The organism is Bacillus sp. EU55 (genome assembly GCF_038005925.1).
Lineage (GTDB): Bacteria > Bacillota > Bacilli > Bacillales > Bacillaceae > Bacillus > Bacillus velezensis.
The window spans coordinates 3,669,408-3,727,078 of the sequence record NZ_JBBOUE010000001.1; the positions used below are offsets into that span (position 1 = coordinate 3,669,408).

Annotated in this window: 56 protein-coding genes (2 of these 56 cut by a window edge); 10 read left to right on the forward strand and 46 right to left on the reverse strand. The window is 46.8% G+C overall.

Features of this window, described 5'->3' with window-relative positions; all coding sequences use genetic code 11:
* The 11 genes from NYE50_RS18760 to NYE50_RS18810 all read right to left on the reverse strand — a co-directional run.
* A protein-coding gene (locus tag NYE50_RS18760) for a response regulator transcription factor (RefSeq protein WP_159354630.1) crosses the window boundary here: on the reverse strand, nucleotides 1-156 show its 5' portion. It extends 522 nt beyond the left edge of the window; 156 of the gene's 678 nt are visible here — the first part of the coding sequence; it begins with the start codon at nucleotides 154-156; its stop codon lies off the left edge, out of view.
* 36 nt (nucleotides 157-192) lie between these two features.
* Nucleotides 193-807: a hypothetical protein gene (locus NYE50_RS18765; RefSeq protein ID WP_172869861.1), complete on the reverse strand. Its 615-nt coding sequence runs from the start codon at nucleotides 805-807 to the stop codon at nucleotides 193-195.
* A gap of 88 nt (nucleotides 808-895) precedes the next feature.
* Nucleotides 896-2,665 carry an ABC transporter ATP-binding protein gene (locus tag NYE50_RS18770; RefSeq protein WP_014418969.1) on the reverse strand — a complete coding sequence of 590 codons (1,770 nt, stop codon included), beginning with the start codon at nucleotides 2,663-2,665 and terminating at the stop codon, nucleotides 896-898.
* A gap of 211 nt (nucleotides 2,666-2,876) precedes the next feature.
* Nucleotides 2,877-3,497 carry a bifunctional phosphoribosyl-AMP cyclohydrolase/phosphoribosyl-ATP diphosphatase HisIE gene (gene hisIE / locus NYE50_RS18775; RefSeq protein WP_007407429.1) on the reverse strand — a complete coding sequence of 207 codons (621 nt, stop codon included), beginning with the start codon at nucleotides 3,495-3,497 and terminating at the stop codon, nucleotides 2,877-2,879.
* Nucleotides 3,494-4,252 carry an imidazole glycerol phosphate synthase subunit HisF gene (hisF, locus tag NYE50_RS18780; RefSeq protein ID WP_014418971.1) on the reverse strand — a complete coding sequence of 253 codons (759 nt, stop codon included), beginning with the start codon at nucleotides 4,250-4,252 and terminating at the stop codon, nucleotides 3,494-3,496. The genes hisIE and hisF overlap by 4 nt, the downstream gene beginning before the upstream one ends.
* Nucleotides 4,249-4,986 (reverse strand): 1-(5-phosphoribosyl)-5-[(5-phosphoribosylamino)methylideneamino]imidazole-4-carboxamide isomerase, encoded by a 738-nt coding sequence (hisA, locus tag NYE50_RS18785; RefSeq protein WP_072177053.1) that lies wholly within the window; start codon nucleotides 4,984-4,986, stop codon nucleotides 4,249-4,251. Before hisA ends, hisF begins: the two co-directional genes overlap by 4 nt.
* Nucleotides 4,983-5,621 (reverse strand): imidazole glycerol phosphate synthase subunit HisH, encoded by a 639-nt coding sequence (gene hisH / locus NYE50_RS18790; protein WP_128496896.1) that lies wholly within the window; start codon nucleotides 5,619-5,621, stop codon nucleotides 4,983-4,985. The genes hisA and hisH overlap by 4 nt, the downstream gene beginning before the upstream one ends.
* The gene (gene hisB, locus NYE50_RS18795) at nucleotides 5,622-6,206 is read right to left on the reverse strand and encodes an imidazoleglycerol-phosphate dehydratase HisB (RefSeq protein ID WP_224988836.1); all 585 of its coding nucleotides are present in this window, start codon (nucleotides 6,204-6,206) and stop codon (nucleotides 5,622-5,624) included.
* Complete coding sequence (hisD, locus tag NYE50_RS18800; protein WP_224988834.1) at nucleotides 6,172-7,485, reverse strand: histidinol dehydrogenase; 1,314 nt, start codon at nucleotides 7,483-7,485, stop codon at nucleotides 6,172-6,174. The genes hisB and hisD overlap by 35 nt, the downstream gene beginning before the upstream one ends.
* Entirely contained in the window at nucleotides 7,482-8,123 is a 642-nt protein-coding gene (gene hisG / locus NYE50_RS18805; RefSeq protein WP_029325809.1) for an ATP phosphoribosyltransferase, read from the reverse strand. The genes hisD and hisG overlap by 4 nt, the downstream gene beginning before the upstream one ends.
* The gene (locus NYE50_RS18810) at nucleotides 8,116-9,288 is read right to left on the reverse strand and encodes an ATP phosphoribosyltransferase regulatory subunit (protein ID WP_022553850.1); all 1,173 of its coding nucleotides are present in this window, start codon (nucleotides 9,286-9,288) and stop codon (nucleotides 8,116-8,118) included. Before NYE50_RS18810 ends, hisG begins: the two co-directional genes overlap by 8 nt.
* Before the next feature lie 237 nt (nucleotides 9,289-9,525).
* On the opposite strand from NYE50_RS18810, the gene NYE50_RS18815 reads away from it, so the two are divergent.
* A complete protein-coding gene (locus NYE50_RS18815; protein WP_159354633.1) occupies nucleotides 9,526-10,251 on the forward strand; it encodes a C39 family peptidase in 726 nt (241 codons plus the stop codon).
* 16 nt (nucleotides 10,252-10,267) lie between these two features.
* Here NYE50_RS18815 and NYE50_RS18820 read toward each other — a convergent pair whose 3' ends face one another.
* From NYE50_RS18820 to hprK, 4 genes are read right to left on the reverse strand one after another with little or no spacing between them, the layout of a single operon-like run.
* On the reverse strand, nucleotides 10,268-10,786 hold the full coding sequence (locus tag NYE50_RS18820; protein ID WP_072177048.1) for an acyltransferase: 519 nt from the start codon (nucleotides 10,784-10,786) through the stop codon (nucleotides 10,268-10,270).
* A 3-nt stretch (nucleotides 10,787-10,789) separates the two neighbouring features.
* A complete protein-coding gene (gene ppaX / locus NYE50_RS18825; RefSeq protein WP_014418978.1) occupies nucleotides 10,790-11,440 on the reverse strand; it encodes a pyrophosphatase PpaX in 651 nt (216 codons plus the stop codon).
* 25 nt (nucleotides 11,441-11,465) lie between these two features.
* Complete coding sequence (gene lgt, locus NYE50_RS18830; RefSeq protein ID WP_014418979.1) at nucleotides 11,466-12,281, reverse strand: prolipoprotein diacylglyceryl transferase; 816 nt, start codon at nucleotides 12,279-12,281, stop codon at nucleotides 11,466-11,468.
* A gap of 14 nt (nucleotides 12,282-12,295) precedes the next feature.
* Nucleotides 12,296-13,228 (reverse strand): HPr(Ser) kinase/phosphatase, encoded by a 933-nt coding sequence (gene hprK / locus NYE50_RS18835; RefSeq protein WP_003151456.1) that lies wholly within the window; start codon nucleotides 13,226-13,228, stop codon nucleotides 12,296-12,298.
* A 169-nt stretch (nucleotides 13,229-13,397) separates the two neighbouring features.
* Here hprK and nagA point away from each other — a divergent pair, with 169 nt between their 5' ends.
* The 4 genes from nagA (at nucleotide 13,398) to NYE50_RS18855 (ending at nucleotide 17,782) form a co-directional block, all read left to right on the forward strand.
* Nucleotides 13,398-14,588: an N-acetylglucosamine-6-phosphate deacetylase gene (gene nagA / locus NYE50_RS18840; RefSeq protein WP_159354634.1), complete on the forward strand. Its 1,191-nt coding sequence runs from the start codon at nucleotides 13,398-13,400 to the stop codon at nucleotides 14,586-14,588.
* Nucleotides 14,585-15,310: a glucosamine-6-phosphate deaminase gene (gene nagB, locus NYE50_RS18845; protein ID WP_022553854.1), complete on the forward strand. Its 726-nt coding sequence runs from the start codon at nucleotides 14,585-14,587 to the stop codon at nucleotides 15,308-15,310. The genes nagA and nagB overlap by 4 nt, the downstream gene beginning before the upstream one ends.
* Nucleotides 15,311-15,323: 13 nt before the next feature.
* Nucleotides 15,324-16,055 carry a GntR family transcriptional regulator gene (locus NYE50_RS18850; RefSeq protein ID WP_012118554.1) on the forward strand — a complete coding sequence of 244 codons (732 nt, stop codon included), beginning with the start codon at nucleotides 15,324-15,326 and terminating at the stop codon, nucleotides 16,053-16,055.
* Nucleotides 16,056-16,213: 158 nt separating this feature from the next.
* Nucleotides 16,214-17,782: an IS1182 family transposase gene (locus tag NYE50_RS18855; protein WP_340762868.1), complete on the forward strand. Its 1,569-nt coding sequence runs from the start codon at nucleotides 16,214-16,216 to the stop codon at nucleotides 17,780-17,782.
* A 212-nt stretch (nucleotides 17,783-17,994) separates the two neighbouring features.
* Here NYE50_RS18855 and NYE50_RS18860 read toward each other — a convergent pair whose 3' ends face one another.
* From NYE50_RS18860 to NYE50_RS18885, 6 genes are all read right to left on the reverse strand, one after another.
* Nucleotides 17,995-18,570, reverse strand: coding sequence for a TetR/AcrR family transcriptional regulator (locus tag NYE50_RS18860; RefSeq protein WP_007407444.1), 576 nt, complete (start codon nucleotides 18,568-18,570; stop codon nucleotides 17,995-17,997).
* A gap of 167 nt (nucleotides 18,571-18,737) precedes the next feature.
* Nucleotides 18,738-22,607, reverse strand: a complete 3,870-nt coding sequence (locus tag NYE50_RS18865; RefSeq protein ID WP_159354635.1) for a metallophosphoesterase — start codon at nucleotides 22,605-22,607, stop codon at nucleotides 18,738-18,740.
* Nucleotides 22,608-22,699: 92 nt separating this feature from the next.
* The gene (locus tag NYE50_RS18870) at nucleotides 22,700-23,059 is read right to left on the reverse strand and encodes a phage holin family protein (RefSeq protein WP_014418984.1); all 360 of its coding nucleotides are present in this window, start codon (nucleotides 23,057-23,059) and stop codon (nucleotides 22,700-22,702) included.
* Nucleotides 23,060-23,254, reverse strand: coding sequence for a PspC domain-containing protein (locus NYE50_RS18875; protein WP_159354636.1), 195 nt, complete (start codon nucleotides 23,252-23,254; stop codon nucleotides 23,060-23,062). It lies immediately after the preceding gene.
* 4 nt (nucleotides 23,255-23,258) lie between these two features.
* Nucleotides 23,259-24,356: a DUF4097 family beta strand repeat-containing protein gene (locus NYE50_RS18880; protein ID WP_029973515.1), complete on the reverse strand. Its 1,098-nt coding sequence runs from the start codon at nucleotides 24,354-24,356 to the stop codon at nucleotides 23,259-23,261.
* A gap of 24 nt (nucleotides 24,357-24,380) precedes the next feature.
* Nucleotides 24,381-24,707, reverse strand: a complete 327-nt coding sequence (locus NYE50_RS18885; protein WP_003151444.1) for a hypothetical protein — start codon at nucleotides 24,705-24,707, stop codon at nucleotides 24,381-24,383.
* A gap of 197 nt (nucleotides 24,708-24,904) precedes the next feature.
* Here NYE50_RS18885 and NYE50_RS18890 point away from each other — a divergent pair, with 197 nt between their 5' ends.
* Nucleotides 24,905-25,144 (forward strand): hypothetical protein, encoded by a 240-nt coding sequence (locus NYE50_RS18890; RefSeq protein ID WP_003151443.1) that lies wholly within the window; start codon nucleotides 24,905-24,907, stop codon nucleotides 25,142-25,144.
* A 49-nt stretch (nucleotides 25,145-25,193) separates the two neighbouring features.
* Here NYE50_RS18890 and uvrA read toward each other — a convergent pair whose 3' ends face one another.
* The 3 genes from uvrA to NYE50_RS18905 all read right to left on the reverse strand — a co-directional run bounded on the left by uvrA (nucleotide 25,194) and on the right by NYE50_RS18905 (nucleotide 30,472).
* Nucleotides 25,194-28,067 (reverse strand): excinuclease ABC subunit UvrA, encoded by a 2,874-nt coding sequence (uvrA, locus tag NYE50_RS18895; RefSeq protein ID WP_159354637.1) that lies wholly within the window; start codon nucleotides 28,065-28,067, stop codon nucleotides 25,194-25,196.
* Between the two features lie 7 nt (nucleotides 28,068-28,074).
* Nucleotides 28,075-30,060 (reverse strand): excinuclease ABC subunit UvrB, encoded by a 1,986-nt coding sequence (gene uvrB, locus NYE50_RS18900; protein WP_003151439.1) that lies wholly within the window; start codon nucleotides 30,058-30,060, stop codon nucleotides 28,075-28,077.
* A 175-nt stretch (nucleotides 30,061-30,235) separates the two neighbouring features.
* Nucleotides 30,236-30,472, reverse strand: a complete 237-nt coding sequence (locus NYE50_RS18905; protein ID WP_003151438.1) for a CsbA family protein — start codon at nucleotides 30,470-30,472, stop codon at nucleotides 30,236-30,238.
* Nucleotides 30,473-30,773: 301 nt separating this feature from the next.
* On the opposite strand from NYE50_RS18905, the gene NYE50_RS18910 reads away from it, so the two are divergent.
* From NYE50_RS18910 to NYE50_RS18920, 3 genes are all read left to right on the forward strand, one after another.
* A complete protein-coding gene (locus NYE50_RS18910) occupies nucleotides 30,774-33,275 on the forward strand; it encodes a PEP/pyruvate-binding domain-containing protein (protein ID WP_172869855.1) in 2,502 nt (833 codons plus the stop codon).
* Between the two features lie 71 nt (nucleotides 33,276-33,346).
* Nucleotides 33,347-33,970, forward strand: a complete 624-nt coding sequence (locus NYE50_RS18915) for a TetR/AcrR family transcriptional regulator (protein WP_017418829.1) — start codon at nucleotides 33,347-33,349, stop codon at nucleotides 33,968-33,970.
* Complete coding sequence (locus NYE50_RS18920; protein ID WP_017418828.1) at nucleotides 33,943-35,280, forward strand: MFS transporter; 1,338 nt, start codon at nucleotides 33,943-33,945, stop codon at nucleotides 35,278-35,280. The genes NYE50_RS18915 and NYE50_RS18920 overlap by 28 nt, the downstream gene beginning before the upstream one ends.
* Nucleotides 35,281-35,800: 520 nt before the next feature.
* Here NYE50_RS18920 and NYE50_RS18925 read toward each other — a convergent pair.
* The 5 genes from NYE50_RS18925 to ctpB form a co-directional block, all read right to left on the reverse strand.
* Complete coding sequence (locus NYE50_RS18925) at nucleotides 35,801-36,538, reverse strand: thioesterase II family protein (protein WP_014418991.1); 738 nt, start codon at nucleotides 36,536-36,538, stop codon at nucleotides 35,801-35,803.
* Between the two features lie 50 nt (nucleotides 36,539-36,588).
* The gene (locus NYE50_RS18930; RefSeq protein WP_071182016.1) at nucleotides 36,589-37,656 is read right to left on the reverse strand and encodes a DUF3810 domain-containing protein; all 1,068 of its coding nucleotides are present in this window, start codon (nucleotides 37,654-37,656) and stop codon (nucleotides 36,589-36,591) included.
* 278 nt (nucleotides 37,657-37,934) lie between these two features.
* Nucleotides 37,935-39,125, reverse strand: a complete 1,191-nt coding sequence (locus tag NYE50_RS18935) for a S1C family serine protease (protein WP_007407459.1) — start codon at nucleotides 39,123-39,125, stop codon at nucleotides 37,935-37,937.
* 74 nt (nucleotides 39,126-39,199) lie between these two features.
* Nucleotides 39,200-39,553, reverse strand: coding sequence for a swarming motility protein SwrAA (gene swrA, locus NYE50_RS18940; protein WP_014305920.1), 354 nt, complete (start codon nucleotides 39,551-39,553; stop codon nucleotides 39,200-39,202).
* Nucleotides 39,554-39,924: 371 nt separating this feature from the next.
* Nucleotides 39,925-41,283 (reverse strand): carboxy-terminal processing protease CtpB, encoded by a 1,359-nt coding sequence (gene ctpB / locus NYE50_RS18945; RefSeq protein WP_375167596.1) that lies wholly within the window; start codon nucleotides 41,281-41,283, stop codon nucleotides 39,925-39,927.
* A 209-nt stretch (nucleotides 41,284-41,492) separates the two neighbouring features.
* On the opposite strand from ctpB, the gene NYE50_RS18950 reads away from it, so the two are divergent.
* Nucleotides 41,493-42,899, forward strand: coding sequence for a right-handed parallel beta-helix repeat-containing protein (locus NYE50_RS18950; protein ID WP_159354639.1), 1,407 nt, complete (start codon nucleotides 41,493-41,495; stop codon nucleotides 42,897-42,899).
* A gap of 46 nt (nucleotides 42,900-42,945) precedes the next feature.
* Here the strand turns inward: NYE50_RS18950 and ftsX are convergent, their stop codons facing one another.
* The 17 genes from ftsX to flgK all read right to left on the reverse strand — a co-directional run.
* Nucleotides 42,946-43,836 carry a permease-like cell division protein FtsX gene (gene ftsX, locus NYE50_RS18955; protein WP_007407464.1) on the reverse strand — a complete coding sequence of 297 codons (891 nt, stop codon included), beginning with the start codon at nucleotides 43,834-43,836 and terminating at the stop codon, nucleotides 42,946-42,948.
* On the reverse strand, nucleotides 43,829-44,515 hold the full coding sequence (gene ftsE / locus NYE50_RS18960) for a cell division ATP-binding protein FtsE (RefSeq protein WP_007407465.1): 687 nt from the start codon (nucleotides 44,513-44,515) through the stop codon (nucleotides 43,829-43,831). Before ftsE ends, ftsX begins: the two co-directional genes overlap by 8 nt.
* A gap of 218 nt (nucleotides 44,516-44,733) precedes the next feature.
* Entirely contained in the window at nucleotides 44,734-45,075 is a 342-nt protein-coding gene (cccB, locus tag NYE50_RS18965; protein WP_003151417.1) for a cytochrome c551, read from the reverse strand.
* A 35-nt stretch (nucleotides 45,076-45,110) separates the two neighbouring features.
* Nucleotides 45,111-45,959, reverse strand: coding sequence for a YitT family protein (locus NYE50_RS18970; protein WP_007614078.1), 849 nt, complete (start codon nucleotides 45,957-45,959; stop codon nucleotides 45,111-45,113).
* Between the two features lie 169 nt (nucleotides 45,960-46,128).
* Nucleotides 46,129-47,230, reverse strand: a protein-coding gene (prfB, locus tag NYE50_RS18975) for a peptide chain release factor 2 (RefSeq protein ID WP_096145009.1) whose coding sequence is annotated in 2 segments (ribosomal slippage) — nucleotides 46,129-47,157 and nucleotides 47,159-47,230 — 1,101 coding nt in all. Because the reading frame shifts where the segments join, the coding sequence is not laid out codon by codon here.
* Between the two features lie 74 nt (nucleotides 47,231-47,304).
* Entirely contained in the window at nucleotides 47,305-49,830 is a 2,526-nt protein-coding gene (gene secA / locus NYE50_RS18980) for a preprotein translocase subunit SecA (protein WP_007407469.1), read from the reverse strand.
* Between the two features lie 166 nt (nucleotides 49,831-49,996).
* The gene (gene hpf, locus NYE50_RS18985; RefSeq protein WP_003151413.1) at nucleotides 49,997-50,563 is read right to left on the reverse strand and encodes a ribosome hibernation-promoting factor, HPF/YfiA family; all 567 of its coding nucleotides are present in this window, start codon (nucleotides 50,561-50,563) and stop codon (nucleotides 49,997-49,999) included.
* Nucleotides 50,564-50,757: 194 nt separating this feature from the next.
* Nucleotides 50,758-51,135 carry a hypothetical protein gene (locus NYE50_RS18990; RefSeq protein ID WP_159354641.1) on the reverse strand — a complete coding sequence of 126 codons (378 nt, stop codon included), beginning with the start codon at nucleotides 51,133-51,135 and terminating at the stop codon, nucleotides 50,758-50,760.
* 9 nt (nucleotides 51,136-51,144) lie between these two features.
* Nucleotides 51,145-51,489, reverse strand: coding sequence for a flagella biosynthesis regulatory protein FliT (gene fliT, locus NYE50_RS18995; protein ID WP_172868893.1), 345 nt, complete (start codon nucleotides 51,487-51,489; stop codon nucleotides 51,145-51,147).
* Complete coding sequence (gene fliS / locus NYE50_RS19000) at nucleotides 51,489-51,890, reverse strand: flagellar export chaperone FliS (protein ID WP_003151407.1); 402 nt, start codon at nucleotides 51,888-51,890, stop codon at nucleotides 51,489-51,491. Before fliS ends, fliT begins: the two co-directional genes overlap by 1 nt.
* Nucleotides 51,891-51,909: 19 nt before the next feature.
* Nucleotides 51,910-53,430 carry a flagellar hook-associated protein 2 gene (locus NYE50_RS19005; RefSeq protein ID WP_022553863.1) on the reverse strand — a complete coding sequence of 507 codons (1,521 nt, stop codon included), beginning with the start codon at nucleotides 53,428-53,430 and terminating at the stop codon, nucleotides 51,910-51,912.
* Nucleotides 53,431-53,680: 250 nt separating this feature from the next.
* On the reverse strand, nucleotides 53,681-54,676 hold the full coding sequence (locus NYE50_RS19010) for a flagellin N-terminal helical domain-containing protein (RefSeq protein ID WP_022553864.1): 996 nt from the start codon (nucleotides 54,674-54,676) through the stop codon (nucleotides 53,681-53,683).
* A gap of 143 nt (nucleotides 54,677-54,819) precedes the next feature.
* Nucleotides 54,820-55,044: a carbon storage regulator CsrA gene (csrA, locus tag NYE50_RS19015; protein WP_003151402.1), complete on the reverse strand. Its 225-nt coding sequence runs from the start codon at nucleotides 55,042-55,044 to the stop codon at nucleotides 54,820-54,822.
* The gene (gene fliW, locus NYE50_RS19020; protein WP_007407475.1) at nucleotides 55,038-55,469 is read right to left on the reverse strand and encodes a flagellar assembly protein FliW; all 432 of its coding nucleotides are present in this window, start codon (nucleotides 55,467-55,469) and stop codon (nucleotides 55,038-55,040) included. Before fliW ends, csrA begins: the two co-directional genes overlap by 7 nt.
* Nucleotides 55,470-55,498: 29 nt before the next feature.
* The gene (locus NYE50_RS19025; protein WP_017418818.1) at nucleotides 55,499-56,068 is read right to left on the reverse strand and encodes a DUF6470 family protein; all 570 of its coding nucleotides are present in this window, start codon (nucleotides 56,066-56,068) and stop codon (nucleotides 55,499-55,501) included.
* A gap of 90 nt (nucleotides 56,069-56,158) precedes the next feature.
* Complete coding sequence (flgL, locus tag NYE50_RS19030; protein WP_159354643.1) at nucleotides 56,159-57,076, reverse strand: flagellar hook-associated protein FlgL; 918 nt, start codon at nucleotides 57,074-57,076, stop codon at nucleotides 56,159-56,161.
* 11 nt (nucleotides 57,077-57,087) lie between these two features.
* Nucleotides 57,088-57,671: the 3' end of a flagellar hook-associated protein FlgK gene (flgK, locus tag NYE50_RS19035; protein WP_014419008.1), read on the reverse strand. It continues 934 nt past the right edge of the window; the window shows 584 of its 1,518 coding nt (coding positions 935-1,518); its start codon lies beyond the right edge, outside the window; it ends in the stop codon at nucleotides 57,088-57,090.

Genomic DNA, 57,671 nt, shown 5'->3' on the forward strand with positions numbered 1-57,671 from the left:
ATCCAGTATGATGAGATCTATAGGTGCGGATTCGATCAGCCGCACCGCCGCTTCCCCGTCTTCCGCTTCTGCGACGTCAAAACCGCTCTGCTCCATCATAAGGCGGACAAGCTCACGGATATGGCGGTCGTCATCCGCAACCAATATGACAGCCATGAAAATCCCTCCTTCTGCTTTTTTGCCTGTCTTCTTTTAATGAATCGACATGATGTCTATTAACCGTCTTATTTTTTCATTGTCTCCTGTATCAACAGACACTTTTTTTGTATGGCGGATCATCTCTTCCGTCACTTCTTTCATTACGCCTTGATCAGTATCTTCACGAGACTCCCAGCGCAAAGGAACATTGTATACCTGAATGGTGCCGTCGCCGTTGCTGCTGTAAGTGACTGACCCATCGATTAACCGGGAGCCTGCTAACTGCGTAACATCTTCCGGATAGCGGGCGCTCGTGTGATCGTCAGGGTTGACGAGTGCTCCGGCCGGAATGCGGCGAACGTTCAATTCATCTATCTGCTGATTTTCCCCAAGCTGCAGCCAGATGCGGGCATATTCAATTTGCAGAGGAGAATAATCTGCCGACATGTTATCCGGTTCGCTTTTGTCCGCAGAGACGTGATGTGAATCTTTGTTTACGGGTTCGTTTTTTTCTGCCGCTGATGCTGTTTCAGCCTTGTTGATGCTGCTTCCCCCGGCCGGACTTGAAGAATGGCCTGGCTCATCATCGTTACCGTCCGTACACCCGGCAGTCATGAATACGAGCAGTACGGCCGCGTGACAATAAAAAATCTTTGTGCGTTTTTTCATGATTTAACCTCCGCTTTCTATGAACAGAACTCCGTCTGCAAAATAAAAAGCAGCTTTTTCAGCTGCTTTTTATTCATAAAGTCTTGCTTTACACAGCTTTGTTTTCTAAGTCGGCATTCAGCTTCAGCTGCTGCTCCGCAAAATCGCGGTACAGCGAATGGGATGCCATTAATTCATGGTGTGTGCCCCGTCCGGTGATTTCACCCTGTTCGACAAAGAGAAGCTGATCTGCATCCACAACCGTGGATAAACGGTGGGCGATCACGATGGTGGTGCGGCCTTCCATTAGAACTTCCAGCGCCTGCTGCACCCATTTTTCAGATTGGCTGTCCAGACTTGATGTCGCTTCATCAAGCATCAGAATGCTCGGGTTGCGAAGGAGCGCTCTGGCAATGGCGATGCGCTGGCGCTGTCCGCCTGACAGCATAATTCCCCGCTCACCGACCTCGGTTTCAAATTTCTTCGGTAAGTCTTCAATAAATTGCAGGGCGTAGGCCATGTCAGCCGCTTGCCTCAGTTCCTCATCAGTCACCTCGCGTTTTAATCCGTAGCAGATATTGTCGCGGATGGTGCCTGACATTAACGGGCTTTCTTGCGACACGTAGCCGATATGCTCCCGCCATGACTCAAGGGAATACGTATCAATCGGTTCATTTCCGAGCAGGATGCTGCCCGCAGTCGGATTGTAGAATCGTTCAAGCAGCTTAAATAACGTTGTTTTTCCGCCGCCGCTCGGTCCGACAATCGCGGTGACTTTGCCGGCCTCAATCGTAGCCGTAATGTCTTTTAAGATGGTTTGATCTGTTTTGTAGCCGAATGAGACTTGTTCAAGCTTAATCGGCTGATCTGCGTTTTCAATGGCTTTTCCGGTTTGGATATCTTCTTCTTTTTCTGCAAGAATATGAATCATCCGTTCCGTTGCGCCGACGGATTTTTGAAGCTGTGTGAAAAATGAAGTGATCTGGCCCATCGGCATAATGATCTGAAACAAATACAGGATAAAGGCAACGAGTGCGCCGGCTGTCAATTCACCGGATGACACCTGCATCCCGCCGTACCCGATGACAGCGACCAGCGCCGCCATTAATACAAGTGTAATAAGCGGGCCTACGAGCGACTGCACCTTCGCTTCACGCAGCCCGAGTTTAAAGAGCGCCATGATGCCTGCTTTTCCGCGTCCGTATTCCGCTTCTTCAGCGTTTGACGCTTTTACAAGCCTGATTTCCGGGAGGATGTGGTTTAATAAGCCGGTGAATCTCGCCGTTTCATCCTGTGTTTCCCGAGAAATTTTAAACATTTTCCGGCCGATCGGCACTAAAATCACCGCAGCCAGCGGCACGACGATCAGCACGAGCAATGTGAGCTTCCAGTTCATGAAAAATAAGATCGTCAGTGACCCGATAACGGAAATGATTCCGGTAATAAATCCGCTGATATTGTTTGTGATCAGCTCTTTTACCACCATTGTGTCATTGGTGACACGGCTGATCGTTTCTCCCGTGGCGTTTTTGTCAAAATAAGAGACGGGCAGTTTAATTAATTTCTGCCACAACAAATCACGCAGTCCCGAGATGATTTTCTGGCCGCTGTAGTTCAGGGCGTAGGTGGCGTAGGCGCTTAATGCGGCCTGTACAATAAACACGGCCGCGATGATTCCGATTTGCACGCCTGACAGCGACGACATGGAAAAGCCGTCAACGAGCTGCTTTGTCAATAGCGGAATCAGCAGGCTGACGAGCGTTGTCACAATACTGAGAGACAGCGCGAAGGCCAGCATACCGTATGATGGTTTTGTTTTTTTGACTAATGAAAAGAATGAGCTGAATTTCCCTTTAGGTTTTGGTTGTTTATTCGGCATATGTTTTCCTCCTATATCACTGTTTATACTATAACGGATGTGCATGAACGGAATATGAACAAAACGTACATTTTTGACAAAAACCAAAATAAACTCTATTAGTCAATATTATCAAATTCATCTGCCTCCGGTTGCGGAAATAAGGAATATTTAATTGAATGTTTAAGTTTGACAGATTAAAAACCTCACGGATCTCTCCGTGAGGTTTGTTTTACTCAGATGCTGAATGGCGTTTTGCAAGGACGTCAAGCACGTCGTCCAAAGGAAGCGACTGCTCACGCAGAAGAACGAGCAAATGATACAGCAAATCTGCCGCTTCCCATTTTAATTCTTCATGGTCGCGGTTTTTTGCGGCGATAATAACCTCTGCGGCTTCCTCGCCGACTTTTTTGAGGATTTTATCGACGCCTTCCCGAAACAGGTACGTTGTGTAGGCTCCGTCAGGCATCTCCGCCTGCCGTTTGGCGATTACGCTTTCCAGTTCATTTAAGATGCCGAAACGATCCTGCGCGTCCGCTTTTTCCGGAGAAAAGCAGCTGTAGCTTCCCTTATGGCAGGCGGGTCCTGAGGGCTCCGCAAGCACGACGAGGGCATCTTGATCGCAGTCATAACGGATGGCTTTCACCTTTTGGGTATTCCCTGATGTCGCTCCTTTATGCCACAGCTCCCCTCGTGAACGGCTGTAAAACCAGGTTTCTTTCGTTTCTATCGTTTTTTCGTAGGATTCACGATTCATATAAGCCAGTGTCAGCACTTCTTTGCTTGCCGCATCCTGTACGATGGCGGGAATCAGTCCGGCCTCGTCAAACCGCAGTTCATCTGCCCGTTTCATCTCACATTCACCCCGTGTTTCTTCATATAATCTTTCACTTCTTTTATAGATGTCTCTTTGTAATGGAAAATGGAAGCTGCAAGCGCGGCGTCCGCTTCACCGATCGTGAAGGCTTCAAGCATATGGCGCGCGCTGCCGGCTCCCCCTGACGCAATGACGGGCACCGGGACGGCACGTGTGACAAGCTGTGTGAGCGTATGATTAAAGCCTGTTTTCTCACCGTCTGCGTCCATGCTTGTCAGCAGGATTTCGCCCGCTCCCCGGCTGACGGCTTCTTTTGCCCAGGCCGTGACTTCCCAGTCGGTTTTCTGTCTGCCGCCGTGTGTGTACACTTTATAGCAATCCGAATCTTCGTCATACTTTGCGTCAATCGCCGCGACGATGCATTGCGAGCCGAAAAAATCCGCTCCTTCCGTAATCAGCTCGGGGCGGAGGACGGCCGCTGTATTAACGGATACTTTATCAGCGCCGGCGCGAAGCATTCGTTTCATATCGCTTAATTGATTAATTCCGCCGCCGACCGTAAACGGAATCGCCAGTTTTGCCGCAACCTGTTCTACGACGTCTGTCATCGTCTTGCGGCCTTCGTGAGAGGCGGAAATGTCGAGAAAAACAAGTTCGTCAGCGCCCTCCCTGTCGTAAGCTTCGGCCAGCTCGACAGGATCGCCCGCATCTTTCAGCCCGAGAAATTGAATGCCTTTGACGACGCGTCCTTCTTTCACATCGAGACACGGAATGATTCGTTTCGTGATCATGCGTCCTTCACCCCGCTGAGCGCTTCAGCCAATGTAAATTGTTTTGTATACAGCGCTTTTCCGATAATCGCTCCCGATACGCCGGCGTCTTTGAAGCGGGCCAGTGCTTTGAGATCGGCGACTGAGCTGACTCCGCCTGAAGCGATGACGGTTTTTCCCGTTGCTTTTGCGAGCTGAACGGTGCTTTCGATGTTCGGTCCTGACAGCATGCCGTCAGTTGCAATATCCGTGAAAATGAAGGTTTCCGCTCCTTCCTCCGCCAACTCACGGCCCAGATCGGCCGCCCTTACCGAAGATGTTTCCAGCCAGCCTTCCGTCGAGACATATCCGTTTCTTGCATCAAGACCGATGGCAATTTTCCCGCCGTATTGTTTCAGCATGCTTTTCACAAACGCCGGATCGGAAACGGCCGAGCTGCCGAGAATGACGCGATCAACACCTTGTGATAAATAACCGTACACATCCGCTTCAGAACGGATCCCGCCGCCGATCTCGACTTTGACATCAAGCTGCCGCGCAATGTCAAGAACATGCCTGTCGTTTACTTTCCTGCCTGCTTTCGCGCCGTCAAGATCCACGAGATGAATCCATTCGGCGCCTTCTTGTGCAAATTGCGCCGCCATGTCTAAAGGAGAGTCACCGTATATCGTTTCCTTGCCGTAATCGCCTTGGATGAGGCGGACGCATTTGCCGTTTCTCATATCGATTGCCGGATATAATGTAAAAGCGTTCATTTCTTCACCTTCTGTTCCGCTGCCATTTTTGTAAATTGCGTTAAGATCGCCATTCCGGCCGTACCGCTTTTTTCCGGGTGAAACTGGGCACCGAAGACATTGCGTTTCCCGACGACCGCCGGAACACGAACGCCGTACTCAGCGCTTGCCAGAAGATCGCCGTCTTCCATCCCGTCTATATAATAGGAATGGACAAAGTAAACGAAGCCTTCTTCCGCTTCCGAAAGCAAAGGAGACGTTTGGTGAAACGTCAGCCGGTTCCAGCCCATATGCGGCACCTTCAGCTTGTTTCCTTCGGCATCTTTGTCTTTGAGTCTCACAGCTTTTCCGGCTAATAAACCAAGTCCTTTTGCAGAGCCGTTTTCGGTGCTTTCTTCGAAAATGAGCTGCATGCCGAGGCAGATGCCGAGGAGCAGCTTACCCTCGTCAACCATACGGTGTATGAATTGATCAAGCTTCGTGCTGCGTAAATTGTCCATGGCGTCACTGAATGATCCGACACCGGGAAGAATAAAAGCATCCGCTTTTTCAAGCTCTTCCGGCCGGTCTGATACGACATACGGGACGCCGACGCGTTCCAGCGCCTTCGACACGCTGAATAAATTGCCCATACCGTAATCAATTACACCGATCATTTACAGCATTCCTTTCGTAGACGGCACACCCTTGACGCGCGGATCAATGGATGACGCTTCATCAAGCGCTCTGCCAAGCGCCTTAAACACGGCTTCTATCATATGATGGGTATTCGTGCCGTAATGAACGATGACGTGCAGATTCATTCTCGCTTCCAGCGCCAGTTTCCATAGAAATTCATGTACCAGCTCGGTATCAAACGTTCCGACTTTCGCTTGCGGAAATGCAGCGCGCATCTCAAGGTGCGGCCGGTTGCTCAGGTCTACGGCGACTTGGGCGAGCGCTTCGTCCATCGGCACAAGCGCTGATCCGTACCGTTTGATCCCTTTTTTATCACCGAGCGCCTCCAAAAAAGCCTGCCCTAAACAGATGCCGATATCTTCAGTCGTATGGTGATCATCTATCTCCGTATCGCCTTTTGCGTCAACAGTTAAATTGAATTGCCCGTGCTTTGTGAACAAATCAAGCATATGAGTCATAAACGGCACATCCGTGCTGATGTCGGCTTTTCCTTCTCCGTCTATTTCGAAAGCCAGCTTAATATTGGCCTCATTTGTTGTTCTGGCGCGTTCCGCTTTTCTCATCGGTCATTCCTCCGTTTCTCGCTTCAATCGATCTTGCGTGCGCTTCAAGCCCTTCCAGTCTCGCAAATGCGGCAATGCTGTCTGCGTGTGTTTCAAATGCCTTCCGGCTGTATGAGATGATGCTCGATTTCTTTTGAAAATCTGTTACATTCAACGGGCTTGAAAACCGCGCCGTTCCGTTTGTCGGCAAAACGTGATTCGGTCCGGCAAAATAATCGCCGACCGGTTCAGCGCTGTATCGTCCTAAGAAAATCGCCCCCGCGTGTCGGATGCTTCCAAGCAAAGCCTCCGGCGAATGCGTCATGATTTCTAAATGCTCAGGCGCCAGCGCATTCACCGTGTCCACTGCATCTTCCATCGATTCCGCGATATAAATGCGGCCGTGATCCCTGATCGATGCTTCGGCGATTTCTTTGCGCGGCAGGGTCTGAAGCTGTTTATCCACCTCATCTGATACTGCTTCGGCAAGCTTCCGTGAGTCGGTGACAAGCACGCTTGAGCTGAGCGTATCGTGTTCGGCCTGTGAAAGCAGGTCAGCAGCGACTTCTTTGGGCACCGCCGTATCGTCTGCCAGAACCACGATTTCACTGGGTCCGGCAATCATGTCAATATCCACAACGCCGAAGACTTCCCGCTTCGCGAGTGCTACAAATATATTTCCGGGGCCCGTGATCTTATCTACAGGCTGTATCGTTTCCGTTCCGTAAGCGAGCGCGGCAATCGCCTGCGATCCTCCCGCTTTGTAAATTTCCTTTATGCCGAGCTCAGAGGCCGCCGCCAGAACGCCCGGCGAAAGGCGGCCGTCTTTCCCCGGAGGACTGACGAGAACGATCCGTTCCACTCCCGCAGCGAGAGCGGGGATGACATTCATTAAAACGGAAGACGGATAAGCGGCCGTCCCGCCCGGCACGTATACGCCCGCGGAATCGAGCGCCGTTATTTTCTGCCCGAGCATCGTGCCGTCTTTGCGATGGTAAAACCAAGAAGATTGCAGCTGGCGTTCGTGATATTCTTTCATATTGGCAATCGCCTGTCTGATCACTTCCAGCAGCTGATCATCAAGCAGACGGTACGCCTCGGTGACTTCCTCTGCGCTCACGGCCATTTGATTCAGGCTGATGCCGTCAAATGTTTTTGTATAGGACAAAACGGCTTTGTCACCGTTTTGTCTGACGTCTTCAATAATCCCCCTGACGGTTTTCCGCTGCTCTTCAGTCCCGCTGTCGATGGAACGCTTCAGTGAGAACTGCTCGCTTCTTTTTACTGCGGTTATTTTCATTGTGCCGTTTCTCCTTCCACAACCTTGGCCAGCCTGGCCGCCATTTCGTCGATTACATCATCCTTCATGCGGTAGCTGACCGGATTGACGATAAAACGCGATGTGATGTCACAAATATGTTCTGATTCAACGAGACCGTTTTCCTTTAATGTCCGCCCGGTTGATACGATATCGACGATTCTGTCAGCAAGCCCGATTAAAGGCGCCAATTCAATCGAACCGTTCAGCTTAATGATTTCCACCTGCTCGCCCTGCTCTCTGAAATAACTTGACGCAACATTCGGATATTTCGTCGCAATCCTCGGGGCGACTCCGTTCCAATCCGCTCCGGGAAGCCCCGCAACGGCGAGATGGCATTTGCTGATTTTCAGATCGAGCACCTCATACACGTCACGCTCTTCCTCAAGCATGACATCCTTTCCGGCAATACCGGCATCAGCGACGCCATGCTCGACATAAGTCGTCACATCCATCGGCTTTGCCAGAATAAAGCGGAGATTTTCTTCAGGAACGTCAATGATCAGCTTTCTCGATTCTTCAAACTCCTCGGGGAGCCTGTACCCGGCCTGCCGCAGCAACCCGGCCGCTTCTTCGAATATCCGTCCTTTTGGCATTGCCATTGTGAGTACCTTACCCATTCTGCTCTTCCTTTCTTGCACCGATAAAGTATGTGACGTTTACGAATGATTTTGTCATATGATCGATATTTTCAATGCCCGCTAAATCCTGCAGGACGACTTTTCTGCCTCTCGCCCTTTCTTCCTCCGCGAATAAAATGGCCTGCGCCCGCTGCTCCTTGCTGAAAATCACAGCGTCCGCTTCACTAGTTTCTTCCTGGATGCCGAGCGCTTCAATCAGCCTGTCGATACGGAGCCCGAAACCCGTGGCGGGAGCGGGACTGCCGAAATGGCCGAGAAGATTGTTATAGCGTCCGCCGCTTCCGATGACGAAACCAACATTTGCCGCGTACACTTCGAATAAAATTCCCGTGTAATAACTCATATGGCTGACCATATTCAGATCAAGGCGAATATGCTCGGCACACCCGTAATCCTCAAGAATGTCCCACAGGTCTTCCAGCTCCTGAATCAAGCTTTGTCCGGAGATGCCGATGATCTCCTCCGCCTTGGCGCAGATTTCTTTCCCGCCTCGCAATTCCAGAAGTGCGAGCAGCCGGCTTTTGTCTATTGAAGAAAGCGGAAGCGATTTGACATGTTCCCTGTATCCCACGTAATTCTTTTCAAAGAGAAAGCGCCGCAGAACATCCGCCCGCTCGGCATTGCCCAAAACCTCGACAAACAGCTCATCAGCGAGTCCGGCATGGCCGATCGCGATTTTAAACCGGTGCAATCCCGCGTTTTTCAAAGCGCCGGCCGCCAGCGCAATCACCTCGGCGTCCGCGCTTGTTGATCCGTCGCCGATCAGCTCCGCGCCGACCTGTTCAAATTCTGCCGGACGTCCGCCTTCCCGCTCCTGAGCGCGATAGACGCTTGCCGCGTACCCCGCTCTGAGCGGATGATTGTGTTTGTGCAGCTTAGACGCCGCCACCCTGGCAATCGGTCCGGTCATGTCAGGCCGAAGCACAAGCGTTTTTCCGTCCTGATCGAGAAGCTTAAACAGCTGCTGTTCTTCAATGGCTGACTGGACGCCTACTGTTTCATAAAATTCAAGGGTCGGCGTCTCCATAAACTGATAACCCCATTTATCAATTAAATCCGTCAGTGTGGAACGGACTTTTTTCTTGGCTTCGTATAAACCGGGCAGCGTATCTCTCATGCCATGCGGTTTCTCAAACATAAACATTTGCCTTTTGCACCTCCGCTTTATCTGAAGGAAAATTCCGAATCCTTTAGTTCACTAATATGATAATATGTTAGCAGATAAAAGAATGAATTGCAACGTCCAATGTCCGCCTATTCTTTTCCATAAACATGGCTAAAGAATGAACAAACCTGTAAACATACCGGAACGATCGAATCATATTGAGCAGAAGTGCTATAATACATAGAATAGCTTCATCAGAAACAAGGGAGAGTAATAATGAAGACGCTTGGAACATTATGTGTGCTGATTCTGACAGCCATCCTTGTCTATCTCGGGTATAACATCTATACAAACGATATTCATTTGAATTTTTTTAATCAGCAGTCCGACGAGCCTGATGAGAAAACACCGTTAAAAGGGAGCGCGTCACCGCTGAATGTCGTTCTGTACAGACAGATGGATTCTCCCAGACTGTACAATGGCTGTGAGGTGACGAGCCTTGCCATGATTTTGAACAATGCCGGATATCATGTGTCAAAAAATACATTGGCGGATAAAATCAATAAAGTTCCGCTCACATACAGCAGCGGGCTTAAGGGAGATCCGAATGAAGGATTTGCAGGAGACATGGAAAACGGCCCGGGTTTAGGCGTTTATCATGAGCCGATTGATAAACTTGCCAAAAAGTATGCGGGAAACAAAGTATACGACCTGACGGGAAAAGACATTTCTTCAGTGTACCGCCAGCTTGAAAAAGGGCGGCCGGTCTGGGTGATTACCACCACATCCTTTAAGCCGGTTGATAATATGCAGACTTGGAATACGCCGAACGGAAAAATCGACATTACGTTCAGCATGCATAGCGTAGCCGTCACCGGTTATGATCACGATTATGTATACGTTAATGATCCTTACGGCTATAAAAACAGAAAAACAGACCGATCTGACTTTGAAAAAGCCTGGAAGCAGATGGGCAGCCAGGCCATTGTGATCAAGTCATAAAAAAACCCCGCTGACGTTAATCAGCGGGGTTTTCCATTCGTTTTTTCATTTCTTCGTCCGTATAGATCACCTGCATCGGATTTCCTCCGACAAACGCCCCGGCCGGGACATCTTTGTGCACCAGGGTGCCGGCTGATACAACGGCTCCGCTCCCGATGGTGACGCCGGGCAGAATGGTTGTGTTTGCCCCGATCATCACCTCGTCACCGATTGTGACAAAACCGGTCCGGTACTCATGTATTAAATATTCATGAGCCAAAATCGTCGTATTGTAGCCGATGATGCTGTTTTTTCCGACAGTGATTTTTTCGGGAAACATGATATCCGGCATCACCATCAGCGCGAATGACGTCTGTTTTCCGACATTCATTTTCAAAAAGGTTCGGTACAGCCAGTTTTTCACGCTTAAAAACGGCGTATACCTTGCGATCTGAATGATGATGAAATTTTTCATCACCTTCAGAAAGGGAACCGTCTGATAAACATGCCACAATGAATTTGCACCTGCAACCGGATGGCGGTCTGTTTTTCTCACGGATTACTTCACTCCGGTGATGTGCAATAAATCACTCATTTTCTCGAGCATATAATCGGGTTCATAGGCGGAAAGCGTCTGTGCGCCTTTAATCGTCCACGCGACGCCGGCTGTTTTCGTGCCGGCGTTTTTTCCCGCCATGACATCGTGATAATTGTCACCGACCATTAGGGCTTCCGACGGATCGCACCCCAGCCGGCTGAGAGCAAGCCGCACAGGCTCGGGGTCAGGCTTCGGATGCTTAACATCATCAAGCGTGACGACAGTATCGAAAAACGCCCCGATGCCTGTCAGCTTCAATCCCATATTCACTGTATCCCTCAGCTTTGTGGTGACAATCCCGAGCTGATAGCCCGCTTTTTTCAATTCATCAAGCGTTTCATAAACCGTTTCGTACTCCGTGACGAGCTCATCGTGCTTTTCATGGTTGAATGCTCTGTACATGCTGATCATCTCATCGCACTTTTCAGCATTAATGCCTGAAAACGTTTCATACAGAGGCGGGCCGATAAACGGAAGCACATCTTCCCTTTTGAACTGCCCCGGGCAATAATGATCAAGCGTATGAAGGTAAGAAGCGATAATCAGTTCATTCGTGTCAATCAGCGTGCCGTCGAGATCGAATAAAATGGCGGTTACACGTTTATCAGTCATCTTATGTCCTTTCCGATTTCAGGCGTCAGTCCGTGTCGGCATACCGCTTATCGGCATACCCCTTCATGCGTCTGAAAATCATTAAAATAATCGCAAGTACAATCAGCACAATGGAAATGACCTGCGCGATCCGAAGCTGGCTCGTAAGCATCAGGCTGTCCGTCCGCATTCCCTCAATAAAGTATCTGCCGATCGAATACCAGATCACATACGTCAAAAACAGATCGCCCCTGCGCAGGTTCACGCGGCGGAGCAGAAGCAGAATCACGACGCCCGCAAAACTCCACAGCGATTCATACAAAAACGTCGGGTGGTAATATTGTCCGTCTATGTACATCTGATTAATGATGAAATCCGGAAGATGCAGACTTTCCAAAAATGACCGGCTGACCGCTTCACCGTGAGCCTCCTGGTTGATAAAGTTCCCCCAGCGCCCGATGGCCTGGCCGAGCAGAATACTCGGCGCGGCAATATCCGCCAGCTTCCAGAATGAGATGCCTCTTACTTTTGAAAAGACAATTCCCGTTGCGATCGCGCCGATTAATCCGCCGTGAATCGCAATGCCGCCTTTCCAAGTTTTAATGATTACCCCGGGGTGTTCCGAGTAATAGCTCCACTCGAAAAGCACATAATATGCCCTTGCGCAAATGATTGCGATCGGGATGGCGAAAAGAACAAGATCAATAAAAATGTCCTTATTCAGCCCCCGCTTTTCACTCTCCCTCATGGCCATCCAAAGCCCTAATAACGCGCCCGCGCCGATAATGATTCCGTACCAGTGCACGGATAAAGGCCCGAGCTGAAAGGCAATCGGATTGATTGGTGTTCCTGCTTCATTCATATCATTGCCAACTCCTATTCGTCTTGTTCGCCGTCCTCAATGACATCCGCCAGCTTATTCGTGAATTGCTCGGCAGCATTCAAGCCCATCCGCTTCAATCTGAAGTTCATCGCCGCAACTTCGATAATAACGGCGAGATTCCGCCCCGGGCGAACGGGAATGGTCAGTTTTGTAATTTCCGTATCAATGATTTTCATTTTTTCTTCTTCAAGTCCGAGACGGTCGTATTGTTTCCCTTGCTCCCAAAGCTCAAGGTCCATGACGATTGTAATTCTTTTATTGCTTCTGACGGCGCCCGCTCCGAACAGCGTCATGACATTTATAATGCCGAGCCCCCTGATTTCGAGCAGATGCTCAATCAGATCAGGCGCGTTCCCGACAAGGGTATCCTGATCCTCCTGCCGGATTTCAACGCAGTCATCCGCGACAAGACGATGGCCTCGTTTGACAAGCTCCAGCGCCGTTTCACTTTTACCGACTCCGCTTTTTCCCGTAATGAGCACGCCGACGCCGTATATATCCACAAGCACGCCGTGAATGGCCGTTGTCGGCGCGAGACGGCTCTCAAGAAAATTCGTCAGCCTGCTTGACAGCCTGGTTGTTTTCAGAGGGGATCTGAGCACAGGCACACCGTTTTGCTCGGAAGCTTCTACAAGCTCCGGCGGGATCGGCATATCTCTGGAAAGTATGATAGCCGGCGTCACATCGGTGCACAGCGATTTCATCCGCTGTTTCTTATCTTCCTCGGGAAGCTGATCAAAAAATGACAGCTCCGTTTTTCCTAAAAGCTGCACCCGTTCTCTCGGGTAATATGTAAAATAACCGGCGATTTCAATACCGGGCCGTGATAAATCACTCATCGTAATCGGGCGGTTAATCCCTTCTTCTCCGCTGATCAATTCTAAATGGAACTGCTCCATTACGTCTTTGGTCCGAACCTTTGCCAAGATATGTTCCTCCTGTTCTGGGATGTTCCGAGCTTTGAACAGTTATATTTTATCACTTTACCGTCTGAACCAAAACAGATTTATACAATTCCGGCATAACTGGTATAGATAACTAGTCTGAAAAGGAGTAAAATAAAACTAACAACTAACCAGAAAGGCGTGTTTTAAAGTGGCTGAAAGCTTGTTAATCAGCGGTGCGGACATCGTAACAGAAGAAGAAATCATCCGAAACGGATTTCTTGGTATAAAGAACGGCATCATTTCTTACGCGGGGAAAACAAGACCGCAAGAAACGTATGAGAAGGAATGGAAGGCGCCCGCGGGCTCGTATGCGCTTCCCGGAATGATTGATATTCATATTCACGGCGGATACGGCGCGGATACGATGGATGCTGATGTTGCAGCACTTGATACAATGTCCGCCCGGCTGCCCGAAGAAGGAACAACCTCTTTTCTAGCGACAACAATCACACAGCAGCACGAAAACATTGAAAAAGCGCTCGTCAACGCCAAAGAATGGACGTCTTCCTCACCGCAGGCCCAAAAAGGCGCTGAGTTGATCGGCATTCATTTAGAAGGACCATTTGTCTCTCCGAAAAAGGCGGGAGCACAGCCGAAACAATGGATTACTCCTGCTGATGCCGGGCTCTTTCAGAAATGGGAGCGGCTCTCGGGAGGGATGATCAAAATTGTGACGCTTGCGCCGGAAGAAGATCCTGATTTCAGCCTGATCCGTTATTTAAAAAACCAAAACATCATCCCGTCAATGGGACACACAGACGCAGGAGCCGAGCTTTTACAAAAAGCGGCGGATGCCGGGGCGGTGCATATGACGCACCTCTTCAATGCCATGAGCTCCTTTCATCACCGTGAGCCGGGGGGCATCGGTACGGCTCTCGCCTGCGGCCGCATCACGGCGGAGCTGATCACTGACGGCATTCATTCCCATCCTCTGGCTGTAAAGCTTGCCTATTTGGCGAAAGGAAGCCAAAACCTGATCATGATTACAGACTCCATGCGGGCAAAAGGGCTTAAGGACGGAGAATACGAGTTCGGCGGACAAAAAGTCACCGTTCGCGGGGACACGGCGCTTCTCTCTGACGGGACGCTGGCCGGTTCCATTTTAAAAATGAATGAAGGCGCAGAGCTCATGCGCAGGTTTACAAACTGCTCATGGCCGGATATAGCAAATATGACATCGGCAAATGCGGCCCGCCGCCTCGGCATATTCGACCGTAAAGGAAGCATCGCCGAAGGAAAAGACGCCGACGTTGTTCTGACGGACGGACAGTGCGGCGTGCTGGCCACGATTTGCCGCGGAAACACCGCATATATCTCAAGGGAGGCTGATTGGACATGAACGTTATCACATGCAGACATTATGAAGAATTAAGTGAAAAAGCCGCAGCGATTATCGCTGAAACAGTGAAACAAAAGCCGGATGCCGTTCTCGGCCTTGCGACGGGAGGCACTCCTGAAGGCGTATACAAAGAACTTGTACGGATGCACCGCTCAGAAGGCTTGTCATTCCGAAATGTCACGACGATCAACCTCGACGAATACGCCGGGCTTTCTCCCGAGGACAAAAACAGCTATCATTATTATATGAATACACATTTTTTTGCACATATCGACAGCCGAAAGGACCGCCACTTTCTCCCTGACGGACGGGCAGACGATCTTGATGCCGAATGCGGACGCTATGACCGATTGATTCAAACACTCGGCGGAGCGGATATACAGCTTTTAGGCATCGGACACAACGGCCATATCGGCTTTAATGAACCCGGGACGCCATTTGAATCCCGAACCCATGTTGTTGAGCTGAATGAAGAGACAAGACAGGCGAATGCGCGGTACTTTCCGTCAATTGATCAAGTCCCTGTAAAAGCCCTGACAATGGGGATCGGGACGATTTTGTCCGGCAAACGGATTTTGATCATGGCATCCGGAAAAAGCAAGGCCCAAGCGGTGAAGCAGCTTCTGGACGGGCGCATCAGCGAAGCATTCCCCGCCTCCGCCCTGCACGCGCATCCGGATGTGACGGTCTTGATTGATGAACAGGCTGCGGGCGGCGATTGAAAGGATTTGACCTATGCAGATTGATAAACAATCTCCGATTCCGATTTACTTTCAGATTATGGAACAATTAAAAACACAAATCAAAAACGGCGAGCTGAAAGCGGATGCGCTGCTTCCGTCGGAGCGGGAATACGCCGAACAATTCGGCATCAGCCGAATGACGGTGCGCCAGGCGCTTTCCAATCTGGTGAATGAAGGATTTTTATACAGGCAGAAAGGCCGGGGAACGTTCGTCAGCAAACTGAAGATGGAACAGCCGCTTCAAGGGCTGACAAGCTTTACGGAAGATATGAGAAGCCGGGGCATGAAGCCGGGGAGCAGACTTGCCGAATACCAGCTGATTCAGGCGACGGAAGAATTATCTTCTATCCTGGGATGCGGCTATCCGGCAACGCTTCATAAAATCATCCGCGTCCGGCTGGCAAATGATATCCCGATGGCGATTGAAGCCTCGTACATCCCGTTTGACAAGGCGGGAAAACTGGACGCCTCCCATTTTCAATCATCCATGTATGAGCATATTGAAGCGTACAATCAGATGCCGATCTCACGTGCAAAACAAGAGCTTGAACCGGGAGCCGCTTCCGAGGAAGAAGCTGAGCTGCTCGGTATCCAGCCCGGCGCCCCCGTCCTCTATATCAAGCGGACCACTTATCTGCAGGACGGCACTGCCTTTGAGCACGTCAAATCCGCCTACAGAGGCGACCGCTACACATTCGTGCATTATATGGACAGGGTGAAATGAAGGGGCTGGGACAAAACCCACCTCTAAGACGAAAAAAACGGTGAAATTTTACGACGAGTAAACTTTCACCGTTTTTGATTATTTTACAATAAAAAATAAGGACAACTTCTGATAAAATTAAGTTACCATACAAAATCTAATCAGAAAGAAGTGTCCTTATGTTTAAAGATTATACCATGAATCAAATCGTTTTGCCTTTAGATTTAGAAGTAAAGTTACAAAATAATGATATTGCCTACCATGTCCATCATTTAGTGGAAAGTATCCCTCAAGAAGCGTTTGAACCATTTCTTCGAAATGAAGGTTGTCCTGCCTATCATCCACGCATGATGCTTAAAATTATTCTATGTGCCTACACTCAATCTGTCTTTTCAGGGCGTAAAATAGAGGCCCTATTAAAAGACAGTATCCGTATGATGTGGTTAGCTCAAGGGTATGAACCAAGCTACCGTACAATTAACCGATTTCGTGTTCAACCAGTAGTGAAAGATTTAATCCGTCAATGTTTCATCCAATTTCGCTGCCAATTGATTGAAGAAAAACTGATCGATCAAGAAGCGATATTTATCGATGGTACAAAGATTGAAGCGAATGCGAATAAATTTACGTTTGTCTGGAAGAAAGCGATTGAGAAATTTCATCAGCGTTTAATTGATAAGTCAAACCAGTTGTACAATGAGTTGCTTGAGAACGAAATCATACCCCAAATGGAACGGGAAAGTGATGAACAGCTATCATTTGGAGAGCTCACTCAAATGGTTCAAAAAGTAGACGAAGTAGTGACCGAATATGATAAACAAATAGAAGCATCTTCAGACGTTACGGAACGAAAAGCCTTACGAAGGGAACGAAAATACCCGAAACAAGTGCGTAAACAGTTGATTGATTTTATCCTAAGAAAACGGAAGTACCAACAGGATCTTAAAATCTTTGGACCACGTAATAGCTATTCTAAAACAGATCTAGATGCGACATTTATGCGAATGAAAGATGATTATATGAAAAACGGGCAATTGAAAGCTGGTTACAATGTACAAATCGCAACGGAAGGTCAATATGCGCTTGCTTATAGTCTATTTCCAAACCCAACAGATACACGTACGTTAATTCCATTTTTAGATGAGATCGAGCAACATTATTTCGAGTTACCGAAACATATAGTTGCAGATGCAGGTTATGGTAGTGAACAAAACTTTAGTGATATTCTCTCAAACAGAAACCGAGAAGCACTGATAACATATAACATGTTTTTGAAGGAACAAAAGAAAAAGTACAAACAAAATACATTTAATCCTGATAACTGGGTATATGATCAAGAAACCGATACATATACGTGCCCTAATCAGAAACGTTTAGAATTTCAATATCATTCTGTCCGAACGGACGCTACAGGTTTCCAAAGGAGTTTCAAAGTCTACGAGTGCGAAGACTGTTCAGGATGCCCATTCCGTTCATCATGTACCAAGGCAAAAGAAGGAAACAATCGAAAACTAATGGTGAACAAAAAATGGGAACAGCAAAAAGAATATGTGAGAGCGAAGCTTTCAGAAGAGAAAACGAGTGCCATCTATCGAAAACGTAAAACCGATGTGGAACCAGTTTTTGGATTCTTGAAGGCTAATTTGCGTTTCACTCGATTTTCTGTACGAGGAAAATCGAAGGTAGCAAACGAAATGGGTCTCGCATTAATGGCAGTGAATTTAAGAAAATTCACTGCCAACTTCTAAGGTAATAGAAGAATTTATACATAAAAATAAAGAAAGATGAATTTGAGTACCCCCAAATTCACCTTTCTCATTATTTGAAGCTAGTTTTGTCCCAGCCACTTTTTTGATCTGCCATTTTCAAATCAAGCCGGTGAATGTTCTCTATGACTCTGTCAAAACAAAGAGGCCGGGGTTCTGGTAGCTATTTTTATAAAGAAAAGAGTCATAAAATGCTACCCTCTGTTTTGGACAATATACGGAACCTGTTTTGAAATCAGCAGCAGCGGTTCTTTGTTTTTATGAGCCAGTGAAAACATGATTGCGCCTTCAATCATCGAGTTGATTGTCACCCCGAGCTTCTCCGCTTCCTCTTGTTCAAACCCATGCTCAAGAAATTTTGCCGCAAACACATCCGTCCACTTCTTGAACACCTCAACACATGTGCATCTTAACGTTTCATTGATCAGAGCGGTCTCACCCGCCAGCAATCCAACCGGCACGCCCTCAATATTCTGCGGATCATTAAACTGTTCAGCCGTTACATGAATAAAGTGCTGAATCGCTTCTATAGGGTCCGCGAATTGGGACATACTATTCTGTATTTGCTTTTCAACGCATCTTCCCGTATGTTTGATCGCCGCAATGGCGAGTTCTGCTTTTCCGTTTGGAAAGTGATGATACACAGACCCTCTGGGTGCTCCGCTCTCTTTTATAATTTGGTTCAAACCAGTCGCATGGTATCCCTGAATCTGAAAAAGATATGCAGAGGTTTGAATAATTCTTTCTTTTGTCCCGGTTTTACTGTTCATTATGTTTCCTCCTGCATATTACGAAAACCAATCGATTTTAGTATAGAAAAGGGACATAAAAAAGTCAAAAGCACTTATTACAGCAGGGCGCCGCCATTTACGTACAGAAAAAATCCTGCTGACCTTCAGATTTTCTTCTGAGCGATCAGCAGGCTGTATTTTTTTCGTTATGGGTTTGAGGCATGCCTGAAATCAAACTGATCCGGAGCCGGGCGATACGGCGTATTTCCCGTTTTGAACATCCACAGCGGTGATATTGTTTTGCCGTTGTACGGGTCCTTAACGACGGTGTACCAGTAATAAACGGAATCAGGCTGCAGGCCGTCCCAGATCCAATTTGCGGTTTTTCCGCTTTTTACGTGTTTTTTATGACCGAGCAGTTCGTTCGTATAGACGTTGCATTCAAAATAATCGGTCGCCACCCTTTTCCTCTTCGGCTGTAAATCCATTTCTGCTGAGAATTCGTCTTTATCAGCGAACAGATCGGTGTCATAGTAATTGATGTCATCCGTGTACGGCGAGTAGGAGAACATGTGAACCTGATTGGCGGCCTGATCGAATTGCATCATGCGCATAAAGCCCTGTCCCCCTTCCGGACCGTCCTGGTAGTCGGTCAGAATTTGGTGGACGAGGCGGTCCGGTTTTCCGTCCCCGTCATCGTCAAGCGCATCGGTTTTTTTCATGGCGTTATGGTAATGGCCGCTTAATACCATCGCCACATTGCGATTCGGCTTGACGACTTTTCGATAGATCGTTTCCCCGATCGGGCTTCGATTTCCGCTCACAAGCAAGTACTCATGAAAGCATAAGATGGCGGTTCGGTCCGGATACCTCTTTAGCACTTGATTGATCCAGTCAATCTCTTGTTCCCCAATGCCCCAGCCCATATAAATCATAATAAAATCGTTCCCGCTTGCCGACAGCAGATCATAATGCCCGCGGTTATTTTTGTATGATCCGCCGTAATGCATGTTCTGTTCAAACCGGCGGCTCCCGAAGAAATCCCCGAAGGTTCGGTATGTGCCGTCTTTATGGCCGACGTCGTGATTGCCGGCAAGCACTCCGTACGGAATCCCCGCCTTGTCAAGCGTCCGCATGGAGTGATCGGCGTTTTTCCACTGTTTCATCACCATTGAATCATCGACGATATCGCCGGTATGAAAGACATATTTAATATTGTGCTTTTCCTTATTTTCTTTGATCCACTCCGTCATTTTGTCAAAAATGTGCGGGTGCCCTTGTGCGTAATACTGTGTATCCGACATCCAGACAAACGTGTAATTGCCTTTCGCCGGTATTTGATCCTGCACGATGACATTCATTTTTGAGTTCTTCACCACATCCGCTGCGGAAACGGCGGCTTTTAATGTAAACGGCTTTTTATATTTGGCAAGGACGCTGTCCGCCTCCTGCCAGCGGCTTGTCCGGTAATTCCAAATATACATGGTTACCTTTCGGCCGGGCAGAGAGCTTCCTTTCCAGACCGCCTCGGCCAGATCCGTTTCGTCGATAGACGGGTCAACGGAGACTTCGAATCGGTGATAAGGAAAACGCTCCATACTTTCCGCCGAAACGGTTTTTCCGTCATTTGCCGAGATGCGGTTCATTTCAGGCAGGGTAAACGGCATTTCATTTTCTTTTATGCCCCTCGGCGGTTCCGTTAATGAGGCGTGTTTATACACTTTCACGCTGCCCGGATTTCGCGCGGTATAACGGAAGCCGCGATAAAATGATACATTCATGTCATCCTTCGTCGGGTCTTTTACCCGGACGGACAGCTTTGCTTTGTGGGCGCCGATTTTTTGATCGGCAAGCTCCGGCTGGTTCGGCTCCTCCCGTTTGATATGGAAGGTGCGGACGGACGTTGTTTCATTTCCGGCAAGGTCTGCCGCAATGATAGTAAGGGTATGCTTTCCGGGCTTAAGATCGGCTGATGACGTGTGATGCGGGAGCGTAATGCTTTCTCCGTCCAAAAACGCTTTGACCTCTTCCACTTTGCTCCATTTGTCACGGATGTCCGCATTCAGCTCAACATTACCTTTCAGCGCCGCGCCTTCTTTAATATTCGGGACAATCTTCGGCCCCGTATTGTCCACCCGCACAGACTGGCTCAGCTGCTCCTCACCGTCGCTAACAAAAATGTGGTGATAGCCTTCCGAAAGCTTCGCCGTGTTCCACGGCAGCAGCCGTGACGTAAACAAATGATCCGGCAGGCTGAATGAGAAGGTCTTCTGCTGATTCGCCCGCCTGCCGTCACCGATAAACAGCTGCTCAGCCGGATCCGTCTTCCCGTCTTTGATCACCGTTCCGTCCGAAAGCACCAGACGGGCATGTTTCACGACAAAATCATCCCGATTCTCTCCCGTGTCATACGGAGAAACCTTTGAGCCCGAACGGATGGATACTTTCTGTGTTTTGCCCCCTTTTTGCAGCAGACGTTCCGGAAGGAGAACCGAGTGTGTTCTGTAGCGGTGAGACGGATCGTCAAAAATGTGCAGCACCTCATTTTCCATCATGACGGTGTTTTGAAAATAAAGATTCGTTTTTCGGGCATCGAAGGCGAAATAGACCTCTTTTTCCAGCGCCGGCCGGGTCTCCTGCCGCTTGCCGTCAATCCACAGCTTGATCTTATCGGGGCTGACGTCGGAAGTCGCTTTGAGCAGATAGGTGCCGGATATCGTATCTTCGGGTTCAACATTCATTCTGAGTCCGTGTGATTTGCTCGTCTGTTCAATGTCAATCATCTTGACGGGCGTTTTTGCTTCATTTTCTCCATCACTGGCTGCGATATAATACTCAAGCTGATCCTGGCCGAGCAGTTCCGGGGAATAAAGAATGTGATGGTATAAGCTGTCGTTACGGTCTTTTTCGGCCAGAATTCGTTTGAATGGTTTTTTCTCATTGGTCCGGTAATAAAACGCGGCTGTTTTGACAAGGTTTTTGTCTTTTATGTCAGCCTTTAATTCAATGCTTTCAGCGGGCCGGACGGGCTTTCTGTCTGTAAGGTCTTCGATGACCGGTTTTTCCTTGTCAGGTTTTATCACCCTTTTCTGCTGCGGGATCTGCGCCTGAAAAACAGAGCCCGGTGACGGCTTATGCTCGCTCGTGGAGATCTTCAGCAATTCTCCCGTTCCGTTCAGCGGATATTTGTACAGCAAAGAAGTCAGCCGGCGGAAAGCGTGTTTACGGTAATGCGCTGAGGCGATACCCTTTCCGGTATTTGCCGACAGCACCACCGTACGCGGGCGGCCGTTGGACATTCCGTCCGTCCCTTCGATGACGGCGAGATGTTTTCCCTCCTTCAGGCGTGTCCCGTAATAGCGGTTGAAATCATCTATCGTCAGTTCTGATGCGGCGCGTCTCAGCCAAAACACGTAAGTCCCGCCTGACGGAATGACGGTATCTTCTTTCGGCCTCCATATCATGTCTGATTCCGGCCCTTCCTTCGGATAGCGGTAGCGGATGTGATAGTCTTTAAAATGAATGGGCCTGTCCGTCGTGTTATACACCTCGATAAATTCATAGGCATCAGCGCCGTCTTCATTTTTCGTATCAACCGCAAGCTCCGTAATCATCAGCTCGGGAATATGATTCAAATCGGCTTGATAGCCGTCCAGCTTCAGCCGCTTTTTCTCCGATTCAGCCCGCTGTCTGCCGTTGGTGAAAACGAGGTAATATTCCAATTCTCCATTCCAGATATCCCGTTTTGAAACCTGGGCCGTAAACAGCCAGATTGCGCCTGGCGCGGGCTCCATCGGCACCATTTTAAACCCCAGCTCATTGCTTTGTTTATAAAAAAGAAACGCCGAAAACGCTTGATAGTCAGCATTCCGTACATGAGCCTGTATGAACAGGTTTCTTTTCATTTCCGCCTTTACTTCGATTTGGGGAGGGTTCTCCAGAAGCGGTATGTAATGAGGCGGCTGTCCGAATTCCTGCTGATTCACGGGGATTGCCGATTCTTTGCGCGCCGCATCCGCAGAAGGACTCACACAAAGCAAACCAATCAGAAAAAAGAGCGTCATCACAAGTTTCATCTCATTACCTCCCTATGCATTATGTTGCGTCAGGAGGCCGCCGCTTATGTAACCGCACATAAAAAAGCTGCCCTCTCGGGACAGCTCTTTTTTTATCCTTTTCTAAGCGGCTCCAATATGCCTTTTTGGATCAGCAAGTGGAAAACGGACAGCACGACGGATGCCCAAATGGCGGTGCCGAACCCGTCAATCTGAAAGCTGTCTCCCATCAAGGCTGCGGTCATCATTAACGTAATGGCGTTGATGACAAACAGAAAGAGGCCGAGGGTCACAACCGTGACAGGCAATGTCAATATGACGATGATCGGTTTGATCAGCACATTTAACACGGAAAGAATCACACTGGCGATGACAGCCGCTCCGATACTGCTGATATGGACGGAATCAAAATATCCCGCGATAACGATTAATAATAACGCATTTACTAAAATGCTGACTGCCCATTTGATCATTTATTTCAAATCTCCTTCTAAAGGTACAACAAAACACCAGATAATATATACAATCGGCACGATTCCCGGCATGACAAGCGCTAATACAACGGTGATAATTCGCAAAAGCGACGCATCCATATTGATGTACTCCGCCAAACCGCCGACGACGCCGGCAATTTTACGGTTTATTTCTGAACGGTAAAGTCTTTTCATCCAATCACCTCTGAGTATGCTTGAGCTTAATGGCTCCTGTTAACGATTCTGAGAAAATCGAGAGATGCTGATCATGGCCTTGATTTGATGCCAGCATCAGTTCTTTTTGAATGGTATCATTCTTTTCCTTTAAAATTTCCGCATCAATCAGCTCATGGCTGAGAGAGCCGAGATTGCTTTTCAGCTCCGCTTTCACCGCCGAATCATCAGGCAGAGCGATCTCCACGTTTCCGGTCGTCGTTTTCGTGTAGATGGAGCGGCAGTGCGGCGCTGTCACGGTAAGCATGATATTGCCGTTAAAGCTTTGAACGTCAATGGATTCACTCGATCCGCGCAAATCAATCAAGCCGTTGATCGTTTCCGCTTCAATCGCGCCGCATTGATGTCCGGCCAGCTTGATTTGTCCGTTAGCCGTTTCCGCCGACGCTTTATCAGCCGTCAAATGAGAGAATGACAGTACGCCGTTTGTCGTTTTCGCCGAGAATTCTTTTACATGTAAATGTTCCCCTCTGATCGGTCCGTTAAACAGCTTCACTCTTATCTTATCGTACTCTTTCTGGGGAACATAAAGCGTGACATTCGTTTTCATCGTTTTCTTTTCCGTGCGGACAAAAAACTTATTGCCCTTCACTTCACACTCAATGTGCTGAAGAAATGCGGTGCGCGCCGCCTCCTGACTGTCCGCCCGGTACACTTTCGCCTGGCACTCCGCTCTGATATCTTCATCCGCCCACGGCACGATATTGACGCTGCCGTTTGCGATCTGCATATCAATGGCCGAGAATTCACTGTCTTTAAATTGAAAAATATGCTGCACTTCGTGTGCGTGGCCGAAATTCAGGTCAAGATCCGCTTCCTTCACTTTTTTGACGGCAGAATCAATCCAGTCGAACAGCTTCGCCCCGAGCGACGGCTTTTGGCTTCCTTTTGCCCCGCTTTCGAAACCTTCCGCAGGTTCCTGGACCTCCGCAGATAATGCGGTGATCTGCTCTTCTTTTTCTTTATATTCATGATCCAGTTTTTCAATGAGCGTCAGTGCTTCCTGCGCCGTCAGCATGCCGTCTTCCACAAGCTTTAAAATCCGTTCTTTCTCCTGTTTCATACAAAACTCCTCCCCCGACTTTTCTTACACCTGGCGTAACACCTTAATTCCCTGCACGATATTCCAAATGACCATTCCGATGAGGATCAGAAAATAAACAGCTGCTCCTGTTATCATAACAAAAACGGGCACCATACTCTCCCCTTGAGCCGTAATCAATCCGCCGACAACACCCGCGGTCACAATCAGCAATCCCGCAAACGGAATGATATGGGAAATCAGAGCGCGCATGGCATGCCGCTTCGTCTCTTTTTCATCGACGACAAAGTAAGCCACAATCGGAAGAATGAGCGGTGCGAGAAACACGCTGAAATAACAGATTGATGCGATAATCGCTTGATTTCGGTTCAATAAAAACACTCCCTGTGCCGTAATGTAAAAACCCTTCCTTATACATACGTATGACGAATGGGCGGGTTTCATTTTCATGCTAAGGACATGCTTCGTTATACGTAATTTTTGATTTCAGAGATTTCACTATAGAATCTTTTCCCCGAACCGATTACAATATGTAACAAAGCCTGACCGTATGCAAGGAGGACATACAAATGGAGAAAGATCCCGAAAACGCCCAAGTAACGGAAGAGAGTCTTCGAAATTTAATTCGCGAACAGAAAAGAATGAACAGCGAAATGCTGGCTGAATTGGAACAGATCAAAGCAGCCCCTCTTCCCATTTCCCATGATATCCAATATATAAAAGTGCTGCTGGACAGCAGCAGCACCCATATTCTGCAGGACTTAATGCATTTAAGCAGACAGCTTCCCCAACAGAAAAAAAGCCTGTAACAACAACAGCCCAAAACGCGATGAGTTTTGGGCTGTTTTTATTGATCTATTACGTGGCTGCCGTTTCTTTTTCGGCCAGCAATGTTTTCATTCGTTTTCTATCACGTTCCATTACCGGTTTCAGATAGCGGCCCGTATATGATTCTTTCACTTCGACAACTTCTTCAGGCGTCCCGGAGGCTACGATCATGCCGCCGCCCGCTCCGCCTTCAGGTCCCAGATCGACGATGTAGTCCGCCGTTTTAATGATATCGAGATTATGTTCAATGACCAAAACGGTATCTCCGTTATCGACGAGTCTTTGAAGCACAACCAAAAGCCTTGCGATATCATCAACGTGGAGGCCTGTCGTCGGTTCGTCCAAAATATACAGCGTCCGGCCGGTGGAACGCTTATGCAGTTCGGAAGCAAGCTTGACGCGCTGCGCTTCTCCGCCTGACAGCGTCGTCGCCGGCTGGCCGAGCGTCACATACCCGAGTCCGACATCGGCAAGCGTTTGAAGCTTGCGTTTGATTTTCGGGATATTTTCAAAGAAAGACAGAGCATCTTCCACCGTCATATCCAGAACGTCAGAAATGCTTTTTCCTTTGTATGTGACCTCCAGCGTCTCCCGGTTGTAACGTTTGCCGTGGCACACTTCACACGGAACGTACACGTCAGGAAGGAAGTGCATCTCAATTTTGATGATGCCGTCGCCGCGGCAGGCCTCACAGCGCCCGCCTTTTACATTAAAACTGAACCGGCCTTTTTTATAGCCGCGCACCTTTGCTTCATTTGTCTGCGCGAAGACATCGCGGATATCATCAAACACGCCCGTGTAAGTTGCCGGGTTTGATCTCGGTGTCCGGCCGATCGGCGCCTGGTCGATGTCGATCACCTTATCAAGGTGGTCAAGGCCTTTGATTTCTTTATGGCTTCCCGGTTTCGCTTTGGCTTTATGAAGCTTTTGCGCAAGCGCCTTATGCAGAATTTCATTCACAAGCGTGCTTTTTCCGGAACCGGACACACCTGTCACCGCCGTAAAAGTGCCGAGCGGGAATTTGGCGTTCGCTTTTTTCAGGTTGTTTTCTGAAGCGCCTTTGATTTCAATGAACCGGCCGTCAGGCTTTCTTCTCTCCGGAGGCATAGGGATGAATTGAGCCCCTGACAAATAACGTCCGGTCAGAGAGTCCGCATCATTCATCACTTCTTCAGGCGTCCCCGCCGATATGACGCGGCCGCCGTGAATGCCGGCGCCGGGACCGATATCTATCAAATAATCGGCAGCCATCATCGTATCTTCATCATGCTCCACGACAATCAGTGTGTTGCCGAGATCCCTCATGTTTTTCAGCGCGCTGATCAGACGGTCATTGTCACGCTGGTGAAGGCCGATGGACGGCTCATCAAGAATGTACAGGACGCCTGACAAACGGGAGCCGATCTGCGTCGCAAGCCTGATGCGCTGGGCTTCTCCGCCTGACAGTGTTCCCGCCGCCCGGCTCAGCGTCAGGTAATCAAGACCGACTTTATCTAAGAAGCTGAGCCGCTCCACAATCTCTCTTAAAATTAAATCGGCAATCTGCATATCTTTCTCAGACAGCGTCAGGTTTTTGAAAAATTCCAGCGCATCGCCGACGGAAAGCTCGGTAATGGTGCCGATATGGCGCCCGTTTACCAAAACGGCAAGCGCTTCTTTCTTCAGCCGGTAGCCTTTGCACGTCGGGCACGGCTTCTGTGACATGTACTGCTCCATCTGTTCACGGATATAATCGGAGCTTGTCTCCTTATACCGTCTCTCGATATTGCGCAGCACACCTTCAAATTCAATTTCATTTTCGCGCACTTGTCCGAAATCATTCTCGTATTTAAAGTAGATCCGTTCATCGCCGCTGCCGTACAGCACTTTATCAAGCTGATGCTTCGGCAGGTCTTTGACCGGAGTCTCCATATCAATGCCGTAATGGCGGCAGACCGCCTGAAGCAGCTGCGGATAATATTGTGAACTGATCGGCGTCCACGGCGCGATGGCGTGTTCTTTTAATGACAGCTCAGGATTGGGAATGACGAGCTCAGGGTCCACTTCCAGCTTCAGGCCGAGACCGTCACAAGTCGGGCAGGCGCCGAACGGGCTGTTAAACGAAAACAGCCGGGGTTCAAGCTCTCCGATAGAAAAACCGCACAGCGGACAGGCGTGATGCTCGCTGAACATCAGCTCCTCCTGACCGATGATATCTATCATGACACGGCCTTCCCCTAAGCGGAGCGCGGTTTCCAGTGAGTCGGAAAGCCGGGCGGCAACCCCTTCCTTGACGACAATCCGGTCAATGACTACTTCAATGGAATGCTTTTTGTTTTTTTCAAGTTCAATATCGTCGGAAAGCTCGGCCATTTCTCCGTCAATCCGCACCCTTACGTAACCTTGCTTTCTGATTTGGTCAAGCGCTTTGACATGGGCGCCTTTTCTGCCTGAGATGATCGGCGCAAGCACTTGAAGCTTCGTCCGCTCCGGATATTCAAGAATCCGGTCAACCATCTGTTCAATCGTTTGCGACGTAATTTCAATGCCGTGCTCCGGGCAGTGCGGTTTCCCGACTCTCGCGTACAGCAGCCGGAGATAATCATAAATCTCCGTTACCGTTCCGACGGTTGACCGCGGATTGCGGCTCGTCGTTTTCTGGTCAATGCTGATCGCCGGAGAAAGCCCTTCGATCGCATCAACGTCCGGCTTATCCATCTGCCCTAAAAATTGGCGCGCATAGGCAGAAAGCGATTCAACATACCGCCTCTGTCCTTCCGCGTAAATGGTGTCAAAGGCAAGGGATGATTTTCCCGATCCGGACAGCCCCGTCACGACGACGAGCTGATCCCGCGGAATCGTTACATCAATGTTTTTTAAATTGTGCGCCCTTGCGCCTTTCACCTCGATCCGGTCAATTGCCATGTGTTCATCATCCTTCCGCTTTAAGCTCTAACAGTAAATCACGAAGCTCTGCCGCCCGCTCGAAATCAAGCGCTCTGGCCGCTTCTTTCATTTCGTGCTCCATTTGCTCAACGACTTTCTGGCGTTCTTTCTTCGTCATCTTCGCCAGTTTAGGCGCGGCTTTTGTTTTATATTCTTCTTTATCCTCAGCGGCCTGCGTCGCGCGGATCACATCGCGGATTTCCTTATTGATCGTTTGCGGCGTAATGCCGTGAATTTCGTTAAAGCGCTCCTGCTGTTCCCGGCGGCGCTTCGTTTCATTAATCGCGATTTCCATCGAATTCGTGATTTTATCGGCATACATGATGACGCGGCCTTCCGCGTTTCGCGCCGCCCGTCCGATCGTCTGAATCAGCGAACGTTCAGAACGGAGGAAGCCTTCTTTATCCGCATCGAGAATGGCGACAAGTGACACTTCCGGAATATCAAGCCCTTCCCTCAGCAGGTTGATGCCGATTAACACATCATGTTTTCCGAGGCGGAGGTCACGGATGATTTCAATCCGTTCAAGCGTCTTAATCTCGGAATGCAGATAATTGACCTTGATGCCGATTTCCTTGAGATAATCGGTCAGATCCTCTGACATTTTTTTCGTTAAAGTCGTCACGAGAACGCGTTCATTCCGTTCAATCCTCGCCTGTATCTCGCCGATCAGATCATCAATCTGTCCTTCGATCGGCCGGACGTCAATGAGAGGATCGAGGAGTCCCGTCGGTCTGATGATCTGCTCGATCATTTCCGGCGTATGCTCAATTTCATACGGTCCCGGAGTCGCCGACACGTACACGATATTGTGCATATGTTTCTCAAATTCCTCGAATCGGAGCGGACGGTTGTCAAGCGCTGACGGCAGGCGGAACCCGTGATCGACAAGCACCTGTTTTCTCGCCTGGTCACCGTTGAACATGCCGCGCACCTGCGGAATCGTCACATGTGATTCATCAACGACAATCATAAAATCATCCGGAAAATAATCAAGCAGCGTATACGGCGTAGAGCCCGGCGGTCGGAGCGTCAAATGTCTTGAATAGTTCTCGATCCCTGAGCAAAAACCCATTTCCCGCATCATTTCAAGATCATATCTCGTCCGCTGCTCAAGCCGCTGCGCTTCAAGGAGCTTGCCGTTTTCGTGCATCACTTTCAAGCGCTCCTCAAGCTCCTGTTCAATATTCAGAATCGCTTTTTCCATCTTTTCCGCCCGGGTGACGAAGTGGGAAGCCGGGAAAATCGCGACATGGTCACGGTCGCCGAGAATTTCTCCGGTCAAAGCGTCGACCTCTCTGATCCGCTCAATTTCATCTCCGAAAAATTCCACTCTGATACAATGTTCGTCACGGGAAGCCGGGAAGATTTCCACAACGTCTCCGCGCACGCGGAACGTCCCGCGCTGAAAGTCGATATCATTGCGGGCATACTGGATATCCACAAGCTTTCTCAGCAGCTCGTTCCGCTCAATCTCCATTTCCGGTCTGAGCGACACGACCATTTCCCGGTATTCTTCAGGCGAACCGAGACCGTATATGCATGACACACTCGCGATAATAATGACATCTCTCCGTTCAAACAGAGAGGATGTCGCGGAGTGTCTCAGTTTATCAATTTCATCATTAATGCTTGCGTCTTTCTCTATAAAAGTATCCGTTTGAGGCACGTATGCCTCCGGCTGATAGTAATCGTAATAGCTGACAAAATATTCGACAGCGTTGTTCGGGAAAAACTCCTTAAACTCGCTGTACAGCTGTCCGGCAAGGGTTTTGTTATGGGCAATGACCAGTGTCGGTTTATTCACTTCTTTAATCAGATTGGACACGGTAAAGGTTTTGCCCGTCCCTGTCGCACCCAGGAGAGTCTGGTGTTTTCTGCCTTCCTGTATGCCTTTGACAAGCTTCTCAATCGCTTGCGGCTGATCTCCCTGGGGCTGATATTTCGAGACTAACTCAAAACGATCTTTCACAAAAAAGCCTCCGTTTCTTTACGAAATCTTCCTATTGATATAGTAACACAATGACGGGCAAAATCACTAAAAATACGAACTAAAGTTCGATGGTTTGTTTTTACCAAGTCAATTTTTGTATAAAAAACCTGCTTTTATGGCGTAAAAGCAGGCATTCTATTTCATATTCACCATGTCAGGCATTGTCTTTCTTTTTGTCTGCTTCTTTTTTGGCCATGTACAGCCCTCCGGCCACCAGCGATACGACATCCAATCCAACGATAAAATACGTTTCGGTGTAACCCTTTAAATAGGATGCGAAAAGCAGTGCGGCTGTGAGAGCGATCGCCACATAGTGGTTAAACGTGACGCGCGTAAAAAGGACGACCAGCATAAAAGGGAAACATAATGCAAAAACGGCTTTTGTAATCACAAAAACCCTCCTCGGGAATTCTTCATCTCATCTGATTATAGTAAAAAATGAAGAATCGGACAATCGTTCCCCTGCTATCACAATACCCTTTTTCAGCAGTCTTCAATCATCTGTCAAAAAAATTGTGAATATAAATCCATTGAACCATTAACCAGATGAATCGAATTACCTTTCTTCAGCCGAAAGGATGAGAAGGTTTAGGTCTTTGTATCTTTGACAGTTTCTTCCTCCCTCTTTACAATGTAATGATAGTGTTTACTATCATTTTTCTTGGATGAAGAAAAAAAGGGGGTCATACCGCATGTATTCAGTGCGATTTCAAAAAGCGGAAGAATCGAGCCGCTCTGCAGGAGCAAAAGGAATGAACCTGATTAAACTGACGAAAAACGGGCTGCCCGTTCCCGGCGGTTTCATCATTCAGACGAATGCCCTGACACGTTTTATGGAAGACAACGGGCTTCAAGCAGATCAGGAACAGATGGAGCGCGCCATTATGAACGGCACGTTTTCAAAAGAGCTTCGGGAGGAACTGACCGCGTCGTTTTATGAATTGAGAGAATCATACGCCTCTGTCGCCGTACGCTCCTCCTCCGCGTCCGAAGATCTTGAAGGGGCTTCTTTCGCGGGCCAGTACGAAACCTATTTAAATATCAAAACAGAAGAAGAGTTTCTCGGAAAAGTGAAAGAATGCTGGGCTTCCTTCTTCTCGGCGCGGGTCAGCGGTTATAAAGAGAAAATGAACAATGACACCGCAGAACCGTTAATGGGCGTTGTCGTGCAAGGGCTTATCAATTCCGAGGTTTCAGGAGTCATTTTCAGCCGCAACCCCGTCACACATGATGACGGAGAGCTGATGATCAGCGCGAGCTACGGTCTCGGAGAAGCAATCGTCTCCGGCAGCGTGACGCCCGACACATTTATCGTCAATAAAGACACATTTCAGATTGAAAAAGAAATCGGCTTAAAAGAAATGTATATCGTTTCTAAAGACGAAGGCGTGACGGAAAAAGAGACGACCGCTGACATGAGAAACCGCTTCTGCCTTGATGACGAGAGCATCAAAGAGCTTGCCATGCTGACGATAAAGACGGAAGATCTGTACGGTTATCCCGTGGATCTTGAATTCGGATTTGCCGAAAATAAGCTGTATCTGCTTCAGGCCAGGCCGATTACAACGATCGTGCAGGATCAGAAAGCGGCAGACGAAGAACGGGAATTTATCATGACGCCCCGGGATCAGAAAGATTTTTGGCTCAATATGGAGGCCAATATAGAAGGCCCCGTCAGCCCGTTATTCGCCTCACTCATTGTGCCGGCTTTGGAATACGGCCTCAAAGAGAGCACGAAGGCATTCCCTGTAATGGGCATCGAAATCGAGCGTGTCAAACTTCATCAGGGCCGTGTTTTTTCCAGACAGCATAAGACGGACGACAAGCTGCCCGCAGAACAGTTAGAAGCGCTTTTTCCCGTCTTGGCTGACCGCATGTACGATATTATTCAGGAAACCTTTCTGCCTTTTTATGAAAAACTGGACGAACTGGCGCATACAGACCATACGCCGGAGACTGCCCTTGATGCGTTCCGAAACCTGCAAGACTTCTATTTAAAAGGATACGCAGAACATTTCAATATTGTCTTTCCGCAGGTTGCGTTAAACATGATACTGGAATCCATGTACGGACAGGTTGAGAAAGAAAACACCTCCCTTCTGTATGAAATGCTGGCCGGCGTCATGAATAAGTCATTGGAGACCGACAGACAGCTCTGGCTGCTTTCCGGACAAGTAAAAGACAGCCCTGAGCTGCGGCGCGTCTTTACGGTTTCTCATGCCGATGAGCTGCATCAGACGCTTCTGCAATCAAATGAGGGAAAACGCTTTCTCGAACAAGTCAGTGAATTTTTACAGGAATACGGCTGGAGATCCGTGAAAAGTCATGATCTGATTGAAGAAACTTGGGCGGAAAACCCTTATTTCGCTTTGGCCAACATTCAGAACTATGTCCGGAACGGATACGATTTTGACAGTGAGTTTCATAAAACGATAGAAAAACGAAAACAGCTCTACGCCGACTTTATGGATAGAATTGAAGATGACGGCTTTCGGGAGACGTTTGACCGCTATTATCAGTGGACATTGTCTTCATCCGTCATCAAAGATGATCACCATTTTTATATTGATGCGATGCTGGACGCCAAAGCGCGCCTTTGCCTTCTGAAAATCGGCGAGCTGCTTCAAAAACAAGGCGTAATCGATGATCGGGAGGATATGTGGTACTTATACAGCGATGAAGTCGAGAAAGCGCTCGTGTCGCCGGTTCCGATGCAGGAAAAAGCCGCTGAACGAAAACAGCTCTTCCAGCAATATCAATTGCTTGAAGCCCCCGCTTATCTCGGGACTCCGACTTCGGAACAGCTGAAAACGGCTGAACAGATTACCGGCTCCATCACAGAAGATGAAAAAAACACTGAACATCAAATTTACGGACTTGCGGCGTCAAGCGGAATCGCAAGCGGCCCGGTGAAAGTCATTCGTGACGCAAGTGAATTTTCCCGTTTTTCAACAGGAGACGTGCTTGTCTGCAAAATGACGACACCGCTGTGGACCAGTCTGTTCCAGGATGCAAAGGCCGTCATTACGGACACGGGCGGCATCCTGTCACATGCGGCGATCATCGCGAGAGAATACGGGCTCCCGGCCGTTCTCGGCACACGTGCCGCGACTGACAGGCTCAACGACGGAGATATCGTCACGGTGGACGGGACAAACGGCAAGATTACGATTGTCAAACGCGCTTCATGCTAGGTTTCCCTCTTTATTGACGGGCAGGGCGGGTGTATACTTGTCCTGCCAGTATTTACGCGAGGTGAAACATGTTGAGAACGACGAACAAGAGAATTATTGACGCCGCGATGAATCTGATCATCCAAAAAGGATACCGCGCAGCGACAACAAAAGAAATCGCAGAAAAAGCAAAAGTAAGCGAAGCAACGATTTTCCGTAATTTTAAAAACAAACAAGGATTAATGAAAGCCATGATTGAACAGCAGACGCCGGCTCCGGAAAGCATGATCACCAAGGCGGAAGGCGATCTGTATGAGGATCTTCTTCATTTCGCCGCGACCCTTCTGCAGCAATTGGAACAAAAAAAAGAAGTGTTCCGCATCTGCCTGCGCGAACCGGAACTGTTCGAAGACGTCCTGCAGGATATTGTCGTATATCCGCAATCCGTGAAAAAGCATTTAATCGTTTACTTTAAGGAGCTGACAAAGAAAAATATGATAAGCCCCGGCAGCGAAGAAGCTAATGCAGACGTCTTTATGACGATGATTTTCGGTTATTTTATACACCGGCTGCAGCTGGGGAAAAGAGTCATTACACTCTCTGAGGAAACGATGCTGAAACACAGCACTGAGATTTTCATGAAAGGCATTACCGGCCGGTCATTTTCCGGCCCCAAGGAGGATGAAGGATGGGTTCAAAGAAAGAATGGGCGCTGATCGTTTCGCTTTTGCTGGGAGCCATACTCGTTCCCATCAATTCTACGATGATTGCAGTCGCCCTTTCATCCATTTCCCGCTCATTCAGCGAATCAATTGCCAGCATCACATGGGTAGTGACCGTGTATTTAATCGTGATGGCCGTGACACAGCCCATTGCCGGCAAACTCGGTGATATGTACGGAAACAAAAAAATGTATTTATGGGGCGTCGGCCTTTTTCTCATCGCATCATTGGGGTGCGCCCTCTCGCCAAGTCTTTTCTTATTGATTTTCTTCCGGGCGCTTCAGGCTGCCGGCGGCGCTTTGCTTACGCCAAACAGCATCGCCATCATCCGCCATGTCGTGTCTGAAAAACGGCTTCCGAAAGTATTCGGCTTTTTCGGCCTCGGTGCCGGGCTGGGCGCGGCTCTCGGTCCGTTTATCGGCTCTCTTTTAATTGAGAGCTTCAGCTGGCATTCGATCTTTTGGGTCAACATTCCGTTTCTTGCGATCGCACTCGTGACGGCATTAGTGATGTTTCCTAAATATAAAGAAGAAACGTCTGACGCTCCGCTTGATATCATCGGGTCCGTTTTGCTTGCCGGAAGCATTGTATCTATAATTCTTCTGACGAAAAATGAAAGCTCTTTGGGCTATTGGGTGTACGCGCTGCTCATTCTCGTATTTGTTCCGCTATTTTTCAGGCGGGAGCTGCGCACGAAACATCCGATTATTGATTTTGATCTGTTTAAAAACACGACCTTTACGAGCGCCAATCTGTCGGTTCTGTTAAGCAATTTAATGATGTACGCCGTGTTATTGATTATGCCGCTCTTTATGACCGGCCACTTCAGCATGAATACGTCGCACAGCGGCATGGCGCTGTCAGTCTTTTCTGTTTTCATGTCCGCCAGCAACTGGGGCGGAGCTCAGCTGCATCAGAAATGGGGCGCGCGAAGAATGATTTTTCTGTCCTTCGGGCTGATGGCTGTAGCCAATCTCTTATTTCTGCTTTTGGTTTATTCCCATTCCGTTCCGTTTCTTATGGCATCGCTTATTGTCGGAGGCATCGCGTCAGGTGCGGGGCTGACGAGCATGCAGGTATCTTCTCTTGCGACGGTAGAACCGGGCATGTCCGGCATCGCATCCGGGATTTTTTCCACCTTCCGTTATTTCGGAAGCATTATTTCTTCAGCGCTGATCGGTTTAATCTCCGGGTTTCATATTCTGTTTATCATATTGATCGGAGTTTCTGTGATCGGCTTGTTCGTATCACTTGGTATCAAGTCCAGGGAAACCGTTCAGACGAAAAAAAGCCATTCGGCATAACGAAAAAGGTTCCGTAAGCATCTGCTTTCCGGAACCTTTTCTAGTTTTAGAATCTTTTTATTTACAAGAGAAAAGGGGAATGTAAATGGCTGAGAGTTCCGATCAAGTTCGGCGCTGACATCGTAATCCGGCCGTAAAAAAAGCCCGGCCGCCGTGTTGTTAGCGGCACCAGGCTTAAAACTGAAAGCTTATTATTTCCAATGTTTTTTCTTAATTTTTTTCATAATTCTCCTTACTAAAACCTACCTAAAACAATTATTGAATATTACTTTTATAATTAAGCAAAATTAAGTAACAATCATTGAAGGATTCTCAGACTGATAAAATTTATTTTAAATATAATATTTCAAAACACATTCAAACTGTACAAAGAAAAGAAAGTCTAAACCAAAATCTTTTTAGATTTATATAATAACACGTCTGTCGATTATCTAAATTCTACCAAAAAATGAATGCGAAAGAGAGATTCCTCTTGTACAATGTAAGTTACCACACCAACATTGACGAAACGAGGAATCTCTCATGAACAAGAATAAGTCTCTGTATCTTTAACAATAGTATTTACAATATCATTAGGATACCGATTCAAAAAAAAATGTTCTCCTTTAAACTTATGAAATTTCACATTCCCTTCAACAACTTCACTCCATTTATGCATTTCATTGATATGAGTCGAAAAATCGCTATCCGCATAAAAAACGCTTACTCCACAACTTATTTTTTCTGCTTTGGGCTGAAACTTATAATTGTCCAAAATTATAAAATCTGCTCGCAAAATCGGAAGAAACATATCCATAATCTCTTTTGTATAAAACTCCTCTGGTATTCCCCCATATTGTTCCACCTTTGTCAAGAAAGTTTCATTAGTCATATTTTCAATGTCTTCTCTCTTTTCAAAAATATGTGGAGCATCTCGCCCAGAAAAAAACAGATGCCTTGGTTCCTTAGTTCCCATTTGCTTAAGTTTATAATATATCTCATAAGTCAATAAGGCTCCCATGCTGTGTCCAAATATAACATATTCATCGTCATATTCTAATTGTTCACTTATTCTTTTGGCGATATCTTCACTTGCTTCACCAACAGACTGGTAACAAGGCTCTGTGAATCGAGTTCCTCTTCCAGCCAATTCACATATACACAATTCATATCTATCCGGCAGTAGTTTTTTCCATTCATAATATGCATTTACCGACGCTCCAGCATATGGAATAGGAAATACTTTTATTTTATTTATTTCACTCACTCCTATGTTCAACTTGAGCCCACTATCATTACTATATAAACCTATAAGCATTCAAGATACATTTAATTGTACTTCTCTATCTCTCGCTGCTCTGCCAGCAACAAATTCACCATATCACTATAGCTATTCAAACCGTCTGTCTGATTATTTGCCTTCAGATATACGTCATTTACATTTCTTGAAATACTTGAAATAACACCCTCATACTTATCCCGGTACTGCTCATTTTGTTCTATATCATGCCGCACCGCTTTGGACAGACTGGACATTATATCAGACGCCTTATCTGGATCCACTTTCTTTAGCTCAGATATAGAATAATCAAATGCCAGAAATAAACCACTGTATAGTATCATTGGATCATCCTGCTGCTTACATGCCAGATAAGCTATAAAATTAGCCTCATCCTCATGCATGAAACCACTCTGATGTGCCAATTCATGCGCCATAGTAGCAGGCACCAAAAAAACTGGCACATTAACATTGATATTGGATTCATAAGTAAAAGGGACAAAAATACCATGTATCCCTGCATGCGACATTAGTTTTGACATCACCACTGGTTTTGGTGTTGAATATGAATGCTCCAAAACAGGATATTTCTTTGATAACATTTGCATCGAGAACACTGCGTGTTGTGCATAATAATCAAAAACCTCTGGTACATGAGCCAAAAGATCAGTATCCGCTAACTTTTCCCTTGCCAATTCCATTTCAACGGCAAGCGACTTACTCAATTTGACCAGTTCCTCCTTGCTGTAGTTCTCTTCTTTATATTCGGTATAAGACAAAAAAGAATATCTGTAATAGTTTATTCCACCCAAAATAGTATAACAAAAATATATCACGCTACAGATCGTAACGATTCCTAGAGCACCACGATAAACTACCATCCTACGTGCACCTTTACTCATGATGACCTTGCGCACATAATAAACGATATAAAATAGAAATAGTAACACAACCAACACGACGAGCCATTCACTAACAGAAAATGTGACCCAAGAAGGTACAAGTCCTACTGTTTTTGACAATAACGGATATACAGACCTACTGTATTTCTCCGCCCAATCCTGATGGTTCTGCGCGTATTTTGTCAGTATATAAGCTATAACTCCAAGTGAGATCAACGGCAATCTCTTAAGTAAAAGCTTTTTTATAATGTACTCCCCCTATCCAACATAACCATTATAATCAGTTATTCTTAATATATATCCTGCTAAAGATTCATCTTCTAAAGGTTTTGGAGTTAGCAATAACCTTTCCAATAGGCCATACCTCTCCTTCATTTATTTTTTTATTATTTCAAAATAAAACAGCTAAGAAAATATAATTTTCTTAGCTGTTTTATTTTGAAATCTAGTTTAGGAGTTCTTGAAACTATTCCGAATAATTATGAAAAATCACATTATAATGCTGTCATTTCTTCGTGCTCGTGTTCATCCTGCACGAATAAAATACCTAATTCATGGTGTTCGCCTTCATAGGACGCGCGCTGATCAAACCGGATCTCACCGTTCAGGCCGATGATCTCCATTTTTACAAATGCGCGGTTTTTTTGAAGTGCTTCATAAAAATCCGACACATGCTTCACGGGGATGCCGTTTACTTTCGTAATAATCTCACCGATCTTCAGCTCAAGATCGTCCGCAGGTGTATTCGGAATGATGCCGAGCACCATTAAGCCCTGATCCCGCTTAGAGAAATAAAACGGAGCCGCGTTATCGTTCAGCCGCTGTCTCAATGATAAAAACAGGCGTCCGAGCACCGCAATACAAGCGGCAGCTCCGGCAAGCGGAGTCCACCAAAGGGCAGCTGCCCCGAATGCGGTCACGATAACCCCGAGAATCATGACACGTTTCGCCGTTATCCTTATGCTGACTTCCGGAAGTGACCCCTGCACACGCTGTCCGAAGCCGGCGATATAAGGAATCCAGATCAAATGGAAAGAGCCGCCCGGCACGGTAAAGACAGGCCACCAAGAAAGGTGTGACTCAAGCCCGCTGCCCGGCACCAATAAGAAAAGCGGAAGCAGCCATGCGCGATTCGCCAATTGTCGGCCGATGGGCAGGCCTCTGCTGCTGACGACAAGCGCCGGAGATGTTTTCAGATGCGCTGAACGGCAGGCAGCCGCTCCCTCCGTGATAATCAAAAGGCCCATAAACACGGCCGCCGATGCCCAATTCACGCCGAATGCCTGCGGAAACCGATCCGCAAACGGCACTGTGTGGGTATACTGAAGGAGAAACGCAATGAACATGCCGGCGCTGACAATATAAGCTGATGACAGCCAATTCATACGGAACGTCAGCGAAGCCAAAGCCGTCACGGCCGCGATTATGCCGAGAAGACCGAATGGAATCGAAATTCCCAGTCCAAAAAATAATATGGAGAGAAGAATACCCGGTATAAGTCCTTTTATGTATGTAAAGATAAGCTCGTCATACATATCCGCGATTTTTGTATGAAACGTATGGCGTTCACGTTTGATCCGCAAATATCCGCATGCGAGACTTATGATGATAAAAAACCAGAACATCGGGTGCAAAAAAAACAGACCGATACTTTTCAGAAGTTCAATTCCCCATTGAACAGACACTGCTTTCACCGCCTCAAGCCAAACATTTTAATTCTATTCTACCAAATAATCATTGGCTTGAATATCTCAAACGTCTATCTCTCTTCCGTCATCCACAGCGTTACATTTGAGAGAGAGAAATCTTTCAGATAGTGGTCAACCTCCACCTCGATCACGCCGCTGATCAGAAGCATGGACCGCTTAATATCCGTCAGATTGATTCCTAAACGTTTATGGTTTTTCATTAAGTAAGTGAAATAATGCTTCGCACACTCTTCATTGATTTCGTGAACGCATTCAACATTTGTGTAATTGACCAGGTATCTGCTGAACAGCATAAGAAGACTTAGTGCTTTTGTTGATGAAAATGTGACGTCTTTTGTTCTGTCTTTTAGTTGTTCCACTAATTCATAATATTTCTTTTCACGCACAATACTTGCCCTCTTCAATTGTGAACCCCCATTTTTTTATCCAGATAAGCACGGGTGATTACAGCTGCCGTGCTGAAGCGCCGCAAACACTTCTGCTTTCGATACTGAAATGCAGCTGCCAAACTAAAACTGTTCTCTATTAGAACCTTCTTTTATTGTAAGAATTAAAACTGACTGAGGCAACTTTCAAAAGTTTCATTTTGAATACATATTAACTCGGCATAAAGTCTCTCTTCTCTATAAATATCGGGTAATGTTTGTCCTTTATAAATGTTTAAATGTGAAAATTTTTTTAATATCTTGTCAAAACCGACATAATTATATGTCTTTTAGTTCATTTTTAGAGTATGACAAAAGAAACAGGAGACGTAAAAACGCCTCCTTTTCATTTATTTTACAAATAATGATTTTAACGCCATTTGCAGCTGTAAATCATTTTTTTCGTCAGATTTCTTTTCATTCATCAGCTGATTCATTTTTTCCGCTGTCTTTTTATCAATGACTGCTGTTTTATCAAGCTTGTACCGGTCTTGAAATGCCAGAACGGCTTTTTTCATTGTTTTGCTGAAATAGCCGTCTGCTCTGCCCGGGTCGAAGCCTAGGCCTTTCAGCAGGATTTGGGCGTGTTTGACATCCGCGCTGTTCATATCAGGCTGAAGCGGCTGTTTCAGCTGAAGCGGTCCCGCCGCAAAATAATCCGGCTGGCTCACGGCGATTGTCGGAGCAATGCCTTTTTTGTGAATCCAATTGCCTTTCGGTGTCAGCCATTTGTAAAGCGTCAATTTAATGTTGCTCCCGTCTCCCATAGGCACGGCCTGCTGAACCGTTCCTTTACCGAAAGAAGTGTCACCGACAACGTCATAATGTCCCGCTTCTTTTAACGCACCCGCAAGAATTTCTGAAGCGGAGGCGCTTCCTTTATCCGTGATGACATTGACGGGATACGGCTTCTTATGTTTTAAGGTTGAGAAATATTGTTTTTTATCGCCGTTACGCTCCGCAATTTGGATATACGGCATGTCTTTTGTGATGAAATGCTTTAAAATTTGTTCGACGCTTTGAAGGTAGCCGCCGGGATTCCCTCTTACATCAAGGACGAGACCGTCAATCCCTTGTTTTTCAAGCTTTTTCAGCGCCGCGGCGAAGTCCTGGGCGGTATGCTCGGAAAATGTCGATATTCCGATGTAGCCGACATGATGACCGCCTGATTCTTTGCGGGAAGCAAATACGGTTTCAAGCGGGATTTCCGCTCTTTTAATCCGGAATGACAGCTGTTTATCAGTACCCGGACGCTGTATTTTAATAGAAACCTTCGATCCTTTTTTTCCTCTGATTTTCAGCACGGCTTCGTTTAAACCTTTTCCGTTCATTGACTCACCGTTTATGCTGATGATTTCATCATTCGGCTTGAGTCCCGCTTTTTCCGCCGGAGATTGCTTAAACGGTGATACGATAATGATTTTATTGTCCTCCATACCGACTTCAGCGCCGATCCCTTCGAAAGAAGAATCAAGAGAATCGGAAAACTGCTTGGCGGTCTGCTTGTCCATATAAACGGAATAAGGGTCGTTTAATGTAGACAGCATCCCCTGAATCGCTCCTTCAAGAAGCTTTTCTTTATCTACATTTTCCACGTATTCGTTCGAGATCAGCTCATATGCTTTTTCGATTTTTTCCATTGCCCGGCTTCTTTCTGCGTCTGATGAATTCGTCTGTACTGCCCCGGCAATATGAGCTCCGCCGCACATGATGCTGACGGCCGCTATCACTGCGATCATTTTCTGCTTCATCGTTTACCTCCTCTTAGTCCTTTTACGAAAACCTGGAGATAGTATGTGTAAATTGCAAAGAATTCATGTAACGGCAACAAAAAAATGAAAATGCGAGATTGTTTCATATATATGGGTAACGTATAATATTTTGTATGCAATTCATTAAATATACAGGAGAATGCGATATGAAAATAAAATTATCGATTTTATCCGCGGCGGTTCTGGCCGCAGGCATTACCGCCTTTGTCTGGCCAAAAACAGAGGCCAATGAAAAAACGCAGACGGACGCCTTGTATGTTTCTCCCGCAGGCAGCGACCAAAATGAAGGAACGAAAGAAAAGCCGTTCCGCACATTAAAACATGCGGCTGAAAAGGCAGAGGCCGGAACAACCGTATTGATTCGGGAAGGGACGTACGATGAAACGTTTGAAGTAAAGCACAGCGGCACGGCCGAAAAGCCGATTACATTTCGGAACTATCAGAATGAGCATGTCTCAATCAGCGGCAAATCTGCGCCAAAAAGCGATTCTGAAACTCCGTTAATTCAAATCCGCAATAAACAGTACATCACCATTCACGGCGTTACGCTTGAGAATCTCTCCGTATCATCAGAAGATGCGACAGCCATGGGAATCTATGTCACCGGATCGAGCAGTCATATCAACATTGACGGCAACCATATCCGAAACATTAAAACCACGGCTGATGAGGGAAATGCACACGGCATCGCGTTTTACGGCACAGGCGCCATGAAGGATATCAGCATCACAAATAATACGGTTGAAAAACTGACGCTCGGCGCAAGCGAAGCGGTCGTGCTGAACGGGAATGTTGACGGATTTAAGATCGCCGGCAATACCATTCGGGACAATAACAATATCGGGATTGACGTGATCGGATACGAAGGAACGTCCAAGCAAAACGACTATGCGCGAAACGGCGTCATTGAAAACAATACGGTGAGCCATAACTCTTCTTACGGAAATCCCGCTTACGGAGATGAATATTCAGCGGGCGGTATTTACGTTGACGGCGCAGAACATGTGGACATTAAGAAGAACACCGTTTACAACAATGACCTCGGCATTGAAGCCACTTCCGAACATAAAGGGAAATACGCACAAGATATCCGGATTACGGATAACAAGGTGTACGGCAATGCTTACACCGGTATTTCAATCGGAGGCTATGACACGAAACGCGGCGGCACCATCAATTCGGTGATCGCTCATAACATTATGTATCGAAATGACACGAAGGACCTTGACGGCGGCCAGCTGCTGCTGCAGTACGGCACAAAAGGGAACACGATCGAAAAAAACATCATGACGGCAAGCGGTTCACGGATTTTTATCGCAAATGATTATACGAAAAACGAAGGCAATACCGTTAATCATAACGTCTATCACAAAGAAGCCGGAAAAGACGGTATTTGGAATTGGAAGAACACAGAATATGATTCATTCACAGCGTACCAAAAAGGAACGGCAAACGATTCGGATTCCATTTATGCGGACCCGATGTACCGTGACGAATCGTCTTATGACTTTACATTAAAGCCCGGATCACCGGCCCTGCCCGTCATTCAGTAACGAAACCATTAAAAAAAGCCAGTCTATATCAGACTGGCTTTTGTATTTATACACGAAGGAATTTCCGGATGGAAGTCAGACTTCCCCATACTCCGATAACCGCGCCGATCAGAATGAGCACAAGTGATACTTGGAACACAAACGGACTGTACGGCAGAAGTGAAACAAATGATCCCTGAACTTTCGGGGCCACCCAAGCAACCATCGACTGGTACGTACTCAGCACGAGAGCGATCGGTATGATAGAACCGAATACCCCCAGCAGCAGCCCTTCCAGGAAGAACGGCCAGCGGATAAACCAGTTTGTCGCACCGACAAGCTTCATGATTTCAATCTCTTTTCTTCTGGCGAAAATCGTGATTTTAATCGTATTTGAAATTAAGAACATCGCCGTGAACAGAAGGCCGATGATTAACGCAATCCCGATGTTGCGTGACACCCCGACGATCTTAAACAGACGGCTGACTTCTTCTTTCCCGTATGTCACTTTATACACATGATCAAGCTTCTCAATTTTTTTCGCGACTTTCGGCGTATCATGCGGATCTGTCGTTTTGACGATAAACGCGTTGTTCAGCGGGTTTTCCTGATCTTGCATTTTCATGGCCTTTCCGCTGTCACCGAAGCTTTTGACCAATTGATCAAGCTCTTTATCTTTAGATGAAAACTCTACGCTTTGGATTCCCGAGATGTCTTTTATCTCATTCTGCAGCGTATCCTGCGTTTTCTTATTGGACGTCAGATCGATTAATACTTTAATTTCCACTTCTTTTTCAGCATTTTTAGCCATGTTGTTTAAATTCAGCATAATGACTAAAAACACGCCGACCAAAATCAATGTAACGGTAACGGCACTGATGGATGCAAATGTCATCCATGTGTTTCTTCCGAGAGATTTAAAACTCTCACGCAAATGGCGCCCGAGAATTTTAATCATAAGAACCATACTCCCCTCTTGACTCATCACGCACAATAATTCCGTCTTCGATCGCGATGACCCGTTTCTTCATGGTGTTTACTATTTCTTTATTGTGTGTCGCCATCACGACGGTCGTTCCGCGGTTATTAATCTCTTCCAGCGTCTTCATGACTTCCCATGATGTTACCGGATCCAGGTTGCCCGTCGGTTCGTCAGCTATCACGACGTCAGGATTGTTGACGATGGATCTTGCGATGGAAACACGCTGCTGTTCTCCTCCGGAAAGCTGGTCGGGAAACTGCCGCGCTTTATGCTTCAGCTGCACAAGATCGAGCACTTCGAGCACGCGTTTTTTAATGACTGACTGCTGCTCTCCGATAACCTCAAGCGCGAACGCGACGTTTTCAAATACCGTCAGTTTCGGAAGAAGTTTGAAATCTTGGAAAACAACACCTATTTTACGCCGCACGAAAGGAATCTCTTTTTCTTTCACAGACGCGAGATCTTTATGATTAATCAATATTTGCCCTTTTGTCGGTTTTTCTTCTCTGTAAATCATTTTAATAAAAGTAGATTTACCGGCTCCGCTCGGTCCTACGACATATACAAATTCTCCGGGATGAATCATGACTGACAGCCCGTTAATCGCTTTTACACCGTTCGGATAGGATTTATATACTTCTTTCATCTCTATCATGAAATCACCTAATCTTTTAATTATGTCTTGCAGCCATAGAGTTCGTAAAAATACTGCGGTTTATGGCCGATTTACCAGGAAACAGATGAAAAATCTGAAAGTTCCTTTTCCTCAGTACACTTCATTATACGTCAAATTTAGACATATTACTATTACAGTTTCTTTTCATTCCCAGACCGTGAAAAAACCTTGCCCCTATAACAGGCAAGGTTTTTCTGTTATTTTTTCTGTGACAGCCATTTTGCGATCTTCGCGGCTTCCTCATCATTTACAAGATGGCTCGGCATATTGCCGCGTCCGTTTTTAATGATGCTTTCAATTTTAGCTTCATCATACTTCCCGCCGACTTCCTGTAAATTCGGACCTCCGCCGCCTTCTAAGTCTTTTCCGTGACAGCCGATACAGCTTTGCTGATAAAGCTCTTCTCCCGCTGACGCAGATGCTTTTGATCCGCCTGAGCTGTCAGAGCTTTCTTTTTTCGATTCATTGGAACCGCCGCATGCCGCCAGCAGGACGGACATGGTCAGAACCAGCGCCAGCAGCGCCCATTTTGATTTCATATGTAAGATGCACCCCTTCGCTATTATAACCCCGTTTACGCGCGTTTGAAACCCTCGCCGAGCACCTCGCTTGCGTCTGCGACAATGACAAAGGCTGACTCATCAATTTGTTTGACGATTTGTTTCAGTTTTGTGAATTCGGTCTGGCCGACGACACACATTAAGATCGGCCGGTCATGTTCCGTATACCCGCCGACTGCGGAAATCTTCGTCACACCCCTGTCGATTTCTTTAAACACAGCCGACCTGACGGCTTCTTCATGCTGCGTAATGATTAAAGCCATTTTGGAGCGGTTGAACCCGACCTGCACGACATCAATCGTTTTGCTTGAAATAAATACCCCGAGCATCGCATACAGTCCCTGCTCCACTCCGAAAACGAGCATCGCGCTCAGCACAATTAATCCGTCCATGATGGCAAGGCACGTTCCCAGCGACAGTCCCGTGTATTTGTGAATGATCTGCCCCGCCAGAGCCGTTCCCCCCGTGGAGCCTTTGCCGAGATACACGATGCCGATTCCCGTTCCGATCCCGACGCCTCCGAAAATCGCCGCCAGCAGTTCATGGGTCGTCGCGGCAGGCAGATCTCTTGTTAAATAGACAGCGAGCGGCAGAACGATGGAACCGACCAGTGTCTTCATTCCGAACTTCCCGCCGAGAATAATCACTCCGGCGATAAACAAAGGGATGTTAATAATCCACTGCACGTAAGCCGGTTCAAAACCAAACGTTTCTAAAATGGTGCTGATCCCGCTTACTCCCCCCGCTGCTATACGGTTCGGCAGCAAAAATACGTTAAACACGACCCCCGTAATCGCCGCGCCGATCATGATGTATATATAATCTTTGATCAGACGGAGCGGCTTATTGTGATTCACATCCATGCAAAATCCTCCGTTCTCCGATTTTCTCTCGATAGCATTTTAAGTCTTCCCGGCTTAGAAGTAAATAACAGCCAAATACCGTATTAATTTGCTAAAGCGCTGTTGTGAAAAATGGAAAAAGAGAACGGATAAAAAAACACACCTTGCCACAGGCAGGTGTGTTCCCGGATTACGACAGTTTAGAACGTAAATAGGCGTCAATGAAGATATCGATATCTCCGTCCATAACCGCCTGCACGTTCCCCATTTCCGTATTGGTGCGGTGGTCTTTCACCATGGAGTACGGATGGAAGACGTACGAGCGGATTTGGCTGCCCCAGCCGATTTCTTTCTGTTCACCGCGGATTTCGTCAAGCTCCGCCTGCTGTTCTTCAATTCTGCGCTGATACAGCTTCGCTTTGAGCATTTTCATCGCCCGGTCGCGGTTTTTGATTTGTGAACGTTCCGTCTGGCACGTGACGACTACATTTGTCGGCAGGTGGGTGATCCGAACGGCTGAATCAGTCGTATTGACGTGCTGTCCCCCGGCACCGCTCGCACGGTACGTATCAACTTTAATATCTTCGGTCCGAATATCAATGTCGATTTCTTCATTGAATTCAGGCATGACTTCACATGACACAAATGACGTGTGGCGGCGGCCTGATGAATCAAATGGAGAAATCCGCACGAGGCGGTGTACGCCTTTTTCCGCTTTTAAATAGCCGTATGCATTGTGGCCTTTAATAAGCAGTGTGACTGACTTAATTCCTGCTTCATCTCCCGGGAGATAATCAAGCGTTTCAACTTTGAAACCGTGTCTTTCCGCCCAGCGGGTATACATTCTGAGCAGCATGGAACCCCAGTCCTGGGATTCCGTACCGCCGGCCCCCGGATGAAGTTCTAAAATCGCGTTATTTTTGTCATATGGTTCACTGAGCAGCAGCTGAAGCTCAAATTCATTCAATTCCTTCGTTAATGACTTCAGCTCTTTTTCAAGCTCTTGCTGAAGGTCCTGGTCAGGTTCTTCTTTTAAAAGATCATGTGTCATTTGCAGCTCTTCGTGAGACTCGCTCAGCTGATGATAGGAGTTCACGTATTCCTTCAGACCGTTCGCTTCGTTAATGACGGTTTGGGCCTTCTGCTGGTCATTCCAGAATTCCGGTTCCGCCATCTTTTCATCTAATTCTGCAATGCGGGCTTCCTTTGATTCGAGGTCAAAGAGACCCCCTGAAGTCCGCTAAACGAGAAGCCATATTTTCGAGCTCTGCCCTGATTTCTGATAATTCCATTCCATTCACCTCATTAAAAGATCCGGGGCGTCATAAGACGCAGACCCGGTCATGTTCGCTTCATACAGTCGAGACTATTCTGTCCGGCCGCAGCAATTTTTATATTTTTTTCCGCTGCCGCAATGGCAAGGCGCGTTGCGTCCGATATCCACAACTTTGCGCACCGGCGCTTTTTTCGCTTGTTTGGCCTCATCGCCGTCCTGCGGCTGATGAGCCGTCGTTTGGCCCTGAACAACTTCTTCGCGTTCCAGATTGCTTTCAATCTCGGCCTTCATGACGAATTTCGCAACTTCGTCCTCAATGGACTCAATCATGTGCTCAAACATTGCGAAGCCTTCCATTTGATATTCACGCAGCGGATTTGTCTGCGCATAAGCGCGGAGGTGAATCCCTTGACGCAGCTGATCCATCGCATCAATATGATCCATCCATTTTGAATCAACAGCACGCAATACGATGACTTTTTCAAATTCACGCATCTGCTCTGTGCCGAAATTCTCTTCTTTTTCATTATATTTCGTCATGATGCGGTCCATGATCATCTCATGCATTTCATCCGGTTCTTTTCCGAAGATATCGCTCTTTTCAAGCGCGCCTTCATCAAGATACGTTGAATTCACCAGCTCCACGAGGCCGTCAAGATTCCATTCTTCCGGAAGCTCCTCTTTCGGCGTATAAGCGGCAATCGCACGCTCCAGTGAAGACTTGATCATGCCTTCCACAATGTCACGCAGGTTTTCAGAGTCAATGACTTCAAAACGCTGCTTGTAAATGACTTCGCGCTGCTGACGGAGCACGTCGTCATATTGAAGAAGCTGTTTACGTGAATCAAAGTTGTTTCCTTCGACACGTTTTTGAGATGATTCCACGGCGCGTGACACCATTTTGCTCTGAATCGGCGTGGAGTCATCCATACCGAACCGGTCAAGCATCGCCATCGTCCGTTCAGCTCCGAAACGGCGCATCAATTCATCTTCCATTGAAAGATAAAATTGTGTGATGCCCGGGTCTCCCTGACGTCCTGAACGTCCGCGGAGCTGATTGTCAATCCGGCGGGATTCGTGGCGTTCCGTACCGACGACTGCGAGGCCGCCAAGCTCTTTTACGCCTTCGCCGAGTTTAATGTCGGTTCCGCGTCCCGCCATGTTGGTCGCAATCGTGACAGCGCCTTTTTGTCCCGCTTCTTCAATAATCTGAGCTTCACGCTCATGGTTTTTGGCATTCAGCACCTGATGCGGAATCCCTTTGTTTTTCAGAAGTTTAGAAATCAATTCAGACGTTTCAACGGCAACCGTACCGACAAGAACCGGCTGTCCGGTCATGTAGCGCTGGGCGACATCCTCCGCCACCGCCTTGAATTTTCCTTCCATTGAGCGGTAGATCAAGTCCGGACGGTCGTCACGGATGACCGGCTGGTTGGTCGGGATAGATACAACCTGCATGTTATAAATATTGCGGAATTCTTCCTCTTCCGTTTTTGCGGTACCGGTCATACCGGCCAGCTTTTCGTACATACGGAAATAGTTTTGGAACGTAATCGTCGCCAATGTCATGCTTTCATTTTGAATCTCCAGGCCTTCTTTCGCCTCAATTGCCTGGTGAAGACCTTCGCTGTAGCGGCGTCCTTTCATCAGACGGCCGGTGAAGGAATCAACGATGACGACCTGGCCGTCCTCAACAACATAATCCACGTCTTTCTGCATCGCCGCATGGGCTTTTAAAGCCTGGTTGATATGGTGGTTCAAGGCCACGTTTTTGACATCAAACAGGTTGTCGATGCCGAACGTTTTTTCAGCCTTCGTCATTCCTTCTTCCGTCAGCTGAACGCCTTTCGTTTTGACGTCATACGTATAATCCTGATCTTTCTTGAGTGTGCGGACAAACGCATTTGCCTGCACGTACAGTTTTGTGGACTTCTGAGCTTGTCCGGAAATAATCAATGGCGTTCTCGCTTCATCGACTAAAATTGAATCGACTTCATCAATAACGGCAAAATGAAGCGGGCGCTGCACCATTTGTTCTTTATAGAGCACCATGTTGTCACGCAAATAATCAAAGCCGAGTTCATTGTTCGTTGAATACGTGATATCGGCAGCGTAAGCTTCGCGTTTTTCGTCTTTTGACATTGAATTCAGGTTCAGGCCGACTGTAAGCCCGAGAAACGCAAAGATTTCTCCCATTTGCTGGGCATCACGGCTTGCCAGATATTCGTTGACCGTTACGACGTGAACGCCTTTTCCCGTCAAGGCATTTAAATACACGGGAAGCGTAGACGTCAGCGTTTTCCCTTCCCCTGTTTTCATTTCGGAAATGTTCCCCTCATGAAGGGCTATGCCCCCCATGAGCTGCACTTTAAACGGGAACATGCCGGTTACGCGGCGGGAAGCTTCACGAACGACGGCAAACGCTTCGACAAGAAGGTCATCCGTCGTTTCTCCTTTTTCAAGCCGCTCTTTAAATTCTGCCGTTTTATGTTTAAGCGCCTCGTCAGAAAGATTTTCATAATCTCCTCTTACGGCATCAATGTCATTTGCTATTTTTTCGTATTTGTTCAGCGCACGTTTGGTCGGATCAAACATTTTATTTAAAATCCCAAGCATCTATAACGCTCCTCTATGTTCACATGCAGATTTTGCATGGAATAAATGATAATTTTCTGTCCATGTATACCTCTCATTATCATAACATACCTTTTGCTATTTCCAAAGAATTTGCAGATAAAGATAGAGAAAAACCTTCCGCGCGTTCACGGAAGGCTGGATGGGTTTATTCAGTCGGTTCAATTAATCCGTATTTGCCGTCATTTCTGCGGTAAACGACATTTGTGAGATTCGTCTCCGCGTTGGTGAATACGAAGAAATTATGTCCGAGCATATTCATTTGGAGAATCGCTTCTTCATTATCCATCGGTTTTAAATTAAAACGCTTTTGACGGACAATTTCCGGGCTGTCATCTTCAATTTCGTCCTGAACCGCTACGCCCGTATCAGCAGCGCTGCCGTTCTCGAAATAATGTTTCGGAAGACCCTGCTCGCGGAATTTTCGGTTGACTTTTGTTTTATGCTTTCGGATTTGACGTTCCAGCTTGTTTGTTGCGAGATCAATTGCATTGTACATATCCTCGTTATGCACTTCAGAACGAAGCGCCAGATCAGTCATCGGAATGGTGACTTCAACTTTGGATTCCTTATCGTTATAGAATTTTAAGTTGACGTTCACATCGGCATTGACGCTCTGCTCGAAATATCGTTCCAGCTTGCCGATTTTTCTCTCCACATGATCCTTTAACGCAGGTGTAACCTCAATGTTTTCTCCTCTGATATTGTAGTTCATCAAAGAACGCCTCCCTTTATCTAAGGATATGTAACTATTTCTCTTTTACCCCTTCTGATCCCTGCTGAAACGTTAAAATAATGTGTAAATTCGGTGAACGATGACGAATGGTGTCGGTTTTATCCGGCAGCTTCCGGCAGGATTATAAGTATATGCAAAGGACGCAGGCAAAAGACCTGCCGCTTGCAGCAGGTCTAGTGAAGAGCATACGGTTTGATGCAGTCGTGCGTCTGCTCCATCCATAGCTTATAATGCGGCAGAAAGATGGTTTTTAAAAACTCCTGAAAAGGGGCGGACGGGAAATCATAATCATTTAACATGCTGAAATCCTGAAAGATCTCGTCAAATGAGCGGATCGCCGTCTCCACGCATCGGCACTCAATGATAGACAGCAGAAGCGCATGAGAGGAATCGAGATGAAAAAAAGCCTGAATCAAATCGTTGTAAATCCGCTCGCCCTCCGTCTTAAAAAAATCATCCTGCGTGTCCAACAGGTAGCAAAGCCCCTCATCAATCGTAAAAAGAAGCTGGTAATAGGCTGACACCAAATGGTAATCGTTCAAACTTCTCAAAACACTCACCTATTTGCGTTTGTCGTAATAACGGCCGTCACTTGTCGTTTGATGATACGGATTGAAATACGTATCATGGTAGATTCGTTTTTTCTTAAGCGTTTTTATTTCATTTCGGATACCATCCTGAATCCGTTTCACTTCGCCGGTAATCAGGCGGTCCATCGCGGCCACCTGCTGAAGCAGCGTTTTTTCTTCTTCGGAAAAAGGCGGCTTTATGCCCGCAAGCATCTCCTCCCTTTTCTCCGTAAATGCCGTAACGCTGCTGATAAGACTGTCGCTTTCCGGGGCGTCCTTCAGCGCGGCGTACATGTTCTTCGTTTCGTTATACAAAGAAAAGACATTGCTGTTCATCAGGCAAGGCCGCCCGCGCCATGGCTGTTTTTCCGTTCACTCTGCATGGCCTGCTTCCACGTGTCGCGAAATTCAGTAACGAGCTTTTCCGCTTCATCTAAAAATTCTCCGTTATTCTGCACGTTCGCGTCGATCAGCCGGCGGCGGATGTAATCATAAATGGATGACATCTGTTCAGAAATCTCAATCTCCCGGTTTAACGTGATGCTGAGCTCTTGAATGATGTTTTGCGCCTTTACGATATTTTCATTTTTGGCTTCAAGGTTGTTTTGCTTCATCGCCTGCCTTGCCAGCTTAATGAATCGCAGGCAGCCGTTATAAAGCATAAGGGTCAGCTCTTCCGGAGCGGCTGTAAAGACGGATGTCTGCTGATAAGCAGCAAAAGGATTATTTATTGCCATTTTTATAAAACCTCCAAGGTTATGATGTTGAAGATCCTAACATTGACGTGAGATATGAAGATTGGCTGTTCAATTTCTCCAATGCCGTATCCAGTGCGCTGAACTTTTTATAATATCTCGTTTCGATATCATCCAGCTTCGTTTTCATATTGGAAATATTTGTTTCTATTTCATTCAGGCTTTTTCCGATGGCAAAGCTGGTTGATACCGAGCTTTCCGTACCCGCCTGTTTTGAAATTTGAGTCTGCATTTTGTTTAATGTGTCTTTTAATCTCCGGGCAATCCCCTGTTCCTCCGGGTTTTTGGTTTTCGCTGTATCAGGGCTGTCTGCATTAAACAGTTTAGCCACGAGAGAAGGGTTCTCGGTAATTTTCTGTTTCAGTTTCGCTTCGTCTTTAATAACAAGTTTTCCTTGATCCGTATAACTATCAGACGTCTCAATTCCGAAATCGGCAAGCTGATATTTTTTCCCGTCAATCGTAACCGTTGAGTACAAATCAAGCCGCATCTCCGCCAAACCGTTCTGCAGCGTGCTGTCGCTCCGTAATAAACCGCTTTTGGCTTTTGCCTCCCACTGCTCAATCTGCTTATCGGTCATCGCTTCTCTTTGTTCATCGGTTAGCGGCTTATAATCGCGGTATTTTGATTCTGTCACCTTCGCGTTTGCGCTTTTAATTAACGTATTGTATTTATCAACGAAATCTTTAATGTTGTCAAAAATCCCGTCCGTATCAGTCGTGCTGTTAATCGTAACCGTTTTATTGCTGTCCGTCACGCTGTTCAGCGTGTATTTGATGCCGTTGATCGTAAAGTTATTGGACGTTTTTGTCATTTCAAGCCCGTTGAACGTAAACTTCGCATTTTTCCCTTCGGCATTGGCCGTCAGTTCATTTGTCGCATCATCAACGGCAAAACCGAGCTGATCTTTCAGAAAGCTTTTGGTTGCGTCATCACCTGCGGCAAGGGTAAATCCTTCCCCCGTTTTATTGGAAGTGAACGCAATCGTGTCCACATAATCCGTGCCATTAGAGATTTTCTCTTTTAAAGCCGTCACCCCAAGGCCTGAGCTGTTCAGTTTAGAAATGACATCGTCAATCGTATCGGTTGCGGCGATCGTGACGTTTACCTCAGTCGGCTTCGTTTCACCCGGATTTGTGACATTGAATTTCAATGTTTGGCTCTGACCTGAAGTGAAATTGATGGCACCCGATGATTTATATGTCGTCGGCGTGGCCAGCTGCTGTACAGACATACTCGTTGAAATATTTTGCTCAGCACTGACGGCCGCCGCGCTGACACTGGAATCCGAACTTGTTACTGTTTTTTTATTCCAGTTTGTGGACATCAGCATATTATTAAATGTAGTAGAATACATGTCGGCAATCTGGGTATTCATTTCCCGATAAGCATCGCGCTTCCATTCAAGCGTCTGTTTTTGCTGATTTAATTTATTAAGCGGCTGCTTTTCGGCATCCATTAGTTTTTTCACCAGAGAATCTACATCAAGACCGGAATTAAGGCCTGTGATTCTTGTGACCATATGTACCCTCTCCTTTTCGGCGTTTAGTCGTAGACGGCTCTATGACAACAGTGAGTTTCCGACTGTTTATCATATCACAGCTCCATAAATGTATGATCTTATTCTTATATCGGTCATATTAAAAGGTTTTCAATAATTTAACTGCAAAATATAATGTTTCATTTTGTCAATAGGGTTCTTTGGCTTGCTGAAGGGGGAGATAGCTGAAGAAATAAAAAAAAGACCCTGGAGAACCAGGATCTTTCCGTCATTAACCTTTCAGCAATTGAAGAACTTGCTGAGGCTGTTGGTTAGCTTGCGCAAGCATAGCTTGAGAAGCCTGAGTAAGGATGTTGTTTTTCGTGTACTCCATCATCTCAGAAGCCATGTCTACGTCACGGATACGTGATTCAGCAGAAGTCAGGTTCTCAGAAGAAGTACCAAGGTTGTTGATTGTGTGCTCTAAACGGTTTTGAACCGCACCAAGTTTAGCGCGCTCGCTAGATACTGTGTCGATAGCTGTTTTGATTGTTGTAAGAGCTGAAGACGCAGCTTTAGCTGAAGAAGAGATGTCGATACCTTTAGATAACTTTTCGCCTTCTTCTAGTTTTTCACTTCCTACTAGAGCACCTTTATCATCATAATAACCAGCTTCTTTTGTAACTTTACCGTCTGTTACTTCTTCATCTGCCCAAGTAGCAGTGCTATTTCCATCACCTGATTTAAGTGTTCCATCAGCTTGAGCTGTATAAGTCGTACCAACTTTCAGGCTTTCAGAGTCCATTTTATTGATAGACAAAGTCATGGTTTGACCTTCGTTAGCTCCGATTTGGAACGTAAGATCTTTTGCAGTTCCGTCAAGAAGTTTCTTCGTGTTGAACTCAGTGTCAGTAGAGATTCTTGTTACTTCAGATGATAATTGGTCCATCTCTTTTTGAAGCTCAGAACGGTCAGAATCTGTGTTTGTATCGTTTGCCGCTTGTGTAGCAAGCTCGCTCATACGCTGAAGAATGCTGTGAGTTTCGTTCAATGCACCCTCAGATGTTTGGATAAGAGAGATTCCGTCTTGAGCGTTTTTAGACGCCATGTCTAAACCGCGAATTTGAGAACGCATTTTTTCAGAGATCGCAAGACCCGCAGCGTCATCACCAGCGCGGTTGATGCGAAGACCTGAAGATAATTTTTCCATGTTTTTTGCAGCAGAGTTTGAACCTGCATTCAGCTGACGGCTAGTGTTAAGAGCCGCGATATTGTGGTTGATTCTCATTTTGTATTTCCTCCCTGAATTGTTTTTCGCACGTCCTTGTGCATTTGCGCAGCGTCATTCTGAAGAAAATTTTTCCTCTCATTGGCTACACTATATATATCGGATGGCCGCTTCTATTGTTTATATTGAAAATAAAAAAATCCTCACTTTTTTTGTGAGGATAGGTTAAGTAATAAATCAGTATTAAAAGATACGGCTCTGTTGTTCTCTTCCAGGATCGACAAGTAGATTTCTTTCCGATGAATATCTACGTGCTGAGGCGCTTCAATTCCCAGCTTCACTTGCTCTCCTTCGATGGCGATCACCTTTATTTCAATATCCGGCCCGATCTGAATGGACTCATTCACTTTTCTTGAGAGAACTAGCATGATCCTCCTCCTATCAGATGTTTTGTTTCATAGGAAGCATCATGTAAAATGATTTGTTTCGCCTTCATTTCCTTTTTATTGACGATAATCGGCGCTTTTAAATTGGCGGTCGTGTTTTCAAAAGGCTCTTCCAGCGTTAAAATCGCCATCACTTCGACGTCCTCTATATCTTCAATATGCAAAAGCTCAAGCGTCGCATGGTCAATGTCAAATTCGTACCCTTTAAAGAAAATAAACGGACTGGCGACAATAAAGGCGATATGCTCCTGTTTCACAGACTGCAGCGCCAAAAACGGTGAATCTTCCGACAAAGGAAGAACAACAAATTGAGTCTCGTCATTAAATCCCGGCAGGCCGTTTTCAAATGAGATAATCTGCCCTTCATCTATTCTGATTTCTCCGTGATATTTTGTTTTAATTATCATGCTTCACAATCCTTTACCACTTTCATCTTTTATTCTGCGTTACCGTCGTCAACCGAAATCGTCACCTTAGGGTCTTGCATCATATCAATCTGAACTTTCCCCGGCGTATAATTCCATACAGGTTTATTGACGGCTGCTTCAATTGAAGGTTTGCGGGCTTCAATATCAATCGTAAGCTTTGAAGGAATGCAGTCAATGTCGACGAGAAACTGCGCAGGCAGAAAGTCGCTGAATTCGCCGAATGGATCGGGCGGACTGACATCTGCTGCCTGCCGGGCCATCACATTGCCCGTTTTCTTTTCGATAGCCGCCATTTCCTTCCCTTCCCTGACTGTTTTGGCAATAAACTCGCTGCAGGCTTCCGCACCTTTTTGAGCGGCTTCAGCGTTCAGCTTTTCAAATGATTTGAGATTCAAGTTCTCCCACGCCCTCGTCTGGTCAATCGTCAGTTTGGCCGGCGTGCTTTCAATGTTCAGCTCTGCCGGTGGCTGTTCGATTTCCAAGTCAGCGGGCGGCTGTTCCATCTCGATTTCTTCCTTTTGAAAGGTTATACCGATTTTAGCAGGCACACTGTCAATAATCAATCTCGGTATCTGCACAGAGATCCCCCCTGTTTATAGTATTTTAGTAAAAAAAGCGATCTCCCTGGTGTGAGTCGCTTTTTTATATATTGAAGACGGTCAGTTATATTATTTCAGAAAGTCAATCAGTGACGGCTGAATGATATTCGCATTCACTGACAGCGCTGCTCTATGAACCGTCTGTTGAGATAAATAATCAACAATTACATCTTCCATTTCTACATCTTCATTATCGGACAATACTTTTTCAGCGGTTGCCGCTTGTGATTCCAATCTTGTCTGAATGAGTTCCAATCGGTTTGTGCGTGCGCCGATATTGGATTTTTCAGCATTCATTTTATCAGTAAAACCGTCAATATCTGACAGAATTTGATCTGAATCTGCTTCGGACAGCGTGCCTTTGCTTAAAGAAGCTTCTAAGGAGTTGAGAAATTCAAATACATTATCTCCATTTTGTGCGACGCCTCCGAAAGCTGAGTTTGGATCAGAATTCACTTTCAGCACTGCTCCGTTTGAGATGTTTATGTTAACATCCGAAGCACCGGTATAATTCTCATAGTTGTACGTATATGTGCCGTCGGCATTTTCAGTGATCGGCGGGACGTCTGAATTTGTTCCGTTAAACAGATAACGTCCGTTTACCTGAGTATTCGCGACAGAAACGAGCTGCTTTTTCAGCTGGTCGATTTCTGTACCGATTGCTTTCAATTCTGTTTCACCGTTCGAATCACTTTTCGCCTGAACCATCAAGTCTCGGATTTTCCCCATAATATCCGTTTCCGAGTTTACGCTTGATTCCGAGTTTTCCAGCCATGTAAAACCTTGCGAAACATTCCGCTGATACTGGTTTACCTGCGCAAGCTGAGTACGGTACTGCATTCCCTTCATTGCAACGACCGGATCATCAGAAGCTTTCGTGATTTTTTTCCCCGTAGACACTTGCTGCTGAAGCCGATCGAGCTTGTCAAAACTTGAGCCGATAAATCGAAGAGAATTTTTTGCGATCATCCCTTGAGTTACTCTCATTTACTTATCTCCTATCTTCCTCCGGTGCCCATACCGTTAATAATTTTATCGAATATTTCATCTTGCATCGTTATAATCCGCGCAGCCGCATTATAAGCGTGCTGAAACTGAATCATATTTGTCATTTCTTCATCTAAAGACACTGCACTGACTGATTGTCTCCGTTCATCGGCTGAAAGGGTGTTGCTTTCAGAGTTGTTCATAAGATTGGCCGCTTTTTGTGAATTAACGCCCAGCTTTCCGATAAGGGATTCATAAAAGTCATTAATTGTAGTGGTTTCACCGTTAATAGTCAGCTTGCTGTTCTGTACGGCTGCAAGATTTGTCGCGTTTGTGCCGTCACTTTTTTCTCCGTTTAACGACGCTGCGATATTATCAGTAGACGCAAGAATTTTGTCACTGACTTTTATTTTCGCTGCCGCACCTTTTGCCGGCACCGCTTCATCACCGCTGAAATCAAAAAATGCTGCACCCTGTTCGCCTGTATAGGTCTTCCCTTTTTCATGAACTGCATTAAACGCGTCAGCAAAGGATAGTGCCATATTGTCAAGAGCCGTCAGCATTTCAGGATAAAGACCTTTTTCTTCTCCATTTG

What these genes read in the sequence shown, in the direction of transcription:
- NYE50_RS18765 (WP_172869861.1), bottom strand. Translation starts at nt 807, where the DNA reads ATGAAAAAACGCACAAAGATTTTTTATTGTCACGCGGCCGTACTGCTC.
- NYE50_RS18770 (WP_014418969.1), bottom strand. Translation starts at nt 2,665, where the DNA reads ATGCCGAATAAACAACCAAAACCTAAAGGGAAATTCAGCTCATTCTTT.
- hisIE (WP_007407429.1), bottom strand. Translation starts at nt 3,497, where the DNA reads ATGAAACGGGCAGATGAACTGCGGTTTGACGAGGCCGGACTGATTCCC.
- hisF (WP_014418971.1), bottom strand. Translation starts at nt 4,252, where the DNA reads ATGATCACGAAACGAATCATTCCGTGTCTCGATGTGAAAGAAGGACGC.
- hisA (WP_072177053.1), bottom strand. Translation starts at nt 4,986, where the DNA reads ATGAACGCTTTTACATTATATCCGGCAATCGATATGAGAAACGGCAAA.
- hisH (WP_128496896.1), bottom strand. Translation starts at nt 5,621, where the DNA reads ATGATCGGTGTAATTGATTACGGTATGGGCAATTTATTCAGCGTGTCG.
- hisB (WP_224988836.1), bottom strand. Translation starts at nt 6,206, where the DNA reads ATGAGAAAAGCGGAACGCGCCAGAACAACAAATGAGGCCAATATTAAG.
- hisD (WP_224988834.1), bottom strand. Translation starts at nt 7,485, where the DNA reads ATGAAAATAACCGCAGTAAAAAGAAGCGAGCAGTTCTCACTGAAGCGT.
- hisG (WP_029325809.1), bottom strand. Translation starts at nt 8,123, where the DNA reads ATGGGTAAGGTACTCACAATGGCAATGCCAAAAGGACGGATATTCGAA.
- NYE50_RS18810 (WP_022553850.1), bottom strand. Translation starts at nt 9,288, where the DNA reads ATGTTTATGTTTGAGAAACCGCATGGCATGAGAGATACGCTGCCCGGT.
- NYE50_RS18815 (WP_159354633.1), top strand. Translation starts at nt 9,526, where the DNA reads ATGAAGACGCTTGGAACATTATGTGTGCTGATTCTGACAGCCATCCTT.
- ppaX (WP_014418978.1), bottom strand. Translation starts at nt 11,440, where the DNA reads ATGACTGATAAACGTGTAACCGCCATTTTATTCGATCTCGACGGCACG.
- lgt (WP_014418979.1), bottom strand. Translation starts at nt 12,281, where the DNA reads ATGAATGAAGCAGGAACACCAATCAATCCGATTGCCTTTCAGCTCGGG.
- nagB (WP_022553854.1), top strand. Translation starts at nt 14,585, where the DNA reads ATGAACGTTATCACATGCAGACATTATGAAGAATTAAGTGAAAAAGCC.
- NYE50_RS18850 (WP_012118554.1), top strand. Translation starts at nt 15,324, where the DNA reads ATGCAGATTGATAAACAATCTCCGATTCCGATTTACTTTCAGATTATG.
- NYE50_RS18855 (WP_340762868.1), top strand. Translation starts at nt 16,214, where the DNA reads ATGTTTAAAGATTATACCATGAATCAAATCGTTTTGCCTTTAGATTTA.
- NYE50_RS18860 (WP_007407444.1), bottom strand. Translation starts at nt 18,570, where the DNA reads ATGAACAGTAAAACCGGGACAAAAGAAAGAATTATTCAAACCTCTGCA.
- NYE50_RS18865 (WP_159354635.1), bottom strand. Translation starts at nt 22,607, where the DNA reads ATGAAACTTGTGATGACGCTCTTTTTTCTGATTGGTTTGCTTTGTGTG.
- NYE50_RS18870 (WP_014418984.1), bottom strand. Translation starts at nt 23,059, where the DNA reads ATGATCAAATGGGCAGTCAGCATTTTAGTAAATGCGTTATTATTAATC.
- NYE50_RS18875 (WP_159354636.1), bottom strand. Translation starts at nt 23,254, where the DNA reads ATGAAAAGACTTTACCGTTCAGAAATAAACCGTAAAATTGCCGGCGTC.
- NYE50_RS18880 (WP_029973515.1), bottom strand. Translation starts at nt 24,356, where the DNA reads ATGAAACAGGAGAAAGAACGGATTTTAAAGCTTGTGGAAGACGGCATG.
- NYE50_RS18890 (WP_003151443.1), top strand. Translation starts at nt 24,905, where the DNA reads ATGGAGAAAGATCCCGAAAACGCCCAAGTAACGGAAGAGAGTCTTCGA.
- uvrA (WP_159354637.1), bottom strand. Translation starts at nt 28,067, where the DNA reads ATGGCAATTGACCGGATCGAGGTGAAAGGCGCAAGGGCGCACAATTTA.
- NYE50_RS18910 (WP_172869855.1), top strand. Translation starts at nt 30,774, where the DNA reads ATGTATTCAGTGCGATTTCAAAAAGCGGAAGAATCGAGCCGCTCTGCA.
- NYE50_RS18920 (WP_017418828.1), top strand. Translation starts at nt 33,943, where the DNA reads ATGGGTTCAAAGAAAGAATGGGCGCTGATCGTTTCGCTTTTGCTGGGA.
- ctpB (WP_375167596.1), bottom strand. Translation starts at nt 41,283, where the DNA reads ATGTGCGGCGGAGCTCATATTGCCGGGGCAGTACAGACGAATTCATCA.
- NYE50_RS18950 (WP_159354639.1), top strand. Translation starts at nt 41,493, where the DNA reads ATGAAAATAAAATTATCGATTTTATCCGCGGCGGTTCTGGCCGCAGGC.
- ftsX (WP_007407464.1), bottom strand. Translation starts at nt 43,836, where the DNA reads ATGATTAAAATTCTCGGGCGCCATTTGCGTGAGAGTTTTAAATCTCTC.
- ftsE (WP_007407465.1), bottom strand. Translation starts at nt 44,515, where the DNA reads ATGATAGAGATGAAAGAAGTATATAAATCCTATCCGAACGGTGTAAAA.
- cccB (WP_003151417.1), bottom strand. Translation starts at nt 45,075, where the DNA reads ATGAAATCAAAATGGGCGCTGCTGGCGCTGGTTCTGACCATGTCCGTC.
- NYE50_RS18970 (WP_007614078.1), bottom strand. Translation starts at nt 45,959, where the DNA reads ATGGATGTGAATCACAATAAGCCGCTCCGTCTGATCAAAGATTATATA.
- secA (WP_007407469.1), bottom strand. Translation starts at nt 49,830, where the DNA reads ATGCTTGGGATTTTAAATAAAATGTTTGATCCGACCAAACGTGCGCTG.
- hpf (WP_003151413.1), bottom strand. Translation starts at nt 50,563, where the DNA reads ATGAACTACAATATCAGAGGAGAAAACATTGAGGTTACACCTGCGTTA.
- fliT (WP_172868893.1), bottom strand. Translation starts at nt 51,489, where the DNA reads ATGAACAGCAATGTCTTTTCTTTGTATAACGAAACGAAGAACATGTAC.
- fliS (WP_003151407.1), bottom strand. Translation starts at nt 51,890, where the DNA reads ATGGCAATAAATAATCCTTTTGCTGCTTATCAGCAGACATCCGTCTTT.
- NYE50_RS19005 (WP_022553863.1), bottom strand. Translation starts at nt 53,430, where the DNA reads ATGGTCACAAGAATCACAGGCCTTAATTCCGGTCTTGATGTAGATTCT.
- NYE50_RS19010 (WP_022553864.1), bottom strand. Translation starts at nt 54,676, where the DNA reads ATGAGAATCAACCACAATATCGCGGCTCTTAACACTAGCCGTCAGCTG.
- csrA (WP_003151402.1), bottom strand. Translation starts at nt 55,044, where the DNA reads ATGCTAGTTCTCTCAAGAAAAGTGAATGAGTCCATTCAGATCGGGCCG.
- fliW (WP_007407475.1), bottom strand. Translation starts at nt 55,469, where the DNA reads ATGATAATTAAAACAAAATATCACGGAGAAATCAGAATAGATGAAGGG.
- flgL (WP_159354643.1), bottom strand. Translation starts at nt 57,076, where the DNA reads ATGAGAGTAACTCAAGGGATGATCGCAAAAAATTCTCTTCGATTTATC.